Annotated in this window: 62 protein-coding genes and 1 riboswitch (2 of these 63 running past the window's edge); of the genes, 11 read left to right on the top strand and 51 right to left on the bottom strand. The window is 39.0% G+C overall.

The genetic code is table 11. The features are described from left to right. From rpoD to gpr, 32 genes are all read right to left on the bottom strand, one after another. A protein-coding gene (rpoD, locus tag IHV11_RS04585; protein WP_066396256.1) for an RNA polymerase sigma factor RpoD crosses the window boundary here: on the bottom strand, positions 1 to 428 show its start. 703 nt of this gene lie to the left of the window's left edge; the window shows 428 of its 1,131 coding nt (coding positions 1–428); it begins with the start codon at positions 426 to 428; its stop codon lies beyond the left edge, outside the window. Between the two features lie 42 nt (positions 429 to 470). Further along, positions 471 to 2,279 carry a DNA primase gene (gene dnaG / locus IHV11_RS04580; protein WP_197133170.1) on the bottom strand — a complete coding sequence of 603 codons (1,809 nt, stop codon included), beginning with the start codon at positions 2,277 to 2,279 and terminating at the stop codon, positions 471 to 473. 59 nt (positions 2,280 to 2,338) lie between these two features. Next, positions 2,339 to 2,806, bottom strand: a complete 468-nt coding sequence (locus IHV11_RS04575) for a YaiI/YqxD family protein (RefSeq protein WP_197133173.1) — start codon at positions 2,804 to 2,806, stop codon at positions 2,339 to 2,341. A gap of 185 nt (positions 2,807 to 2,991) precedes the next feature. Further along, positions 2,992 to 3,807, bottom strand: a complete 816-nt coding sequence (locus tag IHV11_RS04570) for a pyruvate, water dikinase regulatory protein (RefSeq protein WP_197133175.1) — start codon at positions 3,805 to 3,807, stop codon at positions 2,992 to 2,994. 18 nt (positions 3,808 to 3,825) lie between these two features. Beyond that, on the bottom strand, positions 3,826 to 4,509 hold the full coding sequence (locus tag IHV11_RS04565; RefSeq protein ID WP_231618303.1) for a helix-turn-helix transcriptional regulator: 684 nt from the start codon (positions 4,507 to 4,509) through the stop codon (positions 3,826 to 3,828). A 67-nt stretch (positions 4,510 to 4,576) separates the two neighbouring features. Continuing rightward, positions 4,577 to 5,320, bottom strand: coding sequence for a DNA repair protein RecO (recO, locus tag IHV11_RS04560; protein WP_197193818.1), 744 nt, complete (start codon positions 5,318 to 5,320; stop codon positions 4,577 to 4,579). A gap of 47 nt (positions 5,321 to 5,367) precedes the next feature. Next, on the bottom strand, positions 5,368 to 5,511 hold the full coding sequence (locus tag IHV11_RS04555) for a YqzL family protein (RefSeq protein WP_197133180.1): 144 nt from the start codon (positions 5,509 to 5,511) through the stop codon (positions 5,368 to 5,370). Between the two features lie 311 nt (positions 5,512 to 5,822). Continuing rightward, entirely contained in the window at positions 5,823 to 6,731 is a 909-nt protein-coding gene (gene era / locus IHV11_RS04550) for a GTPase Era (RefSeq protein WP_197133182.1), read from the bottom strand. Next, complete coding sequence (locus IHV11_RS04545) at positions 6,724 to 7,122, bottom strand: cytidine deaminase (RefSeq protein ID WP_197133184.1); 399 nt, start codon at positions 7,120 to 7,122, stop codon at positions 6,724 to 6,726. The genes era and IHV11_RS04545 overlap by 8 nt, the downstream gene beginning before the upstream one ends. 7 nt (positions 7,123 to 7,129) lie before the next feature. Then, a complete protein-coding gene (locus IHV11_RS04540) occupies positions 7,130 to 7,516 on the bottom strand; it encodes a diacylglycerol kinase family protein (RefSeq protein WP_197133186.1) in 387 nt (128 codons plus the stop codon). Next, complete coding sequence (gene ybeY / locus IHV11_RS04535) at positions 7,513 to 7,980, bottom strand: rRNA maturation RNase YbeY (RefSeq protein WP_197191450.1); 468 nt, start codon at positions 7,978 to 7,980, stop codon at positions 7,513 to 7,515. Before ybeY ends, IHV11_RS04540 begins: the two co-directional genes overlap by 4 nt. Beyond that, on the bottom strand, positions 7,977 to 10,097 hold the full coding sequence (locus IHV11_RS04530) for an HD family phosphohydrolase (protein ID WP_197193817.1): 2,121 nt from the start codon (positions 10,095 to 10,097) through the stop codon (positions 7,977 to 7,979). Before IHV11_RS04530 ends, ybeY begins: the two co-directional genes overlap by 4 nt. Positions 10,098 to 10,295: 198 nt before the next feature. Next, complete coding sequence (locus IHV11_RS04525; RefSeq protein ID WP_144698989.1) at positions 10,296 to 11,258, bottom strand: PhoH family protein; 963 nt, start codon at positions 11,256 to 11,258, stop codon at positions 10,296 to 10,298. Positions 11,259 to 11,263: 5 nt separating this feature from the next. Then, on the bottom strand, positions 11,264 to 12,454 hold the full coding sequence (gene yqfD / locus IHV11_RS04520; RefSeq protein ID WP_197191448.1) for a sporulation protein YqfD: 1,191 nt from the start codon (positions 12,452 to 12,454) through the stop codon (positions 11,264 to 11,266). Positions 12,455 to 12,480: 26 nt separating this feature from the next. After that, positions 12,481 to 12,762, bottom strand: coding sequence for a sporulation protein YqfC (gene yqfC / locus IHV11_RS04515; protein WP_197133196.1), 282 nt, complete (start codon positions 12,760 to 12,762; stop codon positions 12,481 to 12,483). Positions 12,763 to 12,835: 73 nt separating this feature from the next. Continuing rightward, a complete protein-coding gene (locus tag IHV11_RS04510; protein WP_197191447.1) occupies positions 12,836 to 13,273 on the bottom strand; it encodes a hypothetical protein in 438 nt (145 codons plus the stop codon). 2 nt (positions 13,274 to 13,275) lie between these two features. Further along, entirely contained in the window at positions 13,276 to 14,283 is a 1,008-nt protein-coding gene (gene floA / locus IHV11_RS04505) for a flotillin-like protein FloA (RefSeq protein WP_197133214.1), read from the bottom strand. Positions 14,284 to 14,305: 22 nt separating this feature from the next. Continuing rightward, positions 14,306 to 15,637, bottom strand: coding sequence for an NfeD family protein (locus IHV11_RS04500; protein ID WP_312035222.1), 1,332 nt, complete (start codon positions 15,635 to 15,637; stop codon positions 14,306 to 14,308). A 101-nt stretch (positions 15,638 to 15,738) separates the two neighbouring features. Then, positions 15,739 to 16,182, bottom strand: a complete 444-nt coding sequence (locus IHV11_RS04495) for a GatB/YqeY domain-containing protein (protein ID WP_197193816.1) — start codon at positions 16,180 to 16,182, stop codon at positions 15,739 to 15,741. A gap of 20 nt (positions 16,183 to 16,202) precedes the next feature. After that, on the bottom strand, positions 16,203 to 16,376 hold the full coding sequence (gene rpsU, locus IHV11_RS04490; RefSeq protein WP_066237650.1) for a 30S ribosomal protein S21: 174 nt from the start codon (positions 16,374 to 16,376) through the stop codon (positions 16,203 to 16,205). A gap of 145 nt (positions 16,377 to 16,521) precedes the next feature. Continuing rightward, complete coding sequence (gene deoC / locus IHV11_RS04485; protein WP_197133218.1) at positions 16,522 to 17,196, bottom strand: deoxyribose-phosphate aldolase; 675 nt, start codon at positions 17,194 to 17,196, stop codon at positions 16,522 to 16,524. A gap of 164 nt (positions 17,197 to 17,360) precedes the next feature. Continuing rightward, the gene (gene mtaB / locus IHV11_RS04480) at positions 17,361 to 18,713 is read right to left on the bottom strand and encodes a tRNA (N(6)-L-threonylcarbamoyladenosine(37)-C(2))-methylthiotransferase MtaB (protein ID WP_197133219.1); all 1,353 of its coding nucleotides are present in this window, start codon (positions 18,711 to 18,713) and stop codon (positions 17,361 to 17,363) included. Positions 18,714 to 18,718: 5 nt separating this feature from the next. Beyond that, entirely contained in the window at positions 18,719 to 19,471 is a 753-nt protein-coding gene (locus IHV11_RS04475) for a 16S rRNA (uracil(1498)-N(3))-methyltransferase (protein WP_197193815.1), read from the bottom strand. Between the two features lie 17 nt (positions 19,472 to 19,488). Next, entirely contained in the window at positions 19,489 to 20,430 is a 942-nt protein-coding gene (gene prmA, locus IHV11_RS04470; RefSeq protein ID WP_197133429.1) for a 50S ribosomal protein L11 methyltransferase, read from the bottom strand. A 429-nt stretch (positions 20,431 to 20,859) separates the two neighbouring features. Further along, on the bottom strand, positions 20,860 to 21,972 hold the full coding sequence (gene dnaJ / locus IHV11_RS04465) for a molecular chaperone DnaJ (protein ID WP_197133223.1): 1,113 nt from the start codon (positions 21,970 to 21,972) through the stop codon (positions 20,860 to 20,862). A gap of 173 nt (positions 21,973 to 22,145) precedes the next feature. Beyond that, positions 22,146 to 23,975: a molecular chaperone DnaK gene (dnaK, locus tag IHV11_RS04460; protein WP_197191444.1), complete on the bottom strand. Its 1,830-nt coding sequence runs from the start codon at positions 23,973 to 23,975 to the stop codon at positions 22,146 to 22,148. Positions 23,976 to 24,009: 34 nt separating this feature from the next. After that, positions 24,010 to 24,582 (bottom strand): nucleotide exchange factor GrpE, encoded by a 573-nt coding sequence (gene grpE / locus IHV11_RS04455; RefSeq protein ID WP_197191443.1) that lies wholly within the window; start codon positions 24,580 to 24,582, stop codon positions 24,010 to 24,012. Positions 24,583 to 24,607: 25 nt separating this feature from the next. After that, entirely contained in the window at positions 24,608 to 25,633 is a 1,026-nt protein-coding gene (gene hrcA, locus IHV11_RS04450; RefSeq protein ID WP_197133243.1) for a heat-inducible transcriptional repressor HrcA, read from the bottom strand. A gap of 80 nt (positions 25,634 to 25,713) precedes the next feature. Beyond that, the gene (gene hemW, locus IHV11_RS04445; protein ID WP_197133247.1) at positions 25,714 to 26,859 is read right to left on the bottom strand and encodes a radical SAM family heme chaperone HemW; all 1,146 of its coding nucleotides are present in this window, start codon (positions 26,857 to 26,859) and stop codon (positions 25,714 to 25,716) included. Positions 26,860 to 26,932: 73 nt separating this feature from the next. Then, the gene (gene lepA, locus IHV11_RS04440; RefSeq protein WP_066396318.1) at positions 26,933 to 28,771 is read right to left on the bottom strand and encodes a translation elongation factor 4; all 1,839 of its coding nucleotides are present in this window, start codon (positions 28,769 to 28,771) and stop codon (positions 26,933 to 26,935) included. A 230-nt stretch (positions 28,772 to 29,001) separates the two neighbouring features. Then, the gene (locus IHV11_RS04435; protein ID WP_197193814.1) at positions 29,002 to 29,355 is read right to left on the bottom strand and encodes a DUF3679 domain-containing protein; all 354 of its coding nucleotides are present in this window, start codon (positions 29,353 to 29,355) and stop codon (positions 29,002 to 29,004) included. Between the two features lie 68 nt (positions 29,356 to 29,423). Next, positions 29,424 to 30,533 (bottom strand): GPR endopeptidase, encoded by a 1,110-nt coding sequence (gene gpr / locus IHV11_RS04430; protein ID WP_197193813.1) that lies wholly within the window; start codon positions 30,531 to 30,533, stop codon positions 29,424 to 29,426. Between the two features lie 156 nt (positions 30,534 to 30,689). On the opposite strand from gpr, the gene rpsT reads away from it, so the two are divergent. Continuing rightward, positions 30,690 to 30,956: a 30S ribosomal protein S20 gene (gene rpsT / locus IHV11_RS04425; RefSeq protein ID WP_066291124.1), complete on the top strand. Its 267-nt coding sequence runs from the start codon at positions 30,690 to 30,692 to the stop codon at positions 30,954 to 30,956. Positions 30,957 to 31,355: 399 nt separating this feature from the next. Here the strand turns inward: rpsT and holA are convergent, their stop codons facing one another. Next, positions 31,356 to 32,381 carry a DNA polymerase III subunit delta gene (gene holA, locus IHV11_RS04420; protein WP_197193812.1) on the bottom strand — a complete coding sequence of 342 codons (1,026 nt, stop codon included), beginning with the start codon at positions 32,379 to 32,381 and terminating at the stop codon, positions 31,356 to 31,358. 286 nt (positions 32,382 to 32,667) lie between these two features. On the opposite strand from holA, the gene IHV11_RS04415 reads away from it, so the two are divergent. Beyond that, complete coding sequence (locus IHV11_RS04415) at positions 32,668 to 32,799, top strand: YqzM family protein (protein WP_082820577.1); 132 nt, start codon at positions 32,668 to 32,670, stop codon at positions 32,797 to 32,799. Between the two features lie 36 nt (positions 32,800 to 32,835). On the opposite strand, the gene IHV11_RS04410 is transcribed toward IHV11_RS04415, so the two are convergent. The 3 genes from IHV11_RS04410 to IHV11_RS04400 form a co-directional block, all read right to left on the bottom strand. After that, entirely contained in the window at positions 32,836 to 35,124 is a 2,289-nt protein-coding gene (locus IHV11_RS04410) for a DNA internalization-related competence protein ComEC/Rec2 (RefSeq protein WP_255547247.1), read from the bottom strand. After that, a complete protein-coding gene (locus IHV11_RS04405; protein WP_066396327.1) occupies positions 35,121 to 35,582 on the bottom strand; it encodes a ComE operon protein 2 in 462 nt (153 codons plus the stop codon). The genes IHV11_RS04410 and IHV11_RS04405 overlap by 4 nt, the downstream gene beginning before the upstream one ends. 69 nt (positions 35,583 to 35,651) lie before the next feature. Continuing rightward, positions 35,652 to 36,287 (bottom strand): helix-hairpin-helix domain-containing protein, encoded by a 636-nt coding sequence (locus IHV11_RS04400; RefSeq protein ID WP_197193810.1) that lies wholly within the window; start codon positions 36,285 to 36,287, stop codon positions 35,652 to 35,654. A 93-nt stretch (positions 36,288 to 36,380) separates the two neighbouring features. On the opposite strand from IHV11_RS04400, the gene comER reads away from it, so the two are divergent. Next, positions 36,381 to 37,217, top strand: a complete 837-nt coding sequence (comER, locus tag IHV11_RS04395) for a late competence protein ComER (protein WP_197193809.1) — start codon at positions 36,381 to 36,383, stop codon at positions 37,215 to 37,217. Between the two features lie 59 nt (positions 37,218 to 37,276). On the opposite strand, the gene IHV11_RS04390 is transcribed toward comER, so the two are convergent. The 13 genes from IHV11_RS04390 to IHV11_RS04330 all read right to left on the bottom strand — a co-directional run bounded on the left by IHV11_RS04390 (position 37,277) and on the right by IHV11_RS04330 (position 49,962). Then, complete coding sequence (locus IHV11_RS04390; RefSeq protein ID WP_197133268.1) at positions 37,277 to 38,329, bottom strand: ribonucleotide-diphosphate reductase subunit beta; 1,053 nt, start codon at positions 38,327 to 38,329, stop codon at positions 37,277 to 37,279. Beyond that, positions 38,319 to 40,538: a ribonucleoside-diphosphate reductase subunit alpha gene (locus IHV11_RS04385; RefSeq protein ID WP_370568660.1), complete on the bottom strand. Its 2,220-nt coding sequence runs from the start codon at positions 40,536 to 40,538 to the stop codon at positions 38,319 to 38,321. The genes IHV11_RS04390 and IHV11_RS04385 overlap by 11 nt, the downstream gene beginning before the upstream one ends. 137 nt (positions 40,539 to 40,675) lie before the next feature. Continuing rightward, a riboswitch (cobalamin riboswitch) is annotated at positions 40,676 to 40,877 on the bottom strand. Between the two features lie 57 nt (positions 40,878 to 40,934). After that, complete coding sequence (locus tag IHV11_RS04380) at positions 40,935 to 41,720, bottom strand: 3-hydroxybutyrate dehydrogenase (protein ID WP_197193807.1); 786 nt, start codon at positions 41,718 to 41,720, stop codon at positions 40,935 to 40,937. Positions 41,721 to 41,751: 31 nt separating this feature from the next. After that, on the bottom strand, positions 41,752 to 43,146 hold the full coding sequence (locus IHV11_RS04375; protein WP_197133277.1) for a GntP family permease: 1,395 nt from the start codon (positions 43,144 to 43,146) through the stop codon (positions 41,752 to 41,754). A gap of 314 nt (positions 43,147 to 43,460) precedes the next feature. Further along, entirely contained in the window at positions 43,461 to 44,828 is a 1,368-nt protein-coding gene (locus IHV11_RS04370) for a sigma-54 interaction domain-containing protein (RefSeq protein ID WP_197193806.1), read from the bottom strand. A gap of 99 nt (positions 44,829 to 44,927) precedes the next feature. Beyond that, positions 44,928 to 45,668 (bottom strand): class I SAM-dependent DNA methyltransferase, encoded by a 741-nt coding sequence (locus IHV11_RS04365; RefSeq protein ID WP_197193805.1) that lies wholly within the window; start codon positions 45,666 to 45,668, stop codon positions 44,928 to 44,930. Then, on the bottom strand, positions 45,669 to 46,037 hold the full coding sequence (rsfS, locus tag IHV11_RS04360) for a ribosome silencing factor (RefSeq protein WP_197133299.1): 369 nt from the start codon (positions 46,035 to 46,037) through the stop codon (positions 45,669 to 45,671). 15 nt (positions 46,038 to 46,052) lie between these two features. Next, positions 46,053 to 46,625: a bis(5'-nucleosyl)-tetraphosphatase (symmetrical) YqeK gene (yqeK, locus tag IHV11_RS04355; protein WP_197193804.1), complete on the bottom strand. Its 573-nt coding sequence runs from the start codon at positions 46,623 to 46,625 to the stop codon at positions 46,053 to 46,055. Further along, on the bottom strand, positions 46,612 to 47,196 hold the full coding sequence (locus tag IHV11_RS04350) for a nicotinate-nucleotide adenylyltransferase (RefSeq protein ID WP_197193803.1): 585 nt from the start codon (positions 47,194 to 47,196) through the stop codon (positions 46,612 to 46,614). The genes yqeK and IHV11_RS04350 overlap by 14 nt, the downstream gene beginning before the upstream one ends. A gap of 14 nt (positions 47,197 to 47,210) precedes the next feature. Continuing rightward, a complete protein-coding gene (gene yhbY, locus IHV11_RS04345) occupies positions 47,211 to 47,501 on the bottom strand; it encodes a ribosome assembly RNA-binding protein YhbY (protein WP_197133323.1) in 291 nt (96 codons plus the stop codon). A gap of 2 nt (positions 47,502 to 47,503) precedes the next feature. Continuing rightward, the gene (aroE, locus tag IHV11_RS04340; protein ID WP_197193802.1) at positions 47,504 to 48,331 is read right to left on the bottom strand and encodes a shikimate dehydrogenase; all 828 of its coding nucleotides are present in this window, start codon (positions 48,329 to 48,331) and stop codon (positions 47,504 to 47,506) included. Positions 48,332 to 48,346: 15 nt separating this feature from the next. Beyond that, complete coding sequence (yqeH, locus tag IHV11_RS04335) at positions 48,347 to 49,450, bottom strand: ribosome biogenesis GTPase YqeH (RefSeq protein WP_197133434.1); 1,104 nt, start codon at positions 49,448 to 49,450, stop codon at positions 48,347 to 48,349. Beyond that, the gene (locus IHV11_RS04330; RefSeq protein WP_197193801.1) at positions 49,447 to 49,962 is read right to left on the bottom strand and encodes a YqeG family HAD IIIA-type phosphatase; all 516 of its coding nucleotides are present in this window, start codon (positions 49,960 to 49,962) and stop codon (positions 49,447 to 49,449) included. Before IHV11_RS04330 ends, yqeH begins: the two co-directional genes overlap by 4 nt. Before the next feature lie 499 nt (positions 49,963 to 50,461). Between IHV11_RS04330 and IHV11_RS04325 the strand changes: the two genes are divergently transcribed. Further along, entirely contained in the window at positions 50,462 to 50,605 is a 144-nt protein-coding gene (locus tag IHV11_RS04325) for a sporulation histidine kinase inhibitor Sda (protein ID WP_197133330.1), read from the top strand. Positions 50,606 to 50,621: 16 nt separating this feature from the next. On the opposite strand, the gene IHV11_RS04320 is transcribed toward IHV11_RS04325, so the two are convergent. After that, positions 50,622 to 51,032, bottom strand: coding sequence for a hypothetical protein (locus IHV11_RS04320; RefSeq protein ID WP_197193800.1), 411 nt, complete (start codon positions 51,030 to 51,032; stop codon positions 50,622 to 50,624). Positions 51,033 to 51,211: 179 nt separating this feature from the next. On the opposite strand from IHV11_RS04320, the gene IHV11_RS04315 reads away from it, so the two are divergent. The 7 genes from IHV11_RS04315 (at position 51,212) to pssA (ending at position 57,172) form a co-directional block, all read left to right on the top strand. After that, on the top strand, positions 51,212 to 53,557 hold the full coding sequence (locus IHV11_RS04315; protein ID WP_197193799.1) for a Na+/H+ antiporter subunit A: 2,346 nt from the start codon (positions 51,212 to 51,214) through the stop codon (positions 53,555 to 53,557). Next, positions 53,557 to 53,895 carry a Na(+)/H(+) antiporter subunit C gene (locus IHV11_RS04310; protein WP_197133339.1) on the top strand — a complete coding sequence of 113 codons (339 nt, stop codon included), beginning with the start codon at positions 53,557 to 53,559 and terminating at the stop codon, positions 53,893 to 53,895. Before IHV11_RS04315 ends, IHV11_RS04310 begins: the two co-directional genes overlap by 1 nt. Beyond that, positions 53,888 to 55,363, top strand: coding sequence for a Na+/H+ antiporter subunit D (locus IHV11_RS04305; RefSeq protein ID WP_197133342.1), 1,476 nt, complete (start codon positions 53,888 to 53,890; stop codon positions 55,361 to 55,363). The genes IHV11_RS04310 and IHV11_RS04305 overlap by 8 nt, the downstream gene beginning before the upstream one ends. A gap of 4 nt (positions 55,364 to 55,367) precedes the next feature. After that, complete coding sequence (locus IHV11_RS04300) at positions 55,368 to 55,844, top strand: Na+/H+ antiporter subunit E (protein ID WP_197133345.1); 477 nt, start codon at positions 55,368 to 55,370, stop codon at positions 55,842 to 55,844. Further along, positions 55,841 to 56,131: a Na(+)/H(+) antiporter subunit F1 gene (locus IHV11_RS04295; RefSeq protein ID WP_197191429.1), complete on the top strand. Its 291-nt coding sequence runs from the start codon at positions 55,841 to 55,843 to the stop codon at positions 56,129 to 56,131. The genes IHV11_RS04300 and IHV11_RS04295 overlap by 4 nt, the downstream gene beginning before the upstream one ends. Beyond that, on the top strand, positions 56,103 to 56,456 hold the full coding sequence (gene mnhG / locus IHV11_RS04290; RefSeq protein WP_370568623.1) for a monovalent cation/H(+) antiporter subunit G: 354 nt from the start codon (positions 56,103 to 56,105) through the stop codon (positions 56,454 to 56,456). The genes IHV11_RS04295 and mnhG overlap by 29 nt, the downstream gene beginning before the upstream one ends. Before the next feature lie 170 nt (positions 56,457 to 56,626). Next, positions 56,627 to 57,172, top strand: coding sequence for a CDP-diacylglycerol--serine O-phosphatidyltransferase (gene pssA / locus IHV11_RS04285; protein ID WP_197193797.1), 546 nt, complete (start codon positions 56,627 to 56,629; stop codon positions 57,170 to 57,172). Positions 57,173 to 57,531: 359 nt separating this feature from the next. Here pssA and IHV11_RS04280 read toward each other — a convergent pair whose 3' ends face one another. Beyond that, on the bottom strand, positions 57,532 to 57,671 hold the 3' end of the coding sequence (locus IHV11_RS04280) for a M3 family oligoendopeptidase (protein WP_197193796.1). Its footprint extends 1,642 nt past the window's final position; the window shows 140 of its 1,782 coding nt (coding positions 1,643–1,782); its start codon lies off the right edge, out of view; its stop codon occupies positions 57,532 to 57,534.

Below are 57,671 nucleotides of genomic sequence, written 5' to 3'. Positions count from 1 at the left end.
AGACGGCGTTTAGCTTCTTCATCACCGTTCTCAATACGTTTTGCTAGTTCGATCTCTTCGTCTGCTGAAAGTAAGTCTACACGACCGATTTCTTTTAAGTACATACGAACTGGATCGTTGATCTTAACTCCTGGCGGTACGCTTAAGTCATTAAGATCGAATTCTTCTTCCTCTTTTTCCATTTCGAACTTAGGATCTTCTTCGTCTTCTGCATCCTCAGATGCTTCAGCAACTTCAACACCTTGTTCTTCAAGGTATGAATAGAACTCATCCATTTGATCAGAATCTTGTTCAAAAGGTGCCAGCTTACTTGTGATTTCTGTATATGTTAGCCGTCCTCGCTTCTTACCGGCCTCAACTAATTGTTCTTTAACTTGATCGATGGTTAATTCGCCTTCCGTTCCTTGACGGTTTGGTTTCTCAGCCATTCGATCCCCTCCTTCCAAAACTTCAACCATCCTACATCCCGATTATTTAAGAGATCTTTTCATTCTCATAATTTCTTGGGCAATTTGGGCTGCCAGTTTTATTTCATTCCTTCTTATTGCGTCTTCTTGCTGCTTTTCTTTTTCTTGTATCTCCCGCAATAAAGGATAGCTAGAAATAATACGAATATAATCTGCGAGCTCTATTTCATTCAGCTCTTCACTGATTGTAAGCATCGCCAATTCTGAAGCTAATTTTCGTAATTTGTCATCATCGATACGCTGCATGAACAACCCTACATTGGGTTTATTTCCCTCTTCATAAAAGGCATATAAGTATGCAGCAATCGCGTTATGTTCTTCAACATTAAAGCCTGAATCCAACTTTTCCTGAATTAGAAAAGCGGCTTCCTCACTTTTTAACATATGTGCAAGAACAATACGTTCAGCATTCAGATTTCTAGGCAACAATGACTTTTGCAAAAGTGTTTGTATTCTAAAATTATTATCCCGCTTTTTAGGGCCGTTATCCTTAGACCTTTGCAGTTGCTTGAAAGTCTGTGTTTGCTGTTGTTTAAGAGCATCTAATGACAGATTAAATTCAGAAGCGATCTGTCGGAGATAATGATCTCGTTCAACCGCTTTTGGCAGACGCGCAATTTCTTGGATAATCTCTTCGATATAGATCATCCGTTCTCCTTCATCCCGAAGGTTTTTACCGCGCCTGTAATATTGTATTTTAAATGCCATCACAGTTAGGCTAGCCCCTATTATATCTTTTAAAAACGAATCGTTTCCAAATTGGGAAATATAGTCATCGGGGTCCATTCCATCAGGCATCTGTGAGATCTTCACGGTGCAGCCTTGTTTTGTTAAGATTTCTGAAGCTCTAAACGCCGCTTCGACTCCTGCTCGGTCTGAGTCATAGCAGATTGTGACAGACTGAACATTTCGTTTCAAAATGGCTGCATGATCTTCGGTCAGCGAAGTACCTAATGTAGCAACACCATTTGTAACACCTGCTCTATACGCTGCAATCGTATCGACATAACCCTCAAAGATGACAGCATGCTGTTTCTGTCTCATCTCGGCACGTGCAAGGTTTAAACCATAAAGAGTTCTTCCTTTCTGGAAGATCTTCGATTCCGGACTGTTTAAATACTTTGGCTCGTCCTTTCCGTCTAAAACACGGCCGCCAAAAGCAACAACTGCACCTGTACGGTCCCAAATCGGAAACATGACCCGATTTCTAAATCGATCGTACGGTTTTCCATCAGATTGTCTCTTTCCAATCAACCCGACTTTTTCAGCGATGTGTAGATCCATTCCTCGCTTTTGAAGAAATTGTGATGCGGTCTCCCATGAATCTGGGGCAAAACCAATCTGGAACCGCTCTATGGATTCTCTTGTGAATCCTCTTTTCTCCAAATACTCTAAAGCTGGTCTTCCTTGCTTTGTGTGAAGTAAGCAGTGATGATACAATTTAGCCAACAACTCATGAATCTCAGTCATCGCTCTTTTCTCGTCAGAGCTTTTTTCGGAGAAGTTTTGCTGATGAATTTGAGGAAGTTCAATGTCACTCTTTTTGCCTAGCTGCGTTACAGCTTCAATAAAAGTGTACCCTTCAATGTTCATTAAAAAGGAAAAAACATTGCCTCCCGCTCCACAACCGAAACAATGGTAAATCTGTTTGTCAGGTGAGACAGAAAAGGATGGCGATTTCTCCCCATGAAAAGGGCAAAGACCAAAATAATTTCTGCCTTGTTTCTTAAGAGGAACATAATCGCTGATCACGTCAACAATATCGTTAGAAGACCTGACCTTCTCAATTAAATCCTCAGGTATACGTTCCATATTACCACCACAGAATCTCTGATTCTTTTAGACACTAGATATATATTCGTTGCACAATTCTATTTTCCTTCAACATTCGACAGGATTTCGCAAAAAACTGTACAGAATCTTTCTGTGTCCTCTTTTTTAAATTTAGCAGGTCCTTTTGAGTGCTTGCCAGAACGTCTAGCTTTTGCTGACATATAACGATCATGCAGCACTTGCTCCATTTCATTCTCTTGAAACTGTTTCCCTCTTGGGGTGATAACGTAAACCCCTTTTGACAAAAGAAGACTCGCGAGGGCATGATCTTGAGTCACAACAAGATCATTTCTTTTGGAATGATTATGTATGTAAAGATCAACTTCTTCAGGACTTGCATCAACCAATATCCAGCGACCAGGCTGGTCCGTGTTACTCGCGTGAGCGTAAGATGTAACGAATATTGGTTCAAAGACAAACATTTTGGAGAACTTGAATATTTCTTCCTTTATCACAACAGGACAAGCATCTGCATCTACAAATACATTACCAATTAATTTTTCCATATTCTTATGTTCTACTTTTACAGTGATTCTCCTTTATATGAGAGCATTTGTTTAAAATTAACATACTCAATTTATCACTATTTTGGACAAACTTATAAAATTTAATCACAATGTAATATTATAATAAAAGTCTCGCTGTTTTACCAGTAAAATGATGAAAATAAAAAAGCGCAATCATTTGCGCTTTATTTATATGACTTTCCTTGGAACAAGTTATAGATCACATTTGCAGATTCTTCGACCGCTTTATTGGAGACCTCAACCACTCTGCATCCAATTTGATCAACGATCTTGTTAAAGTAGACGAGTTCTTGCTTGATTCTTTCCATGTTAGCGTAGTTCGCTTCAGAGTTTAAACCAAGCGCTTTCAAACGTTCTCTACGTATGTCGTTTAATTTTTCAGGTGTAATCTTAAGACCGAAGCATTTGTTTGGTGATACTTTAAACAATTCTTCCGGGGGTTCTACTTCTGGTACGATGGGTACATTTGCCACCTTTAAGCGTTTATGTGCTAAGTATTGCGATAGTGGTGTTTTTGAAGTTCTTGACACACCGATTAAAACAACATCAGCTTTTAGAATTCCTCTAGGATCTCTGCCATCATCATATTTAACAGCAAACTCAATAGCTTCTACTTTTCGAAAGTAATCATCATCCAGTTTATGCACGACTCCGGGTTCATATCTCGGAACTTGATTCAGCCGAGATTGCAGCTGATTCATAATCGGACCCATGATATCCACTGTAGGGATGTTGTGCAATGCCGCCTGCTTAGCAACGTATTCACTTATTTCAGGCACTACAAGGGTAAAAGCTATGATCCCGTTATGGTCCTTCGCTAATGAGATGACCTCATCAATCGTCTCTTTATCCTCAACATAGGGTACTCTCTTAATCTCTATTCCATTTGAATTAAATTGGCTCGCGGCCGCTTTAACAACCAACTCTGCCGTTTCTCCGACTGAATCGGAAACGACATATACGATAGGACGTCCTGTCATGTTGGCCTCCCCATTCAATTATAGTAATTCGTCATGTGCTAGTTCTACAAAAGCCTTCGTGATATTTGTCTTTGTAATTCTTCCTACAACATCAAAACCACTCTCATCGTCTGAGCGTTTAACTACTGGAAGACAATCTATCTGTTTTCTGATCAAGATGTGTGCGATATCTAATAGATAATCATCTTTAAAACAATATGTGATATTAGGCATCCTAGTCATTATAATGTTAATCGGGATACTATTGATCTCTTGTTTTCCCATACTTGCTCTTAATAAATCTTTTCGTGACGCTACGCCAGCAAGATGCCCATTCTTATTGATGATAAATAAAGTTCCAACATCCTCCAAAAACATCGTACAGATAGCTTCATACACCGTAGCTGAATCTTGTACGACCACAGGCATCGATGTAAATTCAGCAACTTTGATCTTTTTTATTTTTTCTGTTAAAAGCTGCGAACCCGTCTTCCCGGTATAAAAATAACCGACTCTTGGCCTTGCATCCAGATAACCTGCCATCGTTAGAATAGCAAGATCGGGTCTAAGTGTAGCTCTTGTTAAATCTAGTTGATCTGCAATTTGTTCTCCTGTAATAGGTCCGTTATCTTTAACAATCTCAATGATTTTTTGCTGCCTCTTATTAAGTTCGATCGTGTACACCACCTTTTGCCGCATCCAATGTGTTATACTTATTCTCATTATTATAACCTATTCATTGGAGAAAGCGAACTAAAAAAACTGTAAAGAATAAAAGCTTCACAGTTTTTCACGATAAATCATCTAATTGTTTCAGAAACTTCTTTGATTTTAGAAATACCCCTGAGTATTCGTCCATGTAGGCGTCAAATAACATTCGAAGCTCTCTCTTCGTTTCCTTTTTTAAGGAGACATTTCCAAGCCTTGCAAGATCCAAGTGATAAAACATATGAAGCAGCTTTACCGAACCCCTTGAGATTCGCATCCTGTAAGGATCTTTGTATGAACACCTTTCACAAAGAAAACCTCCTTCTCTAATCGAGAAAGAAAAATCGCCTTCTGTTGAGTGACATGAAACACATTTACTCAGTTCAGGTACGATTCCACTTGTTTTCATTATTTTTATTTCAAATAAAAAAGTGATAACTTCGGGATCAATACCATGATTGATATATTCTAAGGATTGTTTGATCCATCCGAAAAGGTCTGGTTTCAGATCATCCTCAGATGTGTTTCTATCTAATAGTTCTACTAAGTAAGCTGCATAAGCTGTCTTAACTAGATCTTCTCCTATTTTTCTGAAAGAGGACAGCGCCTCACCTTGCTGTAAAGTTCCAAGCCCTCTGCCTTTTTGAAAAACAAAAATTCCGTATGTAAAAAGCTGCGTAATGGAAGTAAAGCGGCTTTTGGGCTTTTTGGCTCCTCTTGCCATTACGCCTACTTTCCCAAATTCTTTTGTATACAAAGTAATGATCGTATTGGATTCACCATACGGAACGGTTTTAATGACGATTCCTTCCACTTTATAAAGCAAGGTAAATCACCACCCTCTCAAATCTAAGAAGGCACCGTAGTTACTTTTTAATGAAATGGAGGTTCCTCAAGAGACTCTTCGTAAGGAATAACTGCTGATAATGCTGTTATTTCAAGGTCTAGCTCTTTGTATAACAAATAGGTATCAATACTGCCCGTTTCACAGAATACTTTCCAAGTAAATTCTTTCATGTTTGGACACACCTTTCTATTTGTTTTTCTCCTGTAATAACTAGGTTCACCTTAATTGTTTATTTCATGTCAAGGAAATTTTAACAGTTTTATACTTTTGAGTTTTCGCAGTGGGGCATTCTTGTAAGTGGTTGTTTTCCGTTTCAGGTACTCGCTTTCCGGGGGGCGTGCGGTGAGCCACCTTGACGCTTTGCGCCCTAAGCCGCCCTAAGGTGTCTCACCTGTCACACTCATCCCCCAGGAGTCTCGCACCTTTCACTCCAAACAACTATTCAAAGACGAACTACAAACCCATTTAAAGTAACTGCTGTTTAATACTCATCCTCATTAAAACCGAACTCGGTTAGCTGCTTTTGGCGGTTTCTCCAGTCGTTTTGTACTTTTACGTACAATTCTAAGAAGACACGTGAGCCTAAGAGAGTTTCAATGTCTGCTCTTGCTCTTTTTCCGATCTCTTTTAGCATCTTTCCTTGTTTACCGATGATGATTCCTTTTTGAGACGAACGTTCTACAATGATCGTTGCGTTTACAAACACAACGTTCTTTTCTTCGCGTTCTTTCATCTCCTCTATGACTACTGCTACGGAGTGTGGAATTTCTTCGCGTGTCAAATGAAGAACTTTCTCGCGAATTAATTCTGCTGTTATAAATCGCTCCGGATGATCGGTTACCTGGTCTTCAGGGTAAAATTGCGGCCCTTCTTCCATGTAGGAAACGATCTGTTCAAGAAGTGTGTCCACATTGTTTCCATTAAGAGCAGAAATCGGAACAACTTCAGCAACGTCTAGCTTATTTCTATACATATCAATCAACGGCAATAATTGATCAGGATGTACTTTATCGATTTTATTTATGACTAAAAAGACAGGATTTTTCACATTTTGAAGTCTGTCGATAATGAACTGGTCACCACGGCCATAACCTTCTTCTGCATTAATAACAAACAGGATAAGGTCGACTTCATTTAAAGTTTGCTGAGCCGTTCTTGTCATAAAATCGCCTAGCTTATGCTTAGGTTTATGAATACCTGGCGTATCAATAAAGATGACTTGAGATTCATCAGTTGTATAAACCGCTTGAATCTTATTTCTTGTTGTTTGAGGCTTGTCACTCATTATGGCGATTTTCTGTCCGATCACTTTGTTTAAAAGTGTGGATTTCCCTACGTTAGGTCTGCCGATAATCGTTACAAAACCTGATTTATAGCCTTCTTTAATCATTTAGGTCCTCCGGTGAGAATGCACCAGGCAATAAATCTTTTACTAAGATCTCCTGTACATCACCTTTAAGGTTCGTTAAATAAACAGGCATTTCAGGCGGACATAACTCAGAGATAACTTGTCGGCATGCTCCACAAGGAGGTACAGGACGCTTCGTATCTGCTACAACAGCGATCGCGCTGAACTTCGTGTCACCTTCTGTATACGCTTTAAATAATGCCGTACGTTCGGCACAGCACGTTAAGCTGTACGCGGCGTTCTCAATATTCGCTCCGTTATATACTTTACCTTCAACCGTTAGTAGAGCTGCACCTACTTGAAACTTAGAGTAAGGTACGTAAGCCTTTTCACGTGCGAGTTTCGCTTGATCCATCAATTGTTCTTTATTCATTACTCTTTCACCTTCTTAACAAATATAGCTTCATACTATCTATCAGTGGTTCAATAAATAGCAGTATACCGATTATAACAGCAAATATTGAAAAAACCAAAACTGCACCTGCTGCTGCGTCTTTTGCCTTCTTCGCGAGGGGATGTTTTTTCTCTGTTATGAGATCGATCGTGCTCTCTATCGCTGTATTTACAAGCTCAAGCGATAGTACAATGCCGATTACAATAAATAAAAGGACGAATCTCTCTTTAGAAAAATCAAGTGCAATCGCGAAAATAATCACGATTACACTCACAAAGGTGTGGATTCTAAAATTTTGTTCCGATTTAAAGGTTGCGATTATTCCTGTAAAAGCAAAAACAAAACTTGAGAACAACTTTTTCCAAGCGATCATCTCTTCAGACCATATTGCTCCAAAATTTCTTCTTGTCTTCCAAACATTCTTTTTTCATCTTCATCGTTCATATGGTCATAGCCTAATAAATGCAAGAAGCCGTGAACGGCAAGAAAGCCCATTTCTCTTTCAAGTGAGTGTCCGTATTCTGCCGCTTGTTCCTTCGCAACATCAAGACAGATGATGATATCACCTAAGAACCTCGTCTCTTCTCCACCGATGATCTCTGTCTCATCTTCACCCATTTCTTCCATAGCAAAAGAAATAACATCCGTTACACTATCTTTTTGTCTGTACTCATTGTTTATTTCTTGAATTCGTTCTTTCGTCACGATTGTTACTGATACTTCCGCTTGCCCTGTCTCTTCCATCTCTGCCGCTTTTTCAAGAACGTTACTTAATAACTCTTGAAATTCGGAGCTGTTTTCGTCAATCTCGTTTAAATACTCTACATGTAGCATCATTGTTTTTCCACCTTTTTTGTTTCTTCTGGATACTCAATTCTGGAATGAAAAATTCCTTTTAACGTTTCTGTAAGTGTTTTTGCAACGATGTCTAATTCTTTTAGCGTGATATCACATTCATCGAACTGACCATCTTCTAGCCTGTCATTAATAATTTTTCGAATGATCCCATCAATTTTAACAGGTGTTGGTTTCGTCAACGATCGAACTGCCGCTTCTACAGCATCAGAGATCCCGATGATTGCAACTTCTTTCGTTTGAGCTTTTGGTCCAGGATATCGGAAGTCCGATTCTGCTACTTCCTTATCTGTTAGCTGAGCTGCTTTATGATAAAAGAATTTTAGCAGGGTCGTTCCATGGTGCTGTTCAGCGATATCAATAATCTCTTTTGGAATCTTTTCTGCCCGGAGCATGTCAGCCCCATCATATGGGTGTGCCGTAATGATGGTCTTACTTAACTGTGGTGCTATCTTATCATGCGGGTTGTCCATATTCATCTGATTTTCAATAAAAAAATGCGGCCGTTTTGTTTTCCCGACGTCGTGGTAATAAGAACCAACTCTAGCTAGTAAACCGTTAGCACCAATAGACTCGCATGCCGCTTCTGAAAGGTTGGCGACCATGATGCTATGGTGATACGTCCCAGGTGCTTCCATGAGCACTTTTCTTAAAATTGGGTGGTTAGGATTCGAGAGCTCGATTAACTTTGTCACAGATAAAATGTTAAACGATGATTCTATGACCGGAAGAAGTCCTAGTGTTAACACAGCTGAAACAAAACCTGAAATGGCTGCACAACCAAGATCTAGCCCAATCTGCAGAGAAGTGAATTTTCCGTTTTGCAGCAATAACACACTCGCTACTGTTAGGATGGCTATAAAAGAAACAAAAAATCCAGCTTGCAAGATTTTCGAACGTTGTTGTGTCTTTCCTAAAAATACGATTCCTGAAATGCCGTTAAATAAAACATACATACTCATTATGAAATTAAAATTACCAGCTGTTTGTTCGTTAAATATCAATGCTGCACTAAACGCAAAGATAATCGTAGACACGACTGCAAGCTCTTCATTAAACAACATCTTGATCATCATCGCTCCTGCCGCGACAGGGACAGCATACATGAGACTCATTAGACCAAGTTCTGTACTAACACTCAATACTTTCATCACAACGAGTGTTAAGGTGAACAGGAGAGCATAGATGGTTACATACTTACGAAAATGCTCTTTCTCACGCTCTTCTTTCATAAAATAATATAAACCAGCCATCACGATCAATACAAAAAGGAATAATCCGTAATAAGGATACGTTTTCATTTCCTGATCTAATAATCCAACCTTTTTGAGTCTATCAAAGATTTCAGGCGTGATTACTGCCCCGCTTTTAACGAGAACTTCTCCTTCTCGAATTACAACTTCTTCTACTTTGTCGCTCGCTTCTTTACGTTTTTGACGTGTTTTCTCTGTATCTAACGTTCTGTTGGCGATGATAAAACTTCTCGTAATTTCTTCAGTTGCATTTCGAAGAGAATAAGGTAGATTGTTATCGCGTATTAATTGAATAGCTTCGCTTCTTGCTTCTTCCACTTCTTCGACCATGATAGGCTCTGATAAAACTCTGTTCACTACATCAGGAGCTAAATTCTTCACATTGGTTAATTCCGCTTTACTGGCTTCAGCGAGTGCTATATACGTTTCATCAGATATATCAGATTTATTGATTGAATCTTTTAATTGGATGACTTTCTGATCTAAAGAAAGAGTAGCCTCATCTTCTTTTTTCTTTTTTTCTTCAGATTCGTTAATGGTTATCACGATATCAAGTAAGTCATCCAATTCTTCTGCCTGTATTAAAGCGAGGTCTTTATTAAACGTATACTCATTTTTAATACTTTCTTCAGCGAGCTTCTTTCTGGCTTCTGTCTGATCTTCTAACGGGATTGTGATAGGTGATTGAATGTCCCGTGGTGAACGCTCATAAACGTTAACATCCACTACATTAGGAGTTACGTTGCTGACTAAAAGGGAAAATAGAATGATTCCCATTACTATAAACGATACTGTTGCTACACTCAAACGAAAGTAATTAGACAAAAGATGCCTGAAATTGGCCAAACGCTACCACTCCTTAAACTGTACATCCTATTCTAATCTTAGCAAAAGTTGGTCAATTATGGTACTTCTCAATAAGAAAAGCTTAATTAATTGGTTTATTTATTCAATTTGCCACTAAAACCCGCTATACATACAAAAAACGAGACTGAGGATCATCCTTTCAGGCAAAGAAAAAAGACTCCAAAATGGATGGAGTCCTTAGTCTTCGTATGTTTCATATGCTTCAATAATTCGCTGAACAAGTGGATGACGAACTACATCCAATTGTTTTAAGTATATAAAATCGATGCCTTTAACGCTTTCAAGCCTTTTTTCAGTTACTTTTAATCCCGATTCTTTTCCACGAGGAAGATCTATTTGAGTAAGATCACCTGTGATGACCATCTTCGATCCAAAACCAAGACGCGTTATAAACATCTTCATCTGTTCTGGTGTAGTATTTTGAGCCTCATCTAGAATGACAAAGCTTTCATCAAGTGTACGGCCTCTCATGTACGCCAGCGGAGCAATTTCAATCGTACCTCGCTCGATTAGCCTTTCTGTATGCTCAGCCCCTAGAAGGTCATGTAGAGCATCGTAGAGAGGACGCAGATAAGGATCTACTTTTTCTTTAAGATCGCCTGGGAGAAATCCTAAACTCTCACCCGCTTCAACAGCTGGACGAGTAAGCACGATCTTTTTCATCTTGCCTTCTTTTAAAGCATTGACGGCCATAACAACCGCAAGATAGGTTTTCCCTGTACCAGCAGGACCGATACCAAATACGAGGTCGCGCTTTCTCATGGACTGCACATAATGACGCTGTCCTAGCGTTTTTACACGAATTGGTTTTCCTTTGGCAGTAACCGCAATATCCTCTTCATAAAGCTCACTTAATTCATCCAGCATATTTTTTTCTGCAAGCTGAACAGCATAAACTATGTCTCTTTCTGAAATCTTGATACCTTTTCGCACCAACTTCAGCAGAACAAACAAAGTCTCTTCAACCATTTCTGCTTTATTCAGTTCACCTGATACTAAGATGTCTTCTCCTCTAGTGACTATACTTACGTTAAGCTTGTCTTCAATCACCTTTAAGAAAGCATCATTAGGGCCAAAAAGCGAAGCTGCTTCTGTCGTATTTTCGAGTTGTAATGAATTAAGTCTTTTCGTTTCTGACAAACTACTCATTCTCCTTGTTGGATAGGTATAGGTTGTGCAGATGCAATATTTTCAATTACTTGGTAGAGCATCGTTAGTTTAACTTTACCATTCGAGACGTTTTGTTGCCAAACTTTTTCACCATTAATTTTTGCGTCTTCTGGCAATTTTTTTGAAAGTTCCTTCTTCGCCATCTTTTTTCCTACTTCAATTGCTTCGGCTTTTGAATAAGAACGTTTTACTCCATCTGTTTCCCTGATCTCTTTTTTTATATAAGAAAACGGCATTTTCCATTTGGCTAGATAAAGAGGTGATTCATTTAGTGTTTCCGTTTTATCTTTAAATTCTCCTTCTGAAAAACCGTATACAGGAACATTCAGTCCAAAGAGTGAAACATAATGCCTGTTTTTATATTTACCGGTGTAGGTTTGAAAGGAAGTATTTAATGGTACTTCAACTTCTGTTTGATACCAGACTTCTCCCCAAATTTCACCTTTCGCACTTACAAGCTGCGGCTTTTTTTCTTTTCCGATCAGACCTGAGACTAATAAAGATCCTTTTTTGACATAGTCGTTAACACCTACAATAGGTTGTCCCTTTTCAACGAATACGGAATGAATAACAGCCTCCTTTGTGGCAACAAGATGCCTCGGCCCTGTAACTTGCTTAGCTTCTGGAATCTCTTTTTCCACCACTTCAAACCGATAAGAAGTACCATGCTGAGTGACACCGATCCAAGTAACGTTATCCATCTTCTCTGTTAGATCTCGCTGTATCTCTCTAACATTCGGCAACAAGAAAATAAATTTACCTTTTGTTACTCCAAGTTCTACTGCTGCTTTTCTTAACTCGTATTCTGTCTTAGGATTTGCCCCCGTAACATTTATATTCCAAATCATATTAGATAATAAAAATAATAAAAAGATAAACGATAGCATACCAAGGATAAAACCGTTTCTCTTCCACATTCTTTTTAGAAGAAAAGGCGTCCCTTTCTTTTCTTTAATCCTAATCTTCAACTTGTTTTCTTTTAAGATCCCTCTTGCTTTTTGTACATCTGTGACAGATATGGAGACGAGTGCACGGTTGTTATCAAGAGGCTGGATATCCCATATGCTAATACCAGATTGAATACACGTATTGATAAATGAACTAGAATCTTGTCCAATAATCTCTACCCTTACATATCCTTTCAAATGGTTCCATTTCGTTTTCATCTTTTCCCTCCCTGTGCAATAAAGTCTTATTCGTTTTCGAAGTCGACAGAAGCGATCGTACCTTCTAATAAGATTTCTTCCGGTAAGATCGTTTTAATAACAAACTCGCTTCCTTTTATATGAAGCATGCCTTGTTTTAGCTTGAGTGTGAGTTGTTCATTCGAGAACGCTTTAACTCCTCTATGGTTCTCAATATATATGTGCAGCTGTCCGATCATCGTGATCCGGGGTAGATCCATCACTACATCTGCTGGTAGCTCAAGGTTTTGCATCATCCATTTATTCACTTGCTGCCGCAATTTGCCCATAAAAAAACCCCCTCTCTCCATTTTTATGAGAGAAGGGGGGAAACTATCACTCTAAATACAAGTATCTCTTTCTTTAAGAACGCTTTTGCAACGCTTTAGGCTTTGAAAGAATCTCTGACCATATGACTGCTTTTTGCAATTCTTGTTGATCTACTTTAAAATCGTTCATAATTTTATCTTCTTTATCTTGGTATCGGTTAGAGACTTTTTCTGCCTGTTTAACCTGACGTTGATTGGTTCGGCGTTCATATACTTTGTCAGCCATTTTCGCTGTTCCTATTTCAATCGCCTTTTCCGCTTTTTTCATTTCGTTGGCTGTAGGTTCAGCTGGCAAACCGAAAGGAGAAACGGTTTGTTTTGGATTTTCTCTATTCCGTCGATTAGGTTCCGCACGTTTTGTTTCCTTCATTTCTTTTTGGCGTTTAAAGACACTATACAAGCCGCCTGCGATCAGAATAACAAAAGCGATATTTGCTAGTAAGAGTTCAATAATCGCTTCTATAATATTCATACTTACAACTTCCGTCCTTTATCATCATTCTCTTTATCAGGGTTTGATGATTTACTGATCGATTCACGCATCGTCGTGTCCGCCATTATGTTCTTCATGTTCATATAGTCCATAAAACCCATGTTACCAGAACGAAGAGCTTCTGCTAATGCCATTGGAACCTCTGCTTCTGCTTCTACAACTTTTGCTCGCATCTCTTGTACTTTTGCCTTCATCTCTTGCTCTTTAGCTACCGCCATCGCACGTCTTTCTTCTGCTTTTGCCTGAGCGATATTTTTATCCGCCATCGCTTGATCTGTTTGAAGTTCCGCTCCTATGTTCTTGCCAATATCGATGTCTGCAATATCAATGGACAGAATCTCAAAAGCCGTTCCAGCATCTAATCCTTTTGATAAAACGGTCTGTGAGATCAGATCTGGATTTTCAAGCACTTTTTTGTGTGTCGCTGAAGAACCGATCGTACTAACAATCCCTTCACCAACACGGGCGATTATCGTTTCTTCACCAGCTCCACCGACTAGACGATCGATATTCGCACGAACGGTAATTCTGGCTTTTGCTTTCACTTCAATCCCATCTAATGCTACACCCGCAATAAAAGGTGTTTCAATTACTTTAGGGTTTACACTCATTTGAACGGCTTCGAGTACATCACGTCCCGCAAGATCAATAGCTGCTGCTCTCTCAAAGCTTAGTTCTATATTTGCTCGATGCGCTGCAATCAACGCATTTACTACTCTGTCAACATTCCCTCCAGCTAGGTAATGACTTTCAAGCTGGTTCGTACTTAAATCTAACCCTGCTTTTACCGCTTTAATCAATGGATTAACTACACGGTTTGGAATAACTCTTCTTAATCTCATCCCGACCAAAGTAAATATCCCTACTCTTACTCCTGCCGCTAATGCAGAAATCCATAACATGACGGGCACAAACGTAAATAATACAGCTAATGCGATTACAATCAACCCTATAACTACAATGCTGGCGATCGATCCGAATTCTAACATCTACACACTCTCCATTCGTTATTTATTCATTATTTTTTTCAATAGCTCTTACTACAACACGTCCACCAGAAACTTTAATGATTTTTACAGTCGTGCCTTTTTCAATATACGATCCTTCAGTCACTACATCTAAGAACTCATCATCAAGCTTTAAACTGCCAGAAGGGCGTAATGTTGTCGCTGTTACGCCAATCCTGCCTGTTAAATCAACTCGTTCTTTGTGAGATAGATAACCTTTTTCAGAGCTCGTTGAATCAAATAGTACGAGTTTTTTTAAAGAACCGTTATAACCAAATGATCGTAAGAAGAAGTAAGATCCAATGATTGTAACAACAATCGCAATTGCAATGGCGATTAAGATTCCTGTTAATGATCCACCTGCCATGATCAATCCTGTTAACACGGCCAACACCCCCAGTATACCGATAATACCACCTGGTAGAAACAACTCTAGGATCAGTAAGATCAGTCCAACACCAAATAAAATAATTGCTTCCCAACCGGCAAGACCGGCTATCATATGACCGTAAAAAAATAGCAATAATGATAATGCACCGATAGAACCTGCAATTCCAAAACCAGGTGTATAGAGCTCTAATACAAGACCTAAGCTTCCTAAAGATAAAAGAATAGGCACGACAACAGGATTTGTAACAAAACGTGCTATCTTATCCGCGAAAGTAGGATTAGACTCTAAAATCTTAGCATCCTCCAAATTCAGATGTGCTAGCAGTTCTTGACGATCTTCTGCAATTTTTTCTGCATATCCTACTTTTAATGCTTCACTGGCTGTTAGAGTAAGCAACTCACCTTTTTCTAAGCCAAGTTCAGGAATCTCAACGTCTGGGTCTACCATCGCCTCAGCATATATGGGAGTCCTCTCATTCAGCTCTGCTGCTGCGAGCATTTCCGCTTTCCAAGCAGACTCTGCTTTTTGTCCAGCGGTATTTCCTTGGCTATCGATCACAGCGGCAGATCCAATTGTTGTAGATGGCTTCATAACAATTTGGTCGGCATTTAAGGCGATATACGCTCCTGCTGAAAAAGCATTTTTAACCACGTAAGCTGTGATTGGAATTTCTGATTCTCTCATGACTTTTGCAATATGTAATGCTGCGTCTACTCGGCCACCAGGAGTATAGATCTCTAGAACGATATGATCCGTTCCATCTTTTTTTGCCTTTTGGATACTTCGATCTAAAAAAGCTTCAAGACCTCTTTCTACTTCATGTTCTACAGGTATGAAAGTAACCGTCTTTCCTTTACCTGCTGAGAATACTTGTGAAGTTGAAAGCACTCCATATATTCCCCAGATCAGACAAAGCATATAGATGAGCAGTCGAATCCTTTTCACAAACTAACACCCCCTCCACTCTATTTTACGTTAATTTGTGGAAAAAAGTTTCAAAAAATAAGAAAACGCCCTGTATAAATACAGAGCGTTTGTCATTTCAATTATGATAGTTGTTGCTGAACAATACGATTAACGAGTCCGCCATCGGCTTTCCCTTTAACTTTAGGCATGAGAGCCCCCATAACTTTACCCATATCAGCTTTTGAAGCAGCACCTATTTCAGAAATGGTTTGAGCAACGATTTCGTGAAGTTCTTCTTCTGTGAGCTGTTTTGGTAAATATGGCGTAAGAACAGCAATTTCATCTTGAAGTCCAGCGACTAAATCATCGCGGCCAGCTTTTTCGAATTCTTGGAGGGAGTCTTTTCTTTGTTTCATTTCGCGTACAAGAACGGTAAGCTCTTCTTCCTCGTTTAATTCACGCCCTTGCTTGATTGCCTCATTTTGAAGTGATGCCTTAAGCATGCGAATTACAGAAAGCTTCTGCTTGTTCTTGTCCTTCATCGCTTGTTTCATATCTTGATTTAATTCATTAAGAAGACTCATATTACTAACTTACACCCCGCTTAGAACTTACGCTTTCTTGCTGCCTCAGCCTTCTTCTTACGCTTTACGCTTGGCTTTTCATAATGCTTGCGCTTTTTAACTTCAGCCAATGTTCCATCTTTGGAAACGGATCTTTTAAAACGACGAAGAGCATCATCAATGGATTCATTCTTGCGAATACGTGTTTCTGCCATTTGTATTTCCCTCCCTCCAGACCACCCTTACATAAAGTAAAGATGCGTCACATATCTTTTGCCATTATAATATATCCTTGCAATACGGTCAACTCAATTTAAACAAGTTGGTCGGAGAGAGCAGGTAATTATTCAAAAACAGATATTAATAGTCTGAAGTGGATGTTCCGCCTTCAACAATTGCGATTCCTGCACTAGCACCAATACGAGTCGCACCAGCTTCGATCATAGCTAAAGCTGTCTCACGGTCTCTAACTGCTCCAGATGCTTTTACACCAATATTTGGTCCAACAGTTTTACGCATTAATTTGATATCTTCTACAGTTGCTCCACCAGTAGAGAATCCTGTTGAAGTTTTAACAAAATCAATTCCAGCTTTTACAGCAATTTCACATGCTTTTACTTTTTCTTCATCCGTTAAAAGACACGTTTCAATAATGATTTTAGTAAGTGCTTTACCTTTAGCTGCTTCAACAACAGCACGAACATCTTGTTCAACTAGCTCATAGTTTCCATCTTTTAAAGCCCCAATGTTAATAACCATATCAACTTCAGTAGCACCATTTTCAATCGCATTCTTCGTTTCGAACGCTTTTACTTCTGGAGTGTTTGCACCTAATGGAAAACCAATTACAGTACAAACCGCTACATCTGAACCTTTTAATTGTTCGAATGCTGTATAAACCCAAGTTGGATTAACACAAACAGAAAAGAAATTATATTTTTTAGCTTCCTCACAAAGAGTTAAGATTTCTTTCTTTGAAGTTTCAGCTTTTAATGCTGTGTGGTCGATCATTCTTGCAACGTTTAAATTGCTCATTTCAACAAACCCTTTCTAAATAAAAAAATTAAACAACGTTAGTATCATAACAAATTTTTCGACATAAATCGAGCATCTAAATTTTTTTTACAGAGAGGTACAATAAACACCCGAAACCCCTAGTATGTTTTTAAAAAAAACATCCTGGTATGAACGCCAGGATGTTAGCTTGATACAGCTTGCTTTAGGATTTCTTCCATTTCTTGTTTTACAAAGACACCTTTATTATAAGGATACCCAGCTTCAGTAATTTTCACTTTTACTAATTTCCCAATCATCTCTTCGTTTCCTTCAAATAAAACTTTAAGATAGTTTGGTGTGTATCCTACGTATAGTTTGTTCGTAGTGTCTTCTTTAAAAGCCTCTTCAGGAATTACTTCAACAACTGTATCTTCATAGTTGGATGCATATTCTTTAGCTAATTGATCTGAAAGAGCGATCAGCTTGTGAACACGTTCGTTCTTAATATCCTCTGGGACCTGATCCTCCATCTTAGCAGCTGGTGTACCAGTACGCTTAGAATAAGGGAATACATGAAGTTCCATAAATTTATGTTTCTCAATGAATCGATACGTCTCCATGAACTCTTCCTCAGTCTCACCTGGAAAACCAACAATTACATCTGATGTAATCGCAAGTCCTGGAAGTGCTTCTTTAAGACGGTCTAATCTTTCACCGAACATTTCCATTGAATATTTTCTTCTCATTCGTTGGAGCACAGTGTTTGAACCGGATTGAAGTGGTATATGCAGATGAGGAACTACTTTGTCTGATCTACCCATAACTTCAATCACTTCATCTGAGATCTGGCTAGCCTCAATCGATGAAATACGGATACGTTTTAATCCAGAGATGTTCTTATCAAGGTCATCTAACAGCTTCGCAAAAGAATAATCCTTCATATCTTCTCCGTATCCAGCTGTATGAATGCCTGTTAGAACGATCTCTTTGTAACCAGAATCTACAAGCTGCTGTGCTTGAGAAAGTACATCTTCAGGTTTACGAGAACGAAGGAGGCCTCTTGCCCAAGGAATAATGCAGAACGTACAAAAATTATTGCAGCCTTCCTGTATCTTAAGCGATGCTCTTGTTCGATCAGTAAATGCAGGAACATCTAGTTCCTCATATACACGTGCCTTCATGATGTTTGAAACTCCATTAATAGGCATACGTTCTTCTTTATATTGTTGAATGTAAGTGAGCATTTTAGAACGGTCTTGCGTGCCGACAACAACGTCAACCCCTGGAATCGCCATAATCTCAGCAGGCGACGTTTGAGCGTAACAACCTGTAACGCAAATAACAGCGTCCGGGTTCTTTCGAATGGCTCTCCGTATAACTTGTCTGCTTTTTTTATCTCCCGTATTCGTTACGGTACATGTATTAATCACATAGACGTCTGCTGTACTATCAAAATCTGTACGTTCGTATCCTTCAGCTTGAAAAAGCTGCCAGATCGCTTCTGTCTCATAGTGGTTTACTTTACAACCTAATGTATGAAATGCAACGGATGGCATATTGATCACCCCTTTAATTCAAAATGATATGATATAGCTGATAATAGATACAACGGCGCTGTTTCCGTTCTTAATATCCTCGGACCCAGCCCGCACAATACAAATCCATGATCACTTAACAAGGTTGCTTCTTTATCACTTATGCCACCTTCTGGACCGATCACACAAAGGATTGAGTCTCCTAAATCAGCTGAGCTTAAAGCAGAAGCAAATCTAGAAATTTCGTTCTGTTTTGCTTCTTCTTCAAATGCAACGATTTTTATCTTATACTGTTCTGCCATTTTTAGCAAATCAGAAAAAGAACCAGGATTCAAAATGACTGGAACCCGGTTTCTATGTGACTGTTCTGCTGCTTCTTTTGCGATTTTTTCGAGTCTTTCTTTTTTCTTAACCGCTTTTTTGTCATCCCACTTTACAACAGATCGGTCTGCAGAAAATGGAAAAAAGGATAAAGCACCAAGTTCGGTACCTTTTTGGATGATGTATTCTAACTTATCCCCTTTTGGCAGTCCTTGAGCAATGGTAACAGAGACAGGAAGCTCAGCACTTTTCTCAATATCATTGACGATTTTCGTCTCTACTTCGGTACCGTCGACCTCTATGATTTCACACAAAGATGTACGGCCTTTGTTATCACAGCAGATGAAATGGTCTCCTACTTGCATTCTCATCACCTTTAAGATGTGCTTGGCATCGTCCCCTGTAATCGTAACGACGTCATCTTTCCAGTTTTCTGATGAAACAAAGTACCTTTGCATGAAATGCACTTCCTATCCTATTCCTTATTTTGAGCAACGATCGCAACCCAATCTTCCATCTCTAGTACTTCTACAATCTTGAATCCGTGCTCTTCCAATTTCGCTTTGACATCGCGTTTTTTCCCTTGAATAATTCCGGACGTTATAAAATAACCCCCTGGCTTTAACACTTTAGCTGTATCTTCAACAAACAAGAGTATGATTTCTGCTAAAAGGTTCCCTACTACAAGGTCAACTGGGCCTTCAATCCCTTTTAAGAGATCATTCTGATCAACCTGCACTTTTTGGTTTACTTTGTTCAATTTCACATTCAAACGGGCAGAATTTACTGCAACTTCATCCAGGTCATACGCCTCAACTTTGTTAGCACCTAACATAGCTGATGCAATGCTTAATACACCAGATCCCGTTCCAACATCAATCACTGAATCACCTTCAGCAATATATTTTTCAATAGCTTGTAAGCTCATAACAGTTGTTGGATGTGTTCCTGTTCCAAACGCCATACCTGGATCAAGTTCAATAATAAGTTCATCAGAATGTACAGGTTTATAATCTTCCCATGTAGGAGTGATCGTGATCCGCTTTGAGATCTTTACTGGCTTATAATATTTTTTCCAAGCGGTCGCCCATTCTTCCTCATTCACTTCTGAAATGGAAATCGTGTTTGCCCCGATATCAATATCAAATTTCACAAGATTTGTGATCGATTGTTTGATTTCTTCTACCGTTTCACCTAAAAAACTGTTAACAGGTAAGTAAGCTTTTAATATTACACCTTCAGAGGGATAATCTGAAGGGTTCAGCTGATAGATTTCGCCAAATACGGATTGACGCTCTTTTGAGAGGTCATCTACATCCTCAATCACAACTCCGCTAGCTCCTGCCTCATGTAAAATATTCGATACTGGTTCAACAGCTTCCTGAGTAGTGTGGATGCTAATCTCTGACCATTTCATCATATCAACTCCGTTTATTAGTTTGGCTTTTAGAACATTTTATTGGTTATTACTTTGAAGCTTTTGTAAGTGTTTGATCTCCACTCCATGTGGCTCCCTTTCCGCGGGGCAGGCGGTGAGCCCCTTGCCGCTTTGCGCCGTTAAGGGTCTCACCTGTCTAGTTGCAGTGGCTAGCCCCTCGAGGTCAAAAGTTAAATGATCCAGAAGGCAAAGTACGCCTTCCTTGCTCATTCACCTTTTGCTTGTCGGGGCTGAACGAGCCACTTCCACTCTTCCGACTGCCCGCCTGTCCCGCAGGAGTCTCGCACCTTACGTTTCAATCAACCGCCAAAGATGTTATTACATACAAAACAAAAAGCTTTTAGAAAGAGTTCTAGAAAGTTTATCTAATGCATGTTGGTGCAAATTTGATTTTATTGCAGGTGAATTTTACTCGCCTTTAAATGCGCGTTTTACTTTGTCGAAAAATCCATCTTGTTGTTCATCTGGCATGCTTCCGCTGATTTCTGAGAAGTCGCGCAGAAGCTGTTTTTGTTTTTCTGTTAGATTTTTTGGTGTGATGACTTTAATTTGAATGTGTTGGTCACCTTGACCTCTTCCGTGAACGTTTTTAACACCTTTTCCTCTTAAGCGGAAATGAGTTCCTGTCTGTGTACCTGCTGGAATCTTCAACTTAACTTTTCCATAGAGTGTCGGAACTTCAATCTCATCACCTAATGCTGCTTGAGAGAACGTTAACGGCATCTCACAAAGGATATCGTCTCCATCACGTTCAAAGAACTCATGATCTGCTACTTGGAAGACCACATAAAGATCACCCGCAGGACCGCCGTTCACTCCTGCTTCCCCGTGTCCAGACATACGGATCTGCTGGCCGTTATCGACACCAGCTGGCACTTTAACAGAAATCTTCTTGTTTTTGCGCACTTTCCCATTACCATGACACGTCTTACATTTGTCTTTTATGATTTTTCCTGTTCCACTACAGTGGTTACATACTCGGCGATTGACAATACGGCCAAACGGTGTGTTCTGTTCAACATTCAACTGACCGCTTCCGTTACAATGTGAACACGTCTCAGGCTTTGTTCCTGGCTTTGCACCCGATCCATGACACGTTTCACAAGATTCTTCTGTAGGAATCTGTATTTCAGTATCTTTACCAAATACAGCATCTTCAAAAGATAGTCTAAGACCATACTGAAGATCGTTTCCTTGACGAGGACCGTTTGGATTTCTTCGTCCTCCTCCTCCACCAAAGAACATATCAAAAATATCGCCAAAGCCATCAAAACCAGCTCCGCCCCCACCGAATCCTTGGTTTGGATCGGTATGGCCAAATTGGTCATAATGAGCTTTCTTTTGAGGATCACTCAGTGTTTCATAAGCATCTTTTACTTCTTTAAATTTATTTTCCGCATCTGCCTCTTTATTTACATCTGGGTGATACTTTCTGGCAAGTTTACGGTATGCTTTTTTCACCTCATCGTTTGAGGCATTTTTATCTAATCCAAGTACTTCGTAATAATCTCGTTTACTCATATAGGACACTCCCGAATTCTCACATAAAAGTTATCTTACCATTGAATACCACCTGACTCAAGACGAAAACTGCAAAGGTTTTGTTACGTCTTAAGTCAAATTAACTAAAAATGTCAACTCAGAAAAAAAGTCAAAGTCAAGATGACCTGACTTTGACTTTTATCTGCTAAGTGTTACTTTTTATCGTCGTTTACTTCTTCGTAATCAGCGTCTACGATGTTGTCATCGTTCTTCGTTGATTGTCCTTCTGCATCGCCCTGAGCTTGAGCTTGTTGAGCTGCTTGCTCATAAAGTTTTACAGAAAGTTGTTGAACGATTTCGCTCAATGCTTCTTTTTCTTTCTTAATCGCTTCGATATCGTCACCTTCAAGAGCTTTTTTCAAGCTCTCTTTTGCTTCTTCAGCTTTCTTCACTTCAGCTTCGTCTACTTTGCCTTCAAGGTCTTTCAACGTTTTATCAACTGTGAAAACAAGTTGATCTGCTTCATTTCTAGTGTCGATCTCTTCACGTTTCTTCTTATCCGACTCTGCATTTTCTTCAGCATCTTTTACCATGCGATCGATTTCTTCATCAGAAAGTCCTGTAGAAGACTTAATCGTAATGGATTGTTCTTTGTTCGTACCTAGATCTTTAGCACGTACGTTTACAATACCGTTCGCATCGATGTCAAAGCTTACTTCGATTTGAGGCACTCCGCGTGGTGCTGGTGGAATCTCAGATAACTGGAATCTTCCAAGCGTCTTATTGTGTGCTGCCATTTCACGCTCTCCTTGAAGAACATGGATATCTACTGACGTCTGGTTATCAGCAGCCGTTGAGAACGTTTGAGATTTTGAAGTTGGAATCGTCGTGTTACGATCGATTAATCTTGTAAACACGCCGCCCATCGTTTCAATACCTAATGAAAGTGGTGTTACGTCAAGAAGAACAACATCTTTCACATCTCCTGCAAGTACTCCACCTTGAATTGCAGCACCAAGTGCAACAACTTCGTCAGGGTTTACGCCTTTATGCGGATCTTTACCTGTAAACTTCTTAATTGCTTCTTGTACAGCTGGAATACGAGTTGATCCACCAACAAGAATAACTTTATCAAGGTCAGATGGTGACATCCCAGCATCATTTAGCGCTTGACGAGTAGGTCCCATCGTACGTTCAACTAAATCTGAAGATAGATCTTCGAATTTTGCACGTGATAAGTTTAATTCTAAGTGCTTAGGTCCAGAAGCATCAGCTGTGATGAACGGTAGTGAGATTTGTGTAGATGTTACACCAGAAAGGTCTTTCTTCGCTTTCTCTGCAGCATCTTTTAAGCGTTGTAGTGCCATTTTATCTTGAGAAAGATCAATACCGTTCTCTTTCTTAAATTCGCTTACTAGATAGTCGATGATCACTTGGTCAAAGTCATCTCCACCAAGCTTGTTATCACCAGATGTTGCTTTAACTTCGAAGAAACCATCTCCTAGTTCAAGGATGGAAACGTCAAACGTACCACCACCAAGGTCAAATACTAAGATTGTTTGGTCTTCATCTTTTTCAAGTCCATATGCTAATGCAGCTGCTGTTGGCTCGTTTACAATACGCTCAACTTGAAGTCCAGCAATCTGCCCAGCATCTTTAGTAGCTTGACGCTGTGCATCATTGAAATATGCAGGAACTGTAATTACCGCTTTTTCAACTTTTTCTCCAAGATAATCTTCGGCATGAGATTTTAATTTTTGCAGGATGATCGCAGAGATCTCTTGTGGCGTATAATCTTTGCCTTCAACTGTTTCTTTATGATCAGTTCCCATGTAACGTTTGATCGACATGATTGTGTTCGGGTTCGTTACAGCTTGTCGTTTTGCTACTTCTCCAACTGAACGATCTCCATCTTTGAAAGCTACAACAGATGGTGTTGTACGGTTACCTTCCGGGTTTGGAATAACTACCGCTTCTCCACCTTCCATAACAGCTATACAAGAGTTTGTTGTACCTAAGTCAATACCGATGATTTTACTCATGTTTTTTCCCTCCATCATTCATATGTAGTCTTATCTACGCGTTTACTTTTACCATCGCAGGTCGAATAACTCGATCTTTTAACATATAACCTTTTTGCAGTTCCTCAATAACTGTATTGGATTCTGTTTCAGAATCTTCCACTTGCATAACTGCTTGATGCAGGTTGGGGTCAAACGTTTGACCGACTGACGGAATTTCTGTCAGACCTTCTTGTTTAAGTGCATCCGCTAGTTGACGATAAACCATTTCCATTCCTTGAATAAGGGTTTTGGTCTGATCGTTTGTAGCTTCAGTCTTCAAAGCACGCTCAAAGTTATCGAGTGCAGGTAATAACTGTTCAAGAAGACTTTGAGATTTATATTTAAGGCTCGCTGCCTGTTCTTCTCTTGTTCTGCGGCGGAAATTATCATAATCCGCTTGAAGGCGAAGATTTTTTTGGCTGGCTTCCTCAAGCTTTGCTTCTAGCTCTGAAATACGTTGTTGTTCTTCAGTTAGAGGTTCTTCCGTAGTAGATTCCACTTCTTCAACAACAACTTCTTCTGTTTCTGTTACTTCTTCATTCACATCAGTTTGTGTTTGATCTTGAGTGATGTCCTCTTTGTTCATGCTTTCACCTCCCTAAAGTAATCCACTAATTTGAAAAATCGTTTAATATGTTGGTCATTTCCTTTGATAATGAATCTAGTAATGAGATGACCTTTTGATATTCCATTCGGGTTGGACCGATTAATGAGATCGTACCTATATGTTTACCATGCATCGTGTAAGAGGCATTGATAACACTACAATTCTTCATCGCTTCATGCTCATTTTCTGTTCCGATCCTTATGGTAAGCCCTTTTTCTGTAGATGACACGAGCTTCTCCATTAAGTCACGCGTTTCTAAAAAATCTAGAAGCGGTCTAACTTTATCTAAATCTCGAAATTCAGGCTGAGAAAGCATATTTGTTTTCCCGCCATAAAAAAGCTTTTCCTTCTTGCTCCATAAAAGAAGCTGATCTAAGAATACGCCCATGTTTTGATAATCTTTAAGGTGTTTTTTAAACACCGCCGAAAGTTCTTTTTGTATCCGTGTGTTCAATTCTATCAATCGAACACCTGCAAGCCTTTCGTTTAGAATATTGACAAGCTTTTCTAGTTCTGAAGGTTCGATCGTATCAGGCAGCACAATCTGTCTGTTCTCAACATGTCCCGTGTTCGTCACAAAGATTGCCACTGCGACTTGGGAAGAGATCGGAATAATCTGCATGTGCTTTAACTTCATGTCTAATGCGTTAGGTCCTAACACTACAGATGTATAATTTGTCAGATCTGATAGAATCTTAGCTGATTGATCAAATAATGCCTCTGCCTCCTGGACCTTTTCTGTAAATAAAAATTCTGAATGACCTATCTCACTCTCTTTCATAGAAAGAGAAGGAAGCAGGTGGTCCACGTAAAATCGATATCCTTTTTCAGATGGTATTCTACCAGATGATGTATGGGTTTTCTCTAGAAAGCCAAGATCCTCCAAGTCCGCAAGTTCGTTTCGAATCGTTGCGGGACTGTAGGTAATGTCCTCTCGTTTAGAGATCGTACGGGAACCCACAGGCTCAACATGCTTAATATAGTCATCTATTAAAACACGAAGAATAAAGAGTTGTCGTTCCGTTAACATACCATCACCCCACTTGTTAGCACTCTTAAAGAGCGAGTGCTAAATCTATAATATAAGTTACCAAAAGGTACTCTCCGTTGTCAATCTAAAACTACACCAATAAATTCTTGGAAGACTTCGTTGCCTAATGGTCTTCCATCCTTGGTTAAAACGAGAGTGTCTTCTCGCTGTTCTAGCCAGCCTTTTTGAATGAGTCTTTGAATAGGTTCTTTATAAATATCAAACATGGATCTGCCATATCGACTCATAAACGTCGTATCAGAAACACCTTCCTGTTTCCGAAGGCCCATGAACATTTCTTCTTCCATCTTTTCAGATAGTGGAACCTGATGTTCTTCGATATACGGAAAACCATGTTCCGCGACCAAGTTCATATATTGTTTTAGTGGACCCGCATTTCTTCTTCTTGTTCCTTCAACATAACTGTGAGCCCCAGCACCTATACCAAAATATTCGTTATTGTTCCAGTATTGGAGATTATGCTTGCTCTCAAACCCTGGAATTGCAAAATTGCTGATCTCATATTGTTTGAAACCTTTTTTATCAAGTGCCTCAATTAAATATTCATACATGGCAGCTTCAAGCTCTTGCTCCGGAAGAGTCAACTTTCCTTTTTGAGCCAAGTTATAAAAAACGGTTTTCTTTTCGATTTGCAGCGAATAAGAAGAAATGTGAGGAACATCTAATGCTAATGCTTCATCTACCGATTCCTTAAACATATCCATCGTTTGGCCTGGTAATCCAAACATGAGGTCGATCGACATGTTATCAATACCTGCTTTTTTTGCCTCTCTAACCGTAGAATAGATATCTTCTTTGTTATGTGTTCTGCCTAATTTTTTTAACAAAGAAGACTGGAAAGCTTGAACGCCAACACTTAGCCTGTTAACTCCATTCTCTTTTAACACTGCAATTTTTTCTTTTGTTGTCTGCTCTGGGTTCGCTTCAACAGTGAATTCTTTTAGGGATCTGTTACCTAGCACTTCATTCACATCACTCAAGAACGTCTGCAGCTGCTGTTCGCTCAAAGAAGTTGGTGTTCCACCACCTACAAAGATGGTTTCCATCTCATAATCCTTGAACCTCGTCGTTGTATGAATCATCTCTTTTTTCATAGATTGTAGATATTCATCCACTGGCTGCTGATGAATAAATATCTTGTTAAAATCGCAATAATGACAAATTTGTACACAGAATGGAATATGCAGATACGCCGCTTTTAGCAAGATGTTCACCGCCTTTTTGTCTCATAAATTAGGAAAGACCGCTAGAATTGCCTTCGCGGTCTTAAGTTGCTTTTTATTTGTTGTTATTATTTGTATCATCCATACGAAGAACCGCCATGAACGCTTCTTGCGGAACGTCTACTCGACCGATGGTCTTCATACGCTTCTTACCTTCTTTTTGCTTATCTAAAAGCTTACGCTTACGAGAGATATCTCCACCGTAACATTTAGCCAAAACATTCTTACGTAATGCTTTAATGTTTGAACGAGCCACAATCTTCTGTCCGATTGCCGCTTGGATCGGCACTTCGAACTGCTGACGCGGAATAAGCTCTTTCAGCTTTTCAACGACTACCTTTCCACGCTCATATGCAAAATCTTTATGAACGATTACAGACAGTGCATCGATCTTCTCGTTGTTCAGTAATATTTCCATTTTAACCAGCTTAGATGGTTTATACCCAATCAATTCATAGTCAAGAGATGCATATCCCTTCGTACTCGATTTCAACTGATCAAAGAAATCATACACGATCTCTGAAAGAGGAATCTCATATAAAACATTTACACGGTTGTTTTCTAAATAATCCATCGTCATGAAGATACCGCGTTTCTTTTGACAGATCTCCATAATCGTACCAACATAATCGTTCGGCGTCATGATAGATGCTTTAACATAAGGTTCTTCAACTACAGAAATCTTCTGTGCTTCTGGCATGTTCGCCGGGTTATCAACAATGATCTTCTCTCCATCCGTCATCGTAACATTGTAGATAACACTCGGAGCTGTCGCGATCAAGTCGATGTTGAACTCACGCTCGATACGCTCTTGGATGATCTCCATGTGAAGCAGTCCTAAGAATCCGCAACGGAAACCAAAACCAAGTGCTTGAGATGTTTCTGGCTCATATTGAAGAGCAGAATCATTTAACACTAAACGTTCTAACGCTTCACGAAGATCGTTATATTTCGCTGTGTCTACTGGATATAATCCGCAGTAAACCATCGGGTTCATCTTTCTATAACCAGGCAGAGGTTCAGAGGCGCCTTTTACTGCACTCGTTATCGTATCCCCGACTTGTGTATCTCCAACATTTTTGATCGAAGCGGTTAAGAATCCTACATCACCAACCGTTAAAAAGTCTTTTTGAACCGCTTTTGGTGTAAACACCCCAAGCTCAAGTACTTCAAACTCTTTACCTGTCGCCATCATCTTAATCTTATCGCCGACTTTCACTGTACCTTCAGCTACTCGAATATACGTAACAACACCTCTATATGGATCATAAAGAGAGTCAAAGATAAGTGCTTTTAACGGCCCTTCCGGATCACCAGGTGGCGCCGGTACTTTTGCTACGATCTGTTCAAGAATATCTTGAATACCGATACCCGCTTTAGCTGAAGCAAGTACTGCCTCTGACGCATCCAGTCCGATAACATCCTCAATCTCCTGACGCACACGTTCAGGCTCTGCACTTGGCAGATCGATCTTGTTGATAACCGGTAATATCTCTAGATCGTTCTCAAGTGCGAGATACACGTTTGCGAGCGTCTGTGCTTCAATCCCTTGAGCAGCATCCACGATAAGCAATGCTCCTTCGCAGGCTGCTAAGCTTCTAGACACTTCGTATGTAAAATCTACATGTCCTGGGGTATCAATTAAGTGGAACGTATAAATCTCGCCATCTTTAGCTTTATATTGAAGCTGAACGGCATTCAATTTAATCGTTATTCCACGTTCACGTTCAAGATCCATCGAGTCTAACAGCTGCTCTTTCATCTCACGCTGTGTTAGTGCACTCGTTTCTTCCAAAATTCTGTCCGCTAAAGTGGATTTCCCATGGTCAATATGTGCAATTATGGAGAAATTCCTGATCTTAGCTTGTCTTTTTAATTTTTCTTCTCTATTCATTATACGTTCACTCCTACAATTTTAGGAAAAGTCACTAGCTTTGATTATAGCAATACAAAGTATCTGTTTCAATCACAACCTAAAAAAATAGGGTGAAGGCGCGTTTTACGTTCATAGTAACTTTTTACAAAATTTTATTCTGTTCATTTTGATCATTTTTAAATTCTATGGTGAATGGTGAAAGTCATTTAAACAAAAAGAACCGATAAAGGATAGAATCCTTTATGGTTCTAGGGTGAAAATACAGCTAGCATCTCACTAATGATAACACCAAATATAGAGATCATGACACCAAAAGCTGATGAAATCCACGATGTAAGTCTTTGTCCAAGTGCTGAAAACACATTGAACGAATCTATTTTACTTAACGTTTCTTGTTTCGCTTTTATATCATGACTTGTTGCTGAAGCAGGGTTTTGTTTCGTTTCTACTTGTTTGATTGAAGGATTTGAACTTGATTCAACACTTTCTTGTGAAGAGCCTTTTAGCTCATCCATTTCAAAGTGTGCTTTTTGAATACCAAATAAAACCCCAAATAAAAGAATAGTTACCAGTCCGAAACACTTTAACATAAATTTTGTCATGATCATTCCTCCATGTGGGGATATACGATTTCAATTTATGCACAAGCTTGTCCAAACATGCCTAAAACTTAATGTGTATAAGAAGAAGTATTTCCTTGATCGATTCCACCATGAAGAGCTGTATTTAAACCATTCGCCAAAACATTAGCCATGTCCTCAATAAACACATCAACTTCTTTAGGTGTGACCATCAAGTTATGTCCGATCGGCGCGAGCACTTCACGAATCAATCGAAGCTTTTCATCTTCTTCTAAGACACCAACAATTCCTAAGAACGATTTACGATGATCTTCCTCTGGCAAATCATCGTCAGTAAGTACTTTCTTTTCCCCAAACGTCATACCCGCTGGCAAGAGGGATTTAGAAGGTTTATCCTTCTCATTCATCTCACGCCCAAAGTGCTTGAGGATAAAATCGATCGTATCACTTGTGATCGTTGCCGCATCAACAACTGTGGGAATGCCTATAGAGATAACCGGTATACCTAACGTTTCTTTGCTAAGCTCTTTACGCTTGTTTCCAACACCCGATCCCGGATGGATACCTGTATTTGAAACCTGAATCGTAGCATTCACTCTTTCAATCGAACGAGAAGCTAGCGCATCGATTGCAATGACAAAGTCCGGATTTGCCTTTTTTACGATACCATCGATGATATCACTTGTTTCTATACCTGTAATGCCCATTACTCCAGGCGAAATCGCACAGACCGGTCGAAAGCCCTCTTCAACGTTTTCGGGAGCTAACTCGAACAGGTGCTTTGTGATCGTCAAATTTTCAACAACTAAAGGTCCCAAAGAATCTGGCGTTACATTCCAATTCCCTAACCCCACAACGAGACAAGTGTCATCCTGTTTGATGCCTTGTTCTTTTAAGAATGAATTAAAATCATGCGCGAATACTTCTTGTACGCGTTCTTGAAGTTTTGAATCTTTTTCACGAATTCCTTGAACTTCAAAAGTGACATACACGCCTGCCTTTTTCCCTGTAGTCTCTGCTCCCTTTTCGTCGATCTCTACTCTAACGATCTTGATACCATCTCTATCTTTTTCATGTATAATGACACCCTCTAGCGTGCTTTTATTAACAACTTCATCTTCTTTTAAAAGCATATCGTGCGCTTCAATAGCCAAATCCGTTCGCACTGAATAGGCTGACAAGTCTAAATCCTTACCCATAATCTACCACCTTCCTTTGTATTATTTTTGCCGCAACTCTTCCTTTTCATTCTTGTATTGCATTTAGAGGGCGATTTTGATAGAATACTTTGTGTCCTATTTTTTGCAACGGAAAGTAATTTTGTTGCTCATGGTTCATTTAGGGAGGTGAATGGATTGGCTAATATTAAATCAGCGATTAAACGTGTAAAAACTAACGAAAAGCGTCGTGCACACAACGCTTCACTAAAGTCTGGCATGCGTACTGCTATCAAAAACTTTGAAGCACTTGCAGCTTCAAACAATGCAGAAGGTGCTCAAGCAGCTTTTGTTACTGCTTCTAAGAAGATTGACAAAGCAGCAAACAAAGGACTTATCCACAAAAATGCAGCTTCTCGCCAAAAGTCTCGTCTTGCTAAGGCTTTAAACGGTGTTAACGCATAAATTGAAGGATGAAACCCGAAAAACGGCCTTACACCAATAGGTCGTTTTTTTATTTTGCAGAACTTTTTATAAAAGCCAGCTCATCTTAAGCAGATGAGCTGGCTTTTAGTATGTTTGTACATCGAAACTGTTACACTATGGAGTTCATTCATGTGCCACTTAAACTTCACATGGTATTCTAAGCATTAATTCTAGATTTTTCAGTATCAATTCTAGAAATTCAGGCGTTAATACGGCGAGTTTTTATGGTATTCCAGCGAGTTTTTAGCTTAATTCGGCGAGTCGTCATATCTAGTCAAATATTCAGCTTTTTATACCCTCACCCTTCACCTACAAAGTATTTTTATTCATAAAAAAAAACCTCTTTTTCAACGTTCGAAAAGAGGTTTTGAGACAAACTCATGAGCCTTGTGAGAGTTTTACGATTTCCAACTCCAGCAAGAGTATTTTGTCCATCTGGCCTGTTTTTAATTTATAATCGGTTTCTGCAAATTCATTCAGACAGTTACGAAGAAAAACTTCATGAAATCGATTGGCATGCTTTGCAGCCAACTTTACTGCGTAAGGATGTAATTTTAGTGAAGAAGCAATTTGCTTTTCTCCATATCCTTTCTTCTGCAGTTCTTTAACACCGTTAATCATTCTAAATTGCCTCGTAATCAAAGCGTGGATTTGAATCGGCTCTTGATTTTGTTTCATAAGATCATAAAAGCTTCTAAGAGCTTGTTCTGTTCTTTTATGCACCACATGATCAACTAATGCAAACACGTCATCTTCAAGAGTTCTAGCCACTAATGAATCCACGGTTTCCTTTGTGATAACTCCATTCACACCTACAAAGAGTGCCATCTTTTCCATTTCTTTCGCTAATACCGCCATATGTGTACCTAGCCTTGATAGAAGCAGTTGTATCGCTTCTCCATCGATGGAGACCTCTAAATTCACAGCTTCTTTTTGGAGCCATTTTTCAGCGGTATCATTACTAAGCCCTGAAACCTGAATCACTTCGGATTGCGCTTTTACCTGTTTTACTATCTTCTTTCTTTCATCGAGCTTTTCATGAGGAACTACAATGACTAACGTAGTATAATCTGCAGGATTTTGTATGTATTGTTCAAAAACTTTGAAATCGTGTTCGATTTTTGATTTTTCTTTAGCAGCAGTTAAAAATGTTGCGTTCTTTACAACGACAACGCGACGTTCTCCCAAGAACGGCATTGTTTCTGCGTCTTCCATTATTTCTTGAACCGAGATTTCATCCAAATTATGTACACTTAAGTTAAAGTCCTTTTCATCAGGAGACAAAAGGCTTGATATGGTTTGTATAGCTTCTTCCGCTAAATATGTTTCCGTGCCCCAAATCAGATAGATCGGAGATGTCTCTTTGTTCTTAATCTTCTTTTTTAACGTTTCTACTGTAAGCACCTTTTTCACCTCTATCTCTTATCCTATGAGGAACTAAGGGCATTTGCAAGCAAAAGAAGGAACAGCGCATATGTCTGTTCCTTCATTTATGATAAACACTAACACCAAAACGATATAATCGTTCGAGGCTAGCTTTAATAGGATATCCTATGCATTTTTAAAATATTGGTGACAACGAATCTCATCTTTGGTAAGTTTTAGATAAAACACATAAAAGAAAGCATTTTCAGTATGGATTTTTTAAAAATGTTAACGTATACTAAGGATGGATTAGGAGGGTTGTCACATGAACCATTTCGAAAAAGATGTACAGAGTAAGCGTAACGACCTTATTGATTCCGGCATGGGCTTTGTTGTATCATTTGGATTCTTTACGGTAATCTTCGCCATCGGAGTCATTCTAAAAGCAATCGCATAATACATAAAAAAAGACCGAATTGTTTCGGTCCTTTTTTTATTGTGCAGTTATAACTTTTAACCCTGCTTTATCTACCACAAATGAAATATCACCATGTTGATCTGTCCGAAAAATGAAAATATCTCTTTCCCTTAACCTCTTCAAAACTTCTAGAGCAGGATGGCCATACATGTTATTTTCGCCTGCAGATATAATTCCATATCGAGGAGAAACACTGTCTAAAAAAGATTCAGTTGAAGATGTCATACTTCCATGATGACCGACCTTGAGGACATCAGACTTTATTCTTGGAAAACTATTTATTACCTCAGTCTCAGCTTCTTCTTCTATATCACCTGTAAATAAAAATGTACGATCGTACACCTTCACCCAGAGAACGATAGAGTTATTATTTGAGGTACTTTCTTTGGCTCCAGGATGTAAAACTAAAAATAGCGTGTGAGCCGATTCCCACTGCATACCTTTAGCCAGTTTTACCACATTTATATTGTTTCTTGCTGCAGCGGTTTGAATGAGCGTCTCAATGTTATTTTCTGTTTGTTTAAGAGGTAAAAAAACATTGTTAACTTTCATAGTATCGAGTAAAAACTCTCCTCCACCAGCATGATCCAAGTCTCCATGAGTAATGATTAATCCATCTAAATGTCGAATACCTCTAGCTTTTAAGAACGGATATACTACTTCTTTCGTAACGTCATATCCTACCTCTCTTTTTTCCCAATCCTCTTGATTGAAAGAGACCGAGCCGCCAGTATCAATCAAATATACTGCTTTTCTGTAGGGTAGCTCAATGAGAATACTATCGCCTTGTCCTACATTAATAAAAGATACCGTTGCTTTTGGATTCACATATGGCAGTCCCCAATGAATGAAACAGATCAAGAGAAACGGAATAGTGATCACTATGCTGATACGCTTACTTATTTCCCACTTATATAGAAAGTAGAATATCGCAACAAAATACAGTACAAATATCCAATGATCTGGTCTTCCTAAAACAATAGACATCTTAAGAAATTGTGCCTTTTCCATGAACAAGACTGAAAAATTAAATAAGTATTCTATAATCTCTTTAACAATCAGAATAGCTTTTGGTACAGACAGAGAAAGTATCAGAATAAAAAAAGAAATAGGGAACAAAACCATCGATACGAAAGGAATGTATATGACATTGAAGGGAATCGACAATAAGGAAAACTCAAAAAAGTGATAAAGAATAATCGGAAAGGAAAATAAAGAACAGATAAAAGAAGTCATGATAAGCAATACAATAGCTGAAGAGTTTTCAAGAACGTATACAGAAGTGATCAAAACGAAGGTCATTAAAAAAGAAAGTTGAAATCCAAGGTCTAAAGCAAATGAAGGATCGTAGCTCAGCATCCCGATACATACAAATGACAAGAGGGTCACAGGGTGCACTTTTCTTCTAAACATCATGATTACTATCACGATCATGCCCATCATACCCGCTCTTATAATGGAGCTCTCAGCTCCTGTTAGAACAATGTAGATCGGCAAGAAGAGAATGATTAGGGTGTAGGCTACTTCTATTACCACACCTAGCCGAACAAGGAATAAATACAAGAAGTAAGTTACAATTCCAACATTGAATCCTGAGACTGCTAATAGATGCGTCAGTCCTAGTCCTTGATAATGCTGAAGTGTTTCTGCTTCTATTCCATCTCTATAACCAAAAAGTAAGGCGTTCATCAACCCTGCTGTATTTTTAGAGAAATGACTTTCTAACTCTTTAATACTCTTGCTTCTCCAAGTATTTATTTGTTCAAGAACACTTGGATCACCTGCTTCTTTACAGTGATCCAAATCAAACTCAGTCGTTCTTAAGGTCCAATAGATATTGTCGATCCTCAAATACTCACGATAATCCATTCCATAAAAATGGCTATTCCTCCTGGGTTCCTGAAGTTTCCCCTTTAAAGGGCAAGTCAAATTTATACGAAGATTTCTGAGCTGGTCCTTTTCAGTTGCTGATTTAATTTTATGATGAACAACAATCGTTTCATCAAAGGTTACAAATTCAAAACTTAGCAGGTTTCCGTCTATTTTGGGGATTGATTTTACCTTGCCTGTAAATATCATTTGTTCCTCTGGAAGCTTTGAGAAACTTTTAGTGTTATCGTACTGAGAATAAATAAAGAAGATTGGGAGAAAAACGAGGATGTATACTGATTTTTTTCTGATCTGTAAAACCATAACGATAACCAGGAAAGCCGTAACAACTAACCCGGTTATCGAAGAGTTCTGAGAAAGCCAGATCCCATAAAATGCAGAGCATGCACTCAAGACGGCATGTCTAGGGTTCATGCTTTATGAGTAAGAAATGTTGAAGGCAAGAAGTTCATCTCCACTTTCTCAACGATTACTCCCGCTTCTTTAAACTGTTCAATGCTATAGGGGTGATTTTTATAGTCCTGACCATAATATATTTTTTTAATACCGCTTTGAATGATTGATCTGCAACAATGCAAACAAGGAAAGTGGGTCACGTACATTTCGGCACCTTCTGTCGGTACACCGAACTTCGCACATTGCAGTAGAGCGTTCATCTCTGCATGAATGGTCCTTACACAATGACCATCTATTACATAGCAGCCTTCATCAATACAATGAACACCACCTGAGATCGAGCCGTTATACCCTCCAGCGATAATCCGTTTATCTCTTACGATTGTTGCTCCTACAGCTAATCTGGTGCACGTACTTCTAAGTGCAAGCAATTGGCTCTGTGCCATATAATATTCGTTCCACGATATTCGCTGCAACGCTAAACGCCTCCTCTATTTCTATATCCTAAGTGTAGTATTCGTATTTTAATGGGTCAATAAAAACCCTTAATCAAAACGAATTTGATCTTTCCATTGTTCAATCGTCTTTTCTCCTATTCCTCTTACTTCTAATAACTGTTCTAAGGAGGTAAAAGGACCGTTCTCTTCACGATAGGAAATAATGCTTTGCGCTTTTGCAGGACCCACTCCATTTAGAGTTTGGAGCACCGTTTCATCAGCAGAATTGATGTTAACTAGCGTGCTGTTTTCTTCCACAGGATTACTTGATGCTGGCTGCAACTCATACTTTTCACCTTTCTCAGCTACATACACGATCATCTCATCGGAAATTTTTAACGCTTGATTGACCGAACGAACCTCCGCTCCATCTTTAAAGCCCCCTGCCATCTGTATAGCATCCAACACTCGGTCTCCTTCTTTCAATTCGTATACGCCTGGACGCTTTACACTTCCCTGGACATCGACCATAATTTCAGCCTCTTTTTGGATCTTATCTTCCTTCTTTCGTTTAGGCTTATCAGTGTGAATTGGCGATTCCGATTCCATTTGTATAGGTATCTGTGAAGTTATAGGCATATTTGGTTCACTTTGAAAATAATTGAATAGAGATACAATTATTGCAAGGATGAGCAGTATACCACCACTAATAATCCAGTTCATATGTCGCTTTAACTTTTCCATAAATTCACCTTCTTAACTAGGCTTGAACTTGCAAAAAAACATATTTGATACACTGCGTGCATAAATTTGAACGTAGAGGAAGGAGGTTCAGATATGAAGGTTGGAATTATCGGAACCGGAAATATGGGAAGCGTTCTTGCTTCTTCTTTTATCGAATCTTCAGCCATTTCGCCATCAAGGCTCATGGTCACTAACCGCACTCTGTCTAAAGCTGAGAGGCTGCAGAATGTCTATCCAAAAATGAAGGTTGGAAATAATCCTGAAGAAGTTTTCCGTTTTGCTGAAATTGTGTTCATATGTGTGAAGCCACACGAGTTTTATTCGTTGCTATCTAGCAATAAAAGCTCCATCTCTAAACATCAGTTGGTCGTTTCAATTACGAGTCCTATTTCCTGTGAACAGTTGGAAGATCTACTAGATTGCAATATTGCAAGAGCTATTCCGAGCATTAATAACCGGGCACTAGCTGGATCATCACTTGTATCATTCGGAAAAAGGTGCCACGCTGATTACAAAGAAAAGCTGCTTTCTTTAATGAGCTATATTTCTACACCTCTTGTTATTGATGAAAATATCACTCGTATCTCTTCTGATATCGCAAGCTGCGGTCCTGCGTTTATCGGTTATGTCCTGCAATGCTTTATTAACTCAGCAGTCGATCAAACTGAAATCACTAAAGCTCAGGCAACTCAACTGGCAAGCGATATGATTATCGGAATGGGGAAACTACTTGAGAAAGATATTTATACGTTGCCTACACTCATTCAAAAGGTATGCGTAAAAGGCGGTATTACAGGAGAGGGCATTAAGATTCTGAGCAATGAGGTCGATGAAGTATTCGATCATGTCATTAAACGTACACATGAAAAATATCATGAAGAATGTGATAAGGTGAGTCAGCAGTTTGAAGTGAAAGAAGAGCTTAAGTAATTTCTATCGTCATTATAAAACATCTAAAAAAAGAAAGCCGGGACCTAGATCCCGGCTTTCTATAGTTCATCGAAACCATTTTCATCAGAAACTTTAGTATATTGTCTCGATTTCTGTTCAAAAAAATCACTTTTTCCAGAATTCACATCAGAATAAGCCTTTATCCAAGGAAGTGGATTTTTATTGTATTCTGGATAAAGCTTGTTAAATCCTAATTCGTTCAATCGTTTATTCGCCATGAATTTAATATAAGCTTCTAAATCGGATTCATGGATGCCCTCAAATGAATTTCCTATTATATACTTACTCCATTTGATCTCGAGCTCCGCCGCTCGCTGAAACGTGTTTTTCGCAAACATCTCCAACTCTTCATCTCTTAAATGCGGATCTTCTTCTATTACGGCTTTAAAAATTTGCGTAAACAGATAAACATGCAGCTGCTCATCCCTATTAATATAGTTGATCATCGTTGAAGTCGAGACCATCTTTTGATTTCTGGCCAAATTATAGAAGAAGCTAAAACCAGAATAAAAATTTAATCCTTCAAGAATCACGTCGTAAATAATAGATTTCAAAAAAGATTGAGGCGTAGGATTATGAAGGAACTCCTCATAGCCTTCAACAATAAAATCATTCCTCTCTCTTAGCACAGCATCTGTTTTCCAGTATTCGAATATCTCATCCTGCTTGGACTTCGGTACTAAAGAGGACAACACATATGAATATGACTGATTATGAACGACTTCTTGAAACGATAGCGTGGCCATGAGTGCAGCAAGACTTGAATCTGTTAAGTAGGCTGCTACTTTGCTTGAATAATCCGTTTGAACACTATCTAAGAATGCCAATAACCCTATGATTTTATTAAATGTATCTTGTTCTTTTTCGCTCAAGCTAACATATTGTTTGCTGTCACTCGACATATTTATTTCAAACGGTGTCCAAAAATTGGCTAACATGTTCTTATATAAAGGATAAGCCCATTTATATCTCACATCGTCCCAGTTTAGAATATTAGAACTCTTACCATTTATGATACCTGTAGATCGATTAGGAGCTTCCACATCATAGATTTTTCTCTCTTTGAGTAGTTCAACCTCTTTAACTTTCACAGCTTTCACATCCTTCTAACTCAATCGATGTAGATCGGGTATAATACGTAGTCTTCAATCCTTTTTTAAAGCTGAGCATATGCAAGTGCAACAGATCCTTTGCCTTTATATTGTGATTGACATAAAGATTAAACGAAATGGACTGATCCACGTGTCTCTGTCTAGCTGCGTTCTGTTCAATACTCCATGTTTGATCGATTAAGAACGCAGATTTATAAAACCAAGTTGTGTCTGCATTCAAGTCAGGAGCGGTTACAGGTATTTTGTAATTCTTTTTTTCTTCAGAATAGAATTTTTTAAATATAGGATCTACACTCGGTGTCGAATTTGCGATGATCGACGTTGATGAATTCGGTGCAACCGCAATGAGGTACCCATTCCTTAAGCCGTGCATATTAACTCGTTTTTTTAGACTATTCCATTCTTCAGAGGAATAGTTACGCTTCGAAAAGTAGTTTCCTGTCTCCCAATCTGAACCTGAAAATGCCGGATATCTTCCCTTTTCTCTCGCAAGCTCACAACTAGCGTTGATTACATGAAAATTAATAATTTCATAAAGGTTATCAGCGTACGAAACGGCTTCTTCACTTTCCCACTTGATTCCCTCTTTTGCTAAAAGGTGGTGCCATCCAAACGTACCTACACCGACCGCACGATATTTCTTATTTGTAAGTTCTGCTTGAGGTACATCTATACGATTTAGATCAATAACGTTATCTAGCATTCGGATTTGAATATCAATGACTCTCTTTAACACTTGATCATTGATTACTTTAGCAAGAGAAAGAGATGACAGATTACAGACGACAAAGTCTCCTGGCGTTTTTCTGATGACAATTTCTCCATCCTCTGCCTCCTCTGAAGTGACAACCGTTGCAGACATGTTTTGCATAATCTCTGTGCACAGATTAGATGCATAGACCATCCCTTTGTGAGAATTCGGATTTAATCGGTTTACAGTATCTCGATAGAACATGAACGGTGTTCCGGTTTCAAGTTGCGACTTCATGATCCGTTTCATGATCTCAATAGCAGGAATGGATTTTTTTGAAAGTCTCTCATCCTCTACACAATCAGCATATTTTTCTCTAAAGCTTCCTGACCCAACCGTTTCATCATAGAAATCTTCTAACGAATAGCCTTTGATTTTTCTTACTTCATGAGGATCGAACAGATACCAATCCTCGCGTTTTTCCACGCGCTCCATGAAAAGATCTGGCAGACACACACCTGTAAAAAGGTCATGCGTTCTCATTCGTTCATCACCATTGTTTAACTTTGCATCTAAAAACTCCAAGATGTCTTTATGCCAAATATCCAGGTAGACTGCAATCGCGCCTTGCCTCTGTCCAAGCTGATCTACAGAAACTGCCGTGTTATTTAACTGCTTCATCCACGGTATTACACCTGATGAGTTTCCTTTGAATCCTTTTATGTCAGAACCTCTTGCTCTAATCTTACCGAGATAGATACCAAGTCCGCCGCCACCTTTCGAAACAGTTGCAGCATCTGTATTAGAATCAAAGATCCCTCTTAAACTATCGTCGATCGTATCAATAAAACAAGAACTAAGCTGCCCATAACTCTTGCCTGCATTCGCTAAAGTCGGGGTGGCAACCGTCATATAAAGGTTCGATAGCGCCCAGTATGCTTCTTCGACTAATTGAAGTCGATTCGTTGGATTCTCGTCTCTCATTAAAAACAACGCGATCAGCATCCAACGTTCTTGTGGCAATTCATAAATTTCGTGATTGAACCCTTTTGCCAAATATCGATCAGCAAGCGTTTTGAGTCCGATGTATGTAAATAACTTATCTCTCGTAGGGTCTATCATGTTTTCAGCATTCTCCAACTCTTTCTTAGAGTACGCAGATAGAATGGTATCATCATAGATATTCAAACTTACTAACTTAGAGATCAAGCCATAAAGGTTCGTATATGGACGTTTTTCTGCTTCAGCACGATTGATCATGACTTCTTCATATAATTGCTTTAAATAGATTTGCGATGCCACAAATGTCCACTGTGGTTCTTCTGCATTTAATCCATTTAAAGCTTCCATGATTAACTGTCTGTAAAGTGAGCTTGATTCTCCTGTTTGAGTTTCCATTTTCTCAGCATTTTTTAGAAAAGTTTCAGCTTGTATGTTCGGAAAATTTTCGACACAACTCCTTAACCACTCCCCGAGTAAAGAGTTTACAGTTGTCATTTTCATATTAAATACACTCCCTAGTCATAATAAAAACCCTCTTCCATCAGGAAGAGGGTGAAAGAATGACGTGTATTTCGACGGACAATCGTCCGCATAAAACAGCCGCTGTTCTTTCTCCCAATCCCCGAGGAAAAGAAAATAGGAGTCTTCAGGCAGGTCTACTGGCTTTTGCTTCTTCCTACTTTGGGCCTTCCCATACAGCAGTCATTGTAAATAACTGATCCGTACAGTGGCTATTCCATTTCGTCCACAATTACAGTTGCGGGGACAGCTTCGGCATTGCACCGAATTCCCTTTTCAGCCGGATATTCCGGCACCTGAATTCTCCATATATAGGTTTGTACTATATACTTTGACACTAAATATAGTGAATGTCAATAAATTATCTATCGTTTATTGTGCGACATATCCTCCGTCGATCACAATCGCTTGCCCTGTAACACCTTTCGCATTCTCACTTGAAAGAAAGAGTGCGTAATCTGCAATTTCCTGAACATCTAACAATCTTTTTTGTGGAACAAGAGGATAGATTACTTCTTCCAAAACTTTTTCTAACTCTACGTTTCTCGTTTTCGCCAGATCTTCTAATTGCCCTCTTACAAGAGGTGTGTCAACATATCCCGGACAAACCGCATTTACCGTTATTCCATGTGATGCACCTTCTAAGGCAGCCACCTTTGTTAAACCAATAACTCCATGCTTCGCACTGTTGTAAGCTGATTTCCCCGCAAAACCTACAAGCCCATTTATGGACGCCATGTTGATGATGCGTCCGAACCGTTGTTTCTTCATGATTGGAAACACATGTTTAGTTGCTATAAATGGAGCGGTAAGCATGACACTGATCAATTGCTGGAATTTCTCAGTCGGGAATTCTTCAAGTGGAGATACATACTGCAATCCTGCATTGTTGATGAGCACATCGATGCGTCCGAATTGTTTCAGTGTTTCGTCCAACGCTTTTGTTATATCTTCCTCCGTGGTCACATTACAGCCAAGTCCGATTGCTTCAAGACCATCTTGAGCCAACAAATGTGCTGATTCCTTTGCTTTCTCATCATTCAAATCACTGATCACGACTTTTGCTCCTTGTTCAGCAAAAGCCTTTGCTAACTGCAAACCGATTCCACTAGCTGCTCCTGTAATAAAAACAACTTTCCCCTCGACAAACGCTCTCATGGAATTATTACTCCTTTTTTAGAATAATGGTTTAAACGATACCAAATCCGTAATACAAACCAATGATTACAAACACGGCTATCGTTTTAATGATCGTCATAGCAAAAATATCGATATACGCCTGTTTGTGAGTTAAACCTGTAACGGCTAACAACGTAATTACAGCACCGTTGTGAGGGAGTGTATCCATTCCACCACTCGCCATAGAAGCAACACGGTGAAGTACTTCTGTATCAATTCCTAGTTTGTCTGCTTGTGCGATATACGTTTCACTCATCGTTGCGAGTGCAATACTCATCCCGCCAGACGCTGATCCTGTAATACCTGCTAACGTCGTAGTCGTAACCGCTTCATTGATCAACGGGTCTTTAATCGTATTCGACATCGCCGAGTTTACTGCAGTAAAGCCAGGAAGTGCTGCGATCACACCACCAAATCCATACTCTGATGCTGTATTTAATGTTGCCAGTAACGCTCCGCCAATGGATAGATTAATTCCTTTATTAAAGTTGTTTTTAATTCTCTTGAAAGAGAACAAAAGAACTGTAACGATACCAATGATCAAAGCTCCTTCAACTGCCCATACAGCAGCAAGTGATGGGATCTGAATCTCAGGCACGTTCTTCATACCAATAGCAGAAAAATCAAACGTCTTACCGTAATACTGTGGAATTAAGACGGTGAACCATTTATTGAACACTCCTACTAGAATAAGCGGAAGAATCGCTATAAAAGCATTTGGTAGATTTTCAGAATCTAGCTTTTCAGGCTCATTGGTATGTCCTGTTCCGTATCCTTCACCTTTTGCAGCCGCTTGTCTACGTCTCCACTCAAGGTAGATCATACCCAATATGAAAACAAACATTCCTCCGATAAACCCGAGCCACGGTGCAGCCCATGTTGTTGTTCCGAAGAAAGATGTAGGAATTATATTCTGAATCTGCGGACTCCCTGGAAAAGCATCCATTGTAAAAGTAAAAGCACCTAACGCGATCGTACCCGGTATAAGTCTTTTAGGAATATCAGCAAGTTTAAAAAGTTCAGATGCAAACGGGTAGAGAGCAAAAGCAACAACAAACAGAGAGACCCCACCATACGTTAAAATTGCACCAACAAGTACGATTGCAAGCATTGCTCTAGCAGGTCCGATCAGTTTGATGACAAACTGAGTGATTGATTTTGCAAATCCTGACATTTCAATAACTTTCCCGAAAATCGCCCCTAGTAAGAAGACCGGGAAATAGAGTTTAATAAAACCAACCATTTTCTCCATGAACACTCCTGAGAAAAAGGGTAATACGTGACCAGGTTCAGTAAGCAATACAGCAAACAAAGCAGCGATCGGCGCGAATAAAATAACGCTGAATCCTCTGTATGCTACGAACATTAAGAAGAATAAAGCTAATAAAATAATAATAATGTCCATTTTCAAATTCCCCCATTCTATCCATTTAACATTTTTGAAGCGCTTTCATTTTTTTTAGCATCATCACCTTTCCATATCATTTACACCCTTTAATTCATATGCAAGTTTCATGCCAACATCAGAACGTATAATGGGTATACATCATCCTATTATTTTTCCGAAAAAACGGAAAAATAATATTGATACTTAAACTTTGTGATTATAGAAAGTTAGAATATAACATAGATGATACTTGGAAATCTCATTTAATTAATAAAATGAATCATTCCGAAAATACGGAAAGGCGTTCCGTTTTTTCGGAATAGCAGATTAGATTAACGAATGTTATATTTTTTAATCTTATCATATAGGTTTGTCTTTCCAATGCCTAGATGTTTAGCAACTTGCATAATATCCCCGTTCATCTTCTCTAAATAGTAAGCAATCACATTTTTTTCTGTTTCTTGAAGATGTTCTTTGAGTGTCATCTGCTTCTTATTGATTCCGAGCTTTTCTTTTAGAAAATCCGGAAAAACATCTAACGATAATCTATCACTATGGGTAAGTTGGATGCCTGCCTCAACAAAATTCTTAAGTTCTCTCGCATTGCCTGGCCAGCTGTATTCTAAGAATGCTTCTTTTACATCTTGATCAATACTAAGGATTCTTTTACCTGTTTCAGCACAGTTCAATCGGATAAAATTTTCTGCGAGAGGCCATATATCTTCTTTTCTCTCACGAAGCGGAGGTATTTGGATTTGAAGGACATTTATCCGATAAAACAAGTCTTCACGAAACTTATTCTCATTGATCAATCCTTCTAATGAGCGATTTGTAGCAGCGATCACTCGCACGTTTACTTTTTGGGGTTGAACAGCTCCTACAGGCTCTACTTCTTTTTCCTGAAGTACACGCAGCAATTTTATTTGCATACTTTGAGGAAGGTCCCCAATCTCATCCAAAAATAGAGTGCCTCCGTCTGCAAGTTGAAACTTACCTAATTTCCCGCCTTTTTTTGCTCCTGTAAATGCTCCTTCGGAATAGCCGAATAGCTCAGATTCAAACAAATGCTCTGGCACTGCACCACAATTCAGTTTTATAAAGGGCTTTCCACTTCTTTCACTTAATTGATGAATGCTATGGGCAAGCAACTCTTTTCCTGTTCCGCTCTCTCCGCGGATCAATACGGATAGATCTCCACTGGCAATATTTTTCACATGTTTTTTTACTTTTTGAACTTCTGCTGAAGTTCCCGCAAAATCATTTAGCGTATAAGTGGCACCATTTATTTCTTCCCACTCTTTTTTATAAAAATTGAGTTCATGAAGAAGCGCTTTAATATGAGAGTTCATCCTTTTCCATTGCTCTGTATCTCTAAATATTACAGTTCCTACAGCTCCGATTACTTTTCCTTCATTTAAGATTGGAACACGGTTTGCTATCATGTAGTTCCCTCTAATAAATTGTAGATCCGCAATTTCAACTTTTCCTTGTAAAACATCTTTGTGCATTCTTGTGTTTTCAATAACTTTTGTAACATGCTTTCCTACCACATACTTAGGATTTTCATCTAAAAACTCGCAGTATGTTTTATTCATATACCGGACGATCCCTTCATGATCAACAACGACAATCCATTCATAAGCGCTGTCAATGATCGTCTCTAAAATGTTGTTCTTAAACAATGGATCTTGATCCAACATACACATCACCTAATTCTGTAGAAAAGTAGTAAATCTTTATGGATTATTGTACCGTTTCCTAAAAGAAAAGACAGCACATTGGCTGTCTTTTCATCATTTTTATCTTTTTCTCGCAACGAATAAAATCCGTTCACTTTCCTCAGTCGGCTCATTTTCATTAAAATCAGCTGTGACATCTAAGTGTTCGAATCCGCATTCTTTTAACCAATTACAATAGTCCTCAATAGAAAAAGTTCTTTGTGTATGAAGTTCATCATATCGTTCGTAATGATCCCCATTTTGAATAAAAAATGATAAGTCGTGTTCTACACTATTTTGAAGGTCGCCTTGGTAGCACTGCCAAATGTAAGAAAGCTTCTCTTCGTTACTTCCGAAGGTTTGTCCAATAAAGATTTCATTGATCTTATGTAAAGAATGAACATCAAAAAGGAGAAGTCCTCCTGTTTTCAGGTGACTACCCACTGAAAGAAAAGTACGTTTCACATCTTCCTCAGATAAGATGTAATTAAGCGAATCACATAATATCGTGACGCAATCATATACTCCTAATCCTTCTAACTCTCGCATATCTTGCTGAAAAAGGGAAAGGTTAACCTTTTCAGCTTCAGCTTTTTCCTTAGCGACCATCAACATGTCTGAAGAAAGATCAACCCCTGTAACATCAAAGCCTTCTTTCGCGAGTAGAATCGTCATCGAACCCGTACCACAACCCACATCTAAAAAACGCTTTCCACTTTCTAAATGTTTTGAGGCGGATGTTTTAACAAAGTTAAGCCATTCATCGTATGGAGCATCCTCCATCAACTCATCATATAGATAGGCAAATCGCTGATAACTCATCTATAAGTTTTGTTGTGGGGCAATGATAGGATCTACATCTATCTTATTGGCATCTCCCCATAGTTTCTCAAGGTTATAATAACTGCGGTCATCACGATGAAATACATGAACTACGATATTTGCTAAATCGATTAAAACCCATCTTGCATGGTCATAGCCTTCCATTCGGCGAATCTGAATATCATTCTCTATGGCAACATCTTTCAGTTCCCTTGCAATGGCTTGGACTTGTTTCTCAGAATTACCATGACAGATAACAAAGTAATCTGCTACAAGCGAGATTCCTTCCATATCTAACACGGCAATGTTCTCTGCTCTTTTATCATCAGCGGTCTTTACGACCAATTCCATAAGCTCTTTTACGTTCATCCAGTGCACTCCTTCTTATTTTTGTAGTTTAATCTCTTGAAGCAATCCGTTATACGCTTCAAACGTGAGTGGATAGATTTTTTGATTCTGTTTCATTAAAAAAGTGATCGTGTTTTTAACGGCCATCAAACAAGCTTGATCAAGATTATTCTCTGCCATCTCTCTAACACTTTCCACACCTGGGAACTGACGGTTCGGTTCGATGTAATCTGCTAAGAATATCACTTTTTCAAGCTCAGTCATCGCTGCGTGACCTGTTGTATGGTAATAGATAGCACTTAAAACGTCGCTGTCTGTTACTCCAACTTCTTTTTCAACTAAAAACGCTCCAACAGGTGCATGCAATACTTCATTTCCATAGTACAACAAATCTTGTGAAAGTCCTTCGTTTCGTACGATATCTCTCATTTCTTCTTTTGGCCGAAATTTAGCATAATCATGAAATATGGCGGCGGTTTCTGCTTTTTTAGGATCCACTCCATATTTCTTCGCGAGAGCAAGACTTGTTTCTTCCACTCCTAACGTATGGATAAAACGGTGCTCTGTAAGCTGTTTTTTCACTATTTCAAGTGCTTTAGTTCGTTCCATAAAGGTGGTTCTCCTTTATATGATTCCAGACCTCATCTGAGACATAATAACGAATATCATGACCCGCACGTGATCGATTACGGATAAATGAGGAAGAGATCTCGATAATAGGTACTTCTACATGCTTTACTCGATACCTCTCCCAATGATGATCAACGGCATATCCCGCACGACCAACACCCGCAAAATCAATAAGGTCTTTCAACTCTTCAATTTTATGCCAGCTGCTTAATGAATGAACCATATCTCCACCCATTATAAAAGTGAAGTTTTCTTGTGGATATTTATCCTTCAAGAGGCGTATCGTATCAATAGTATATGAAGGTCCACTTCTCTCAAACTCAAGCAAAGAAAGGGAAAATTGCTCATTGTTACCAATAGCTTTCTGAACCATTTCGATTCGCTGCATATCAGAGACTTCATTGTCTTTTTCCTTATGAGGGGGCGTAGAGGATGGCATCCACCACACTTCATCTAGATGCAATTGAGTTAATGCCTCTTGAGCAATAATCAGATGTCCGATATGTGGTGGATTAAACGTGCCTCCAAAAAGTCCAATTTGTCTATTCATACCAATGTCACTCCTTAAGGGAGTTGGATGCGTTTTTGATTGACCGATTCTTTGTAGAGTACGATCGTGCTTCCGATCACTTGTACTAACTGAGATTTTGAACCAGAAGAAAGTTGTGACGCTACTGTATCCTTATCATCTTCACAGTTTTGAAGGACGCTAACTTTTATTAGCTCTCTCGCTTCTAGTGCTTCGTCAACCTGCTTGACTAGATTTGAATTAACTCCACCTTTACCAACCTGAAAGATAGGTTGAATATGGTGTGCCTTTGACCGTAAAAAACGTTTTTGTTTACCTGTAAGCATAGTTACCTCCTAAGTTGTTCCATAACGACTTGTTTCATATTATTTGTATCTGGAAAAGTACCTGTCCACTTTTCAAATGCCATAGCTCCTTGCATAACGAGCATAGATACACCATTATCAGTAGTAGCACCTTTTTCCTCAGCTTCTTTAAGCCATCTTGTTGTTAGCGGATTATATACGATATCACTCACTACTGCGCCTGTCTTCAGCAAGTTAAGGTTAAGCGGAACCGACTCAGTATCTGGGTGCATACCAGCGTTAGTCGTGTTGATTAACACATCAAAACGAGCAAGATTTTCTTCAGCTCTTTGTAAAGACATACCTTCTATACGCTCATCCTTCAAATCTTTTAATAAAGAATGAAGACGTCCTTCTGAACGATTCGCTATCGCCATATATTTTGGCGCTTCTTTACTTAGAGCATAAGCGATAGATCGAGCAGCTCCGCCAGCACCGATCAACAGAACGTTTAGATCTGAAAGCGGCTTTCTGATCTTTTCTTTTAAACTCAGTAAGAATCCCTTACCGTCTGTGTTATATCCAATCAATTTTCCATCTTTATTTACGACTGTGTTAACAGCGCCTATCTCTTTTGCTTCCTCATCAATCTCATCCAAAAATGGAAGAATCGATACTTTGTGAGGGATGGTAATGTTGCATCCTGCATAGTGACTATCTTTCAAAAAATTAACGAACGCCTCTAATTCATCAGAAGGCACACGTTTTTTTTCATATGCTCCAGAAATACCTGTTTGCTGAAATGCGGCCTCTTGCATGACAGGTGATAAGGAATGATCGATTGGATCTCCGATGACAAGTGCTTTAATCATGATGAAAATCTCTCCTTAGATTAAGGATTTTCGAACCGTTACTGCTACACCCTCTGGTGCATAAAAAGCTACCTTCGCACCTGCTTCTGGGAAGGTTACCCAGCCTAATCCAGAGATCACAATATCTGTTTTGCTTTCCTTTATAACAAATTCATAGCGTTTTAGCTTTGGAAAGTTCTCGGTATCTTCAGGTGGTGCTAACATGTCACCAAGATGTTTCTCATAAAGTTCGTCCGCTTTGTCGGTCTTTGTTCGATGAATATTCAAGTGGTTTGAAAAATGGCATACAAATGACTGTTTGCCGCCTTTTATATAATCCATTCTTCCGAGTCCGCCAAAATACAGAGTCTGCAACTCATTCAACTGAAACACCATAGGTTTAATTTCCTTTTTAGGCATGATGATATTCAGTTCTTTTTTAGAAACATAATGTGCCATCTGATGGTGATTTATAATTCCAGGCGTATCGTACATGTGACTTCTTCCATCGAGTGGAATATCAATGAGATCTAAGGTTGTTCCTGGAAAATGAGAAGTTGTGATCAAATCAGCAGCTTCTTCGCCAAATTGTTTGATCAAACGGTTAATGAACGTTGACTTTCCTGTATTTGTACAGCCAACCACGTATACATCTTTTCCTTGGCGATAATAATCAATTGACTCTGCCAACTCTTCAATACCATATCCTTTATCAGCAGAGATCAATTTAACATCAATCGGTTTTAAGCCTAGCTCTTTTGCTTCCTTCTTCATCCAATGAATCACCTTATTCGGATTCACTGATTTTGGAAGCAGATCAAGCTTATTTCCGACAAGAAGGATTGGGTTGTTCCCCGCATAACGATGGAGTCCCGGCAGCCAGCTTCCATTAAAATCAAAAATATCAACGATTTTTACAACTAACGCATCTTCATCTCCAATGCTTGAGACGATTTTACGATAATCATCATCTGTTAAACTCACGTCATGAATTTCGTTATAGTGTTTTAAACGAAAACAGCGCTGGCAAATAGGCAGCTCTTTCGTCAGTGCCGAAAGAGGTGCGTATCCAAGCGCTTCTTTGTCTTCTGTTTGTATGGAAACTCCACAACCCACACATTTAATTTGTTCCAATCCTATTCCTCCCAATGCAGCATGCCTTTTCTTTTCATCCAAGACAATATGATGCGTTCGATCTTTCTGTTAAACCTTGTCCAAAAACCGTCACTGCTAGCCACTGGTACAACGAGTATAGTATGCAAACCTAATCGATTTCCGCCAAGTACGTCAGTAAGAAGCTGATCTCCGATAACAACAACTTCTTCATTTTTCAGCTTCATATCTTTCAAAGCGCGCTTGAAAGCTTTAGTCATTGGCTTTCTCGCACTATAGATAAACGGAATGCCAACTGGGTCTGAGAAGCTCTTCACTCTATGTTGTGTATTGTTTGAAACAATTGTGATCAAAATACCTTTTTCTTTAATAGAAGTAAACCACTCGATCAATTCTGGAGTCGCTTCAGGTCTATCCCATTCCACAAGCGTATTATCCAAATCTGTGATAATACCTTTTACTCCTCGTTCAACTAACATTTCCGGTGTGATGTCCACTATATTTTGAACATGTTGATCCGGTAAAAAATGTTTTAACATTCTAGCACCTCTTCACGTTTCCATTTCAACGTATCTATTTTACCAGTAATGAAAGGAAGTACAAACGATTTTTCTACAATAACTGTCATAATAGATCAATTTCAAGAGCTTTCCATGAGGTTTTTCTTCTAAATTGATCAATTAAAACAAGCAACGTTTATAAATTGTTAATAATAGACTAGTTTAGAAAAAATAAAAAGTTTTCGACAATTTGTTCCCCTACCCAACAGTGTGGATAATCTTATTCACATTATTCACCTAAGTATCCGCTATCTTTCTTAAAGATGTTAACATTTTACCCACAACTTATCCACCAAACACTGTGGATAAACGAACGGTTGTTCCTTTTTACAATACATGGTAAGCTTCAAAGTACATAAAGCAAGTACATAAAAACATGAACTTATCATCATATTCACTTTATATGAATTTAGAATACGGTTTCACCATTTTTTATAAAAAACAGGAGGTGACCATGCCGCTCATATAGGGCTATATTATGGAAAAACTTTCAGACGACCTGTTGATTGAATCTTATCTAAAAGCTAGAGAACTGAAACTTAGTAAGGACTTTATACTACTCATAAAGAAAGAGATCGACAGAAGATCTCTTCATGCTAGATTACAGCAAGTTCTAATGTAGAGCGTAAACATACGCTCTATTTTTTTGTGGCCAACTCTCTTTCAGCTTTTCGATATTCTCCTGGATTAAAAGTTATTTCAATTGGAATTCTCCACTGCTCTTCCCACGCCTGCTTGTATTTTTTACTCAAAGATTCTGCTTTTTTGTAGTGGTAAGACTTCATCTGAATCGCCACTACGTATTTGCCACCTTCTTTAACCACTACTGCACGTTTAATAAATTTATCTTTCTTAATTTCCCTTTTCATTTCTTCTGCTAATGAAGAGGCGTTTGAAACGCCTGCTTCAGAGAAGCTAACGTGCTTCCTGTAGTATTCTCTCGGTTGAAACTTTGGACTCGTCTCATCTCTTTTATAAATAGAATCATTAAAACAGCCAGTTAGTTGAAACAAAATCAAGAGTATTCCGTATGTATGTAGTAGTCTCATTTTCAATCACCTCTCAAATAGGTTAGGTATTTTTTGGGAAGGATATTCAAGAGATGCAAAATCAATCTGATTAGAGAGTTTCTCTTTGGTAAAGTATTTGCTAAAAAGGAAAGGTTTTGCTTACAATGTAATGGACTATGACGATTATTTTTGGGTTTTAAGGAGGTTTACCGGTATTCATGTTGCACATCTACATACTCATTCCTTTTTTAGCAGCATTGCTCATTGGACTTGCCGCTAAGAAAGTAGACCGGATACATACTGGTTGGTTTGTTCTGCCTGTTCCAGCAGTGCTTTTTATTCTGTTTATTTCAAAACTGCCTACATTGGCTGAAGGGAAGATCGTTCAAAGCATCGCGAATTGGATTCCATCACTCGACATCCAATTAAGTTTTTACTTGGATGGACTTAGCATGCTTTTTTCGCTATTAATCACCGGAATCGGAACACTTGTCGTACTCTATTCCATCTTTTATTTATCGAAAAAAGAACAGCTCGTCCATTTCTATGTTTATTTATTATTATTTATGGGATCGATGCTTGGCGTCGTTCTATCTGACAACGTATTCGTACTTTATACCTTTTGGGAGTTCACGAGTATCTCATCCTTTCTATTAATTGGATTTTGGTTTTATCGTGAACGTTCCACATATGGTGCACAAAAATCAATGCTCGTAACTGTTTTTGGCGGACTGTCCATGCTAGGTGCTCTCATACTCCTATCCATCACAGCCGAGACGAACAGTATACGAGAGATGATCGCGAATCGATCTGACATTATTGAGAGCGATCTGTTTATTCCGATATTGATATTGCTACTAATCGGAGCTTTTACAAAATCGGCACAGTTTCCATTTCACAGCTGGCTTCCTGATGCGATGGAAGCACCAACTCCAGTTAGTGCATACCTTCACTCTGCAACGATGGTTAAAGCAGGGATCTATCTTGTAGCCAGATTTTCACTCATATTTAGTGGGACGGATGTATTTTTCATTATCGTTTCTGGTGTTGGTCTGATCACACTCTGTTTAGGATCGATACTTGCTTCTCGACAGACTGATCTGAAGGGTATTTTAGCTTATTCAACGATCAGCCAGCTTGGTATGATCATGACAATGCTTGGCTTTGGTACTGGTATTGCTACACTCGCTGCAATCTTCCATATCTTTAACCACGCTACCTTTAAAGGCAGCTTGTTTATGATAGCGGGTATTGTTGATCATGAGACAGGAACGAGAGATATCAGAAGACTTGGCGGACTCTATACATTTATGCCGATCTCCGCCACTCTAGCATTCTTTGGAGCTTTCTCTATGGCTGGAGTACCACTTCCGATTTTCAATGGTTTCTTAAGCAAGGAAATGTTCTTTGATTCTTCATTGAAATTAGAGCAAACGAGCGGTTTTGCTGGAATGTTTGCTGAGTGGATCCCATTGCTTGCTGTAGTTGGAAGTATCTTTACATTTGTTTATTCCATGTATTTAGTATTTGGCACATTTACAGGTAAAGCCAAGTTAGATCAACTTGAGAAAAAACCTCACGAAGCGCCAATTGGCATGCTGATTTCTCCGATTATACTCATTGGATTTGTCGTTTTGATCGGATTATTTCCAAATCCATTGAATGAGGCATTACTTGCACCAGCAGTCGGGTCAGTAACAGGAGATTTCGCTCTAACCCACTTAGCATTTTGGCATGGTTTTGATAATACGCCTTTGCATATGTCGCTTGTTGTAGTAGCAGTCGGGACCATTCTCGCTTTAACTTTAAAAAGGTGGCAACCGATCTACAATAGAGTACCTGGAAAGTTTTCAACCGATCGTATATATCAGTCTATCGTAAACGGTCTATTGAGTTTCTCGAGTAAATTTACGAAATTTTATATGACTGGTTCATTGCGATTGTACACATCCATCATCCTTGTATTCTTGGTGGTGTCTACATCGATCTTTATCTATGTCACAGACGGTTTTAAAATTGCGTTCGATGACTTAGCACCGGTTACGTGGCCAGAGGTGTTAGTCGGTTTTGTTATGGCAGTTGCTGCCATTGCAACGATCTGGATGACACAGAGAATAGCTGCGATTATTGTAATCGGAGTTGTAGGATATGGTCTTTCATTATTGTTCGTTTTCTTCCGTGCACCAGATCTCGCACTTACACAGCTCATCGTTGAGACCATAACTGTTGCTCTCTTCTTGCTATGTTTTGCGCATCTTCCAAAATTGAAGAAATCGGATAAGAAACCTTCTGAAAAGCTTGTAGATTTTATTATTGCGGCTTCGACGGGAGCACTCTTAACTGTAGTAGCGATCTCCGCTCATAGCTCTAAATATTTTGAGAGCATTTCAAAATATTTTGTAGATAACTCTTATAAGCTTGGCGGTGGAGATAATATCGTCAACGTCATCCTTGTTGACTTCCGTGGCTTGGATACTTTATTTGAAATAGCAGTACTTGGTCTAGCTGCTTTAGGCATTTATGCCATGATAAAATACCGGGATAAAGGAGACATGAACCACTAATGGAAATAATTATGTCTATACTTGCCGGAACGTTATTTGCAGCCGGCGTATATCTAATACTTCAAAAACAGTTATTAAAAATTGTACTTGGTACGGCGCTTTTATCACATGGAGCTCACCTGTTTATTTTAACGATGGGAAAATTAAACCGTGGAAAACCTCCTATATTAATTGAGGGGATCAAGGACTATACCGATCCTCTTCCTCAAGCGCTAATACTGACATCTATTGTTATAAGTTTTGGGGTTACGAGCTTTCTACTTGTACTAGCTTATCGAACCTATCAAAGCAACAAGACAGATATGATGGATCAGCTAAGGGGAACAGATGATGAGTAATTTAGTATTCTTGCCAATATTTATACCTTTGTTTTTCGGAGCTTTACTTGTTTTCTTTAATAAGAAACAAAAAGTAACGGTAAACATTTCATTTCTAGTGGTCTTGTTAAGTTTAGGCGTATCGATCTTCTTAAGTTACCATGTATTTTCCACCGGACCATTAACCTTAGAAACAGGTGGTTGGAAAGCGCCTTACGGAATCATTCTTGTTGCAGACAAGCTGTCCGTCATCATGATACTCGCTGTGAATGTGATCGCATTCACTGCAGCTATCTTCGCGCTATCATCCGTTACAGAAAAGATGGTACAGCACTACTTTTACCCTTTGTTCTTTTTACTGATCGCAGGGGTGAGTGGCGCTTTCTTAACAGGAGATCTGTTCAACCTGTTCGTGTTTTTTGAAGTGTTGTTAATGGCATCCTATGGATTGATCATTATCGGGGGTTCCAAGCATCAATTTCGGGAATCTGTAAAATACATCTTACTCAATCTGTTTTCGTCCATTCTATTCGTTACAACGGTAGCTTTTCTCTATTCTGTTACCGGTACAGTTAACATGGCGCAACTCGGGGAACGTGTTGCCCAAGTAGAACAGCAAGGTATCTTAACAGGAATTGGGATTTTACTATTTATCGTTTTCGCGACAAAAGGTGCTCTATTTCCTTTGTATTTTTGGCTTCCTAAATCGTATATCGTGCCATCACCAATCGTCTCTGCATTGTTTGGAGCACTGTTAACTAAAGTAGGTGTGTACTCTATGCTAAGAGTCTTTACACTCATTTTTTCTCATAAACTTGAGCTCACACACACCTTTTTTATTTGGGTAGCAACTCTAACCATGATCATCGGAGTCATTGGTGCCCTTTCTACATCTAATGTGAAATTGATTATCGCTTATAATATCATGCCAGCGATCGGCTTTATGCTTCTCGGTATAGGAACGTTCTCAGCAGAATCACTTGCAGGTACGATCTACTACCTTGTTCATGATATGGCGATTAAAGCGGCTTTATTTTTCCTTGCTGGCCTACTTGTTTGGCATGCTGGAACGTCAAACCTAAAAAAGATGGGTGGATATATAAAAACCGCACCACTTATGGGTTGGATGTTCTTTATCGCATCTCTCATATTAGCCGGAATCCCGCCTTTTAGTGGTTTTATCGGGAAATACCTCCTCTTAAGAGGTGCAATGGATGAAGGACATTATATAGCTGCTGGAGTCGGATTATTATCAAGTCTGTTAATCTTATTTTCTGTGATTCGCATCTTTATCGGCGCATTCTGGGGTGAGCTAAAAGAAGAGCCGAAACAAGCTGTGAAAACCTCAGGATTAGCAGCATCAGCTGTATTGATCGCAATCTCTATCTTGCTTGGTGTTGGAGCAGAATGGTTCTATCCATATGTCCAGGCAGCAGCAGACAGTCTGATCGATCCGCAAATCTATATCGATTATGTATTAAAGGAGTAATTCCATGACATTTCAACTTATTCTAAATTTGCTGATCGGCGTTATTTGGATGTTTTTATCTGAGAGCTACTCTTTCGCAAGTTTTATAGTTGGATTTGTGATTGGGTCAGCACTTCTCTTCTTGCTGAATCGATTCATTCCTGATTCGTACTATTTTAAACATGTGAGAGCGATTCTTTATCTCATTTTTTTGTTCATAAAAGAACTTCTTCTAGCAAATATTGAAGTTTTAAAATGGATTTATAAACCGAAGCTTGATTTTCAACCGGGTATACTCGCACTTCCAATTGATGTTAAGAAGAATTGGGAGATCACCTTACTGGCTAACTTAATCACCTTAACTCCTGGAACTTTGTCTGTGGATGTCTCAAGAGATCAACGATATATCTATATCCATGCGCTCGATCTTCCAGATGTCAATGAAACCATCGTTAGCATTAAGGAATCATTTGAAAAAGCAATAAGGGAGGTAACACGATGACAGATTGGTTCACAGTCGTTGTTCATGTTTGTTTATTCGTAACGACCATCTCGATTCTGCTTCTTCTCTATCGAGCGGTAACGGGTCCTTCAAATCCAGATCGCGTTGTAGCTCTCGATACGATCGGTATTAACTTGATCGCCATCACTGGTATTATGGCAATTATCTTGGATACTGTTCAGCTGAACGATATTATCTTATTGATCGGAATATTGACGTTTATTGCGACTGTCGCTGTTGCAAAATTTCTAGAAAAGGGTGTTATCATTGATCAAGATCGTGATTAGCTTCTTCCTCATCGCTGGCACCTTTATCATCTTTTCAGGAACACTTGGGGTACTCCGTTTTCCTGATGTTTATTCAAGACTTCACGCTGCCAGTAAAGCTTCGACTTTGGGTGTATCTGGAATCCTGATCGGTTCCTTCATCTATGTGTTGTCAGAGATGCATGTGTTTAGCGGTAAATTGATACTTGGTATCCTTTTCGTTCTGATGACTGCTCCAGTAGCGGGGCATATGATTTCAAGAGCAGCATACAGAACAGGAGTACCACTTTCAGATAAAACGGTATTCAATGAACTAGAAAAGAAAGATAGTTCCAATACTCCTTGAATAATATCTACTATTAATCACTTTCTCGTTGTCATATAATGATTAGAATGGGTATATAATTTTAAGCAACGAACAAGGATAAGTTTATTTTTCAAAGGATCATTGTTTATCTCTTTGGAAGATGCGCACTTACTGCGTTTTAGCCGGTTACCCGTTTGAGGAGTGATTGTATGTTCATGCTCGAAAGAGAGCGCATTGATTCAACGTTTAAGAAAGTGAAGGGACAAACCGCTAACTTCTTAACATTGATCAATTTATCACTAGGAACTTTGGCGTTATTAATTATGATTTCAGGAGATTTGAAATTAGGATTCATCTTAATCTTCTTAGCCGGTTTGTTTGATCGTTTTGATGGAATGGTAGCTCGAAAGTTAAATATTGAGTCCGAGTTCGGAAAACAATTAGACTCTCTTTGCGACTTGATCTCATTTGGGATCGCACCTGCATTTTTAATCTATCAGGTCGCCCTTCATCAGTTTGGTGTATCAGGCATGATCTTCACCATTATCTTTATTGTTTGCGGTGCGATTCGGTTAGCTCGGTTTAACATCACAGAGTTTACGGGTTCATTTGTGGGTATGCCGATCACTTTAGCTGGTTGTTTGATGGCTGCTGGTTATCTGACGGTTGATCTAGTCCCAGGATTTCTTTATATGTTCCTGACGTTCGGGTTATCTGTACTTATGATTAGTACCATTACGATTGAAAAAAGATGAATAGTCGGTCATTAAGAAAGCTTGGCATGATGTTGCCAAGCTTTTTATTTAGCGTTACATTGTTTAAACAAATACCACATTAGGTATATGCCTTGGTAATCCCAACACTTTTTAAAATAATTCTAGAAATTTCAGTGTTCATTCAGCTAGTTTCTCCAATAATACGGCGAGATTTGCTCATAATCGGCGAGTCGACAAAGTTTGATACAAATAATCCATTCAATCCCCCCCTTCCTCCATATGCAACTGTGCAAAGGTTTACAATTCATGCACATTAACAGCCAATGTTTCCATGTTCTATAAACTCCAAAAAAAACAAAAAATCGGCAATTCCTATTCAAGGAACTGCCGATTCTATTTTATTCTTCTGTTAATGCTAAAAACTCTTCTACATCGGCTGCAGCAAGCTCAATACCTTTTAACCAGAAATCTTGTTTCGTAACATCTATGCCAAGATGTTTTTGTGCGAGCTCTTCCACTTCCATCTTTCCTGTATCTT

This window comes from Fictibacillus sp. 26RED30 (assembly GCF_015903845.1).
In the GTDB taxonomy this organism is placed as follows: Bacteria; Bacillota; Bacilli; order Bacillales; family Fictibacillaceae; genus Fictibacillus; species Fictibacillus phosphorivorans.
This window is presented reverse-complemented; position numbering and strand designations above follow the sequence as displayed.

Bases quoted from the DNA above. Each gene is read 5' to 3' on its own strand.
- IHV11_RS04310 (WP_197133339.1), top strand. From the start codon at position 53,557: ATGGAAATAATTATGTCTATACTTGCCGGAACGTTATTTGCAGCCGGC.
- IHV11_RS04295 (WP_197191429.1), top strand. From the start codon at position 55,841: ATGACAGATTGGTTCACAGTCGTTGTTCATGTTTGTTTATTCGTAACG.
- IHV11_RS04435 (WP_197193814.1), bottom strand. From the start codon at position 29,355: ATGACAAAATTTATGTTAAAGTGTTTCGGACTGGTAACTATTCTTTTA.
- IHV11_RS04495 (WP_197193816.1), bottom strand. From the start codon at position 16,182: ATGAGTCTTCTTAATGAATTAAATCAAGATATGAAACAAGCGATGAAG.
- floA (WP_197133214.1), bottom strand. From the start codon at position 14,283: ATGTTAGAATTCGGATCGATCGCCAGCATTGTAGTTATAGGGTTGATT.
- yqfD (WP_197191448.1), bottom strand. From the start codon at position 12,454: ATGAAAACGAAATGGAACCATTTGAAAGGATATGTAAGGGTAGAGATT.
- IHV11_RS04475 (WP_197193815.1), bottom strand. From the start codon at position 19,471: ATGCAAAGGTACTTTGTTTCATCAGAAAACTGGAAAGATGACGTCGTT.
- IHV11_RS04570 (WP_197133175.1), bottom strand. From the start codon at position 3,807: ATGACAGGACGTCCTATCGTATATGTCGTTTCCGATTCAGTCGGAGAA.
- grpE (WP_197191443.1), bottom strand. From the start codon at position 24,582: ATGAACAAAGAGGACATCACTCAAGATCAAACACAAACTGATGTGAAT.
- rsfS (WP_197133299.1), bottom strand. From the start codon at position 46,037: ATGAACGTAAAAGAGCTTATGGAATTGGTCGTAAAGACCGCTGATGAT.
- dnaJ (WP_197133223.1), bottom strand. From the start codon at position 21,972: ATGAGTAAACGAGATTATTACGAAGTACTTGGATTAGATAAAAATGCC.
- yqeK (WP_197193804.1), bottom strand. From the start codon at position 46,625: ATGGAACGAACTAAAGCACTTGAAATAGTGAAAAAACAGCTTACAGAG.
- lepA (WP_066396318.1), bottom strand. From the start codon at position 28,771: ATGAATAGAGAAGAAAAATTAAAAAGACAAGCTAAGATCAGGAATTTC.
- IHV11_RS04380 (WP_197193807.1), bottom strand. From the start codon at position 41,720: ATGAGAGCGTTTGTCGAGGGGAAAGTTGTTTTTATTACAGGAGCAGCT.
- IHV11_RS04325 (WP_197133330.1), top strand. From the start codon at position 50,462: ATGGAAAAACTTTCAGACGACCTGTTGATTGAATCTTATCTAAAAGCT.
- pssA (WP_197193797.1), top strand. From the start codon at position 56,627: ATGTTCATGCTCGAAAGAGAGCGCATTGATTCAACGTTTAAGAAAGTG.
- IHV11_RS04565 (WP_231618303.1), bottom strand. From the start codon at position 4,509: ATGAGAATAAGTATAACACATTGGATGCGGCAAAAGGTGGTGTACACG.
- yqfC (WP_197133196.1), bottom strand. From the start codon at position 12,762: ATGGGCAAATTGCGGCAGCAAGTGAATAAATGGATGATGCAAAACCTT.
- IHV11_RS04415 (WP_082820577.1), top strand. From the start codon at position 32,668: ATGAACCATTTCGAAAAAGATGTACAGAGTAAGCGTAACGACCTTATT.
- IHV11_RS04305 (WP_197133342.1), top strand. From the start codon at position 53,888: ATGAGTAATTTAGTATTCTTGCCAATATTTATACCTTTGTTTTTCGGA.
- era (WP_197133182.1), bottom strand. From the start codon at position 6,731: ATGATTAAAGAAGGCTATAAATCAGGTTTTGTAACGATTATCGGCAGA.
- IHV11_RS04370 (WP_197193806.1), bottom strand. From the start codon at position 44,828: ATGTTGGATCAAGATCCATTGTTTAAGAACAACATTTTAGAGACGATC.
- yhbY (WP_197133323.1), bottom strand. From the start codon at position 47,501: ATGCTTACAGGTAAACAAAAACGTTTTTTACGGTCAAAGGCACACCAT.
- IHV11_RS04410 (WP_255547247.1), bottom strand. From the start codon at position 35,124: ATGAACCCTAGACATGCCGTCTTGAGTGCATGCTCTGCATTTTATGGG.
- aroE (WP_197193802.1), bottom strand. From the start codon at position 48,331: ATGATTAAAGCACTTGTCATCGGAGATCCAATCGATCATTCCTTATCA.
- IHV11_RS04365 (WP_197193805.1), bottom strand. From the start codon at position 45,668: ATGAGTTATCAGCGATTTGCCTATCTATATGATGAGTTGATGGAGGAT.
- rpsU (WP_066237650.1), bottom strand. From the start codon at position 16,376: ATGGCAGAAACACGTATTCGCAAGAATGAATCCATTGATGATGCTCTT.
- dnaK (WP_197191444.1), bottom strand. From the start codon at position 23,975: ATGAGTAAAATCATCGGTATTGACTTAGGTACAACAAACTCTTGTATA.
- IHV11_RS04545 (WP_197133184.1), bottom strand. From the start codon at position 7,122: ATGAATAAAGAACAATTGATGGATCAAGCGAAACTCGCACGTGAAAAG.
- mtaB (WP_197133219.1), bottom strand. From the start codon at position 18,713: ATGCCATCCGTTGCATTTCATACATTAGGTTGTAAAGTAAACCACTAT.
- IHV11_RS04400 (WP_197193810.1), bottom strand. From the start codon at position 36,287: ATGGAAAAGTTAAAGCGACATATGAACTGGATTATTAGTGGTGGTATA.
- comER (WP_197193809.1), top strand. From the start codon at position 36,381: ATGAAGGTTGGAATTATCGGAACCGGAAATATGGGAAGCGTTCTTGCT.
- prmA (WP_197133429.1), bottom strand. From the start codon at position 20,430: ATGAAATGGTCAGAGATTAGCATCCACACTACTCAGGAAGCTGTTGAA.
- IHV11_RS04315 (WP_197193799.1), top strand. From the start codon at position 51,212: ATGTTGCACATCTACATACTCATTCCTTTTTTAGCAGCATTGCTCATT.
- IHV11_RS04375 (WP_197133277.1), bottom strand. From the start codon at position 43,146: ATGGACATTATTATTATTTTATTAGCTTTATTCTTCTTAATGTTCGTA.
- IHV11_RS04510 (WP_197191447.1), bottom strand. From the start codon at position 13,273: ATGAATATTATAGAAGCGATTATTGAACTCTTACTAGCAAATATCGCT.
- hrcA (WP_197133243.1), bottom strand. From the start codon at position 25,633: ATGTTAACGGAACGACAACTCTTTATTCTTCGTGTTTTAATAGATGAC.
- IHV11_RS04320 (WP_197193800.1), bottom strand. From the start codon at position 51,032: ATGAGACTACTACATACATACGGAATACTCTTGATTTTGTTTCAACTA.
- IHV11_RS04555 (WP_197133180.1), bottom strand. From the start codon at position 5,511: ATGAAAGAATTTACTTGGAAAGTATTCTGTGAAACGGGCAGTATTGAT.
- IHV11_RS04330 (WP_197193801.1), bottom strand. From the start codon at position 49,962: ATGTTAAAACATTTTTTACCGGATCAACATGTTCAAAATATAGTGGAC.
- IHV11_RS04540 (WP_197133186.1), bottom strand. From the start codon at position 7,516: ATGATCGCTTGGAAAAAGTTGTTCTCAAGTTTTGTTTTTGCTTTTACA.
- dnaG (WP_197133170.1), bottom strand. From the start codon at position 2,279: ATGGAACGTATACCTGAGGATTTAATTGAGAAGGTCAGGTCTTCTAAC.
- IHV11_RS04300 (WP_197133345.1), top strand. From the start codon at position 55,368: ATGACATTTCAACTTATTCTAAATTTGCTGATCGGCGTTATTTGGATG.
- gpr (WP_197193813.1), bottom strand. From the start codon at position 30,533: ATGGGTAAGGATTTAGACTTGTCAGCCTATTCAGTGCGAACGGATTTG.
- IHV11_RS04350 (WP_197193803.1), bottom strand. From the start codon at position 47,196: ATGAATAGACAAATTGGACTTTTTGGAGGCACGTTTAATCCACCACAT.
- deoC (WP_197133218.1), bottom strand. From the start codon at position 17,196: ATGAGCAATTTAAACGTTGCAAGAATGATCGACCACACAGCATTAAAA.
- IHV11_RS04575 (WP_197133173.1), bottom strand. From the start codon at position 2,806: ATGGAAAAATTAATTGGTAATGTATTTGTAGATGCAGATGCTTGTCCT.
- IHV11_RS04385 (WP_370568660.1), bottom strand. From the start codon at position 40,538: ATGACAACTGTAAACTCTTTACTCGGGGAGTGGTTAAGGAGTTGTGTC.
- ybeY (WP_197191450.1), bottom strand. From the start codon at position 7,980: ATGATGCTACATGTAGAGTATTTAAACGAGATTGACGAAAACAGCTCC.